The organism is Pseudomonadota bacterium (assembly GCA_036339585.1).
GTDB lineage: Bacteria > Pseudomonadota > Alphaproteobacteria > UBA8366 > UBA8366 > UBA8366.
The window spans coordinates 57672-115342 of the sequence record JAYZAS010000010.1 but is presented as its reverse complement, the minus strand read 5'-3'; the positions used below and the strand labels follow the sequence as shown (position 1 = coordinate 115342).

Here is a 57671-nt window from a genome sequence, read left to right as displayed (position 1 = left end):
GTGAGTTTGCCGAAAAGGGGATGTCAGAAATGTCTGATAAGTTTGTGGAGGGGGGTTCTGAGCTTTATCAGCCCAGCAAAAAAATATCATCTGAAAAAATAAACGTTGAAGCTGCAGAATGAGTACGTAAGTCCCAGAGAAAAGTCAGCAAACGGGCATATACTTTTTGCATTCGAACGATAGAATTTATTTGTTCAATAATTATTCGGGAGAGGTTATCCCTTAAATTGCATCAGCAATGGCTTTGCCCACTTCCTTAGTCTTTGCTTTACCGCCCATATCTGGAGTTTTAGGCGCCTTTGGGTCGGCTAATACGTTTTCGATAGCCTCTACGATTGCAGCGCTTGCTGTGTGCTGCCCCAAATGACCTAACATCATGGCCGCAGACCAAATTTGCCCGATTGGATTAGCAATGCCCTCTCCGGCGATGTCTGGTGCGGATCCATGCACGGGCTCAAACATTGAAGGATGTTCTCCTTCCGGGTTGATATTAGCGGACGGCGCTACTCCAATTGTCCCGGTCACACCAGGACCCAAGTCAGAAAGAATATCACCAAACAAGTTTGACCCTACCACCACGTCAAAGGTATGCGGGCGTCCAACAAAATGTGCGGTCAGGATATCAATATGATATTGATCGGTCTCAACCTCTCTATAATCTTTTGCATTTTCAGCAAATCGCTCATCCCAGTACGGCATTGTATACATAATACCATTAGATTTTGTTGCTGATGTGAGCTTTTTCCTTCTCTTTAACGCAAGCTCGAAAGCAAACCGTTGGATACGATCAACACCCTGACGTGTAAAAACCGTCTCTTGAACAACCGTCTCTCGATCCGTGCCCTCAAATATTCTTCCCCCCATTTCTGAATATTCGCCTTCAACGTTCTCTCGCACAACGTACATATCGATGTCACCAGGCTTGTAGCCTTTTACGGGAGCTTCTATCCCCGGCAGAAGCCGCACAGGACGCAGATTCACATACTGGTCAAAATGACGACGTATCGGAATTAGAAGACCCCAGAGCGACACGTGATCGGGCACGCCAGGATATCCCACAGCACCCAAAAAAATCGCGTCATGAAGCCGTAATTGATCTATCCCATCCTCCGGCATCATCCTTCCATCGTTTAAGTACGTTTGGCAACTCCATGGAAAATCACTGGTCTTAAAGCGGATATTAAACCTGCTAGCCACTTTATCCAAAACCCTGAGCCCCTCTGGCAAGACCTCTTTTCCAATACCATCTCCTGGAATATTCGCTATGCTGAAAGATATTGTTTCTTTGCGACCTGCCATTAAGTCCTCCCGTCACATTTTTCCACATAGCCTTGTCTCAGAGCTTTAGAGAGATTGCAAGTACGATTGCGCGAGTGTAAGTCATTAAGATGGAATTGATAAGACAAGTTAACAAGGCTAGTATTGCCTCTGGTGGCCAACTACTTGCTGAAGGTAATTTAGTGGCTTTCCCAACCGAGACTGTTTACGGACTCGGTGCGAACGCAAAAGACGGGCGCGCAGTGGCAAAGATATTTGCCGCAAAAAATAGGCCTATTTTCAATCCATTAATCATTCATTTAAGTGACCAATGCGAGGCTTATGAACACGCAGTTTTAAATAGCTCGGCTAAAGCTCTAGCTGATGCATTTTGGCCTGGTCCCCTAACGCTCGTGCTCCCGCGCCACCAAAGATGTGAAATTTCATCTCTAGCTAGCGCTGGGCTCGATACCGTAGCACTTCGGGTGCCTGCCAATGCAGCTGCGAGGCAGTTAATTACAGCTGCCCGTAAACCAATTGCAGCACCAAGCGCTAATCTTTCAGGTCGACTAAGCCCTACCCGTGCAGAACATGTTGCTAACCAGCTCAAGAGACAAGTGTCATTAATTCTTGATGGTGGTCCTTGCGACATCGGGTTGGAGTCTACAGTAGTCGATGTAAGCACAAACATTCCCGTGATATTACGCCCCGGGGGACTGACAAGCGAAGCAATCGCGCAAGTGATTGGCCGGAAATTGCTTCATAACACTGGGAGTAAAACCGAGATAAAGTCTCCGGGAATGCTTGTGAACCACTATGCTCCCTCCTTAGCCCTTCGAATAAATGCACAAAAGCCACGCCCAGGTGAAGTATTCCTCGGATTTGGCAAAGATGCAATCAATGCTGATTTGAACTTAAGCCCCACGGGCGATTTGTTGGAGGCAGCCGCAAATCTTTTCGCATACTTGCATCGGCTCGACTCAATGCCAGCAACAGGAATCGCCGTGATGCCTATACCAACAGAGACCATCGGTTGGGCGATCAATGATAGGCTCCGGCGTGCCGCTTGCCGATAGGCTCGTAGCGCGAACAAAATTACTATCAATCAATGAGCTAAGAGACCGAGCTTTTATCAGTATGTCGCAAGTTATACATTTATTAGCCGGGCGATATAGAATTCGAAAATTCAATAAAACAATAGCTTAGTTCGTATGCAGCTTTATTTCATAGATTCTACAACAGAAAAGTTACTGATTTTCACTATATGCTGGCTTGAGAAAGATTACCGGCAATCTATAATTTGTAGTGTTTCTCATAACCGACGATTATAAAGTTCTTAATCCCGAACTCTTCGAAATATGCATTTCAAATTAAAATTTTATTGGTGACTTAACTTCAAACTGATTACGTTACGTATATTACTTAAATACGAAGCTTGGGTACGCTAAGAAAGGCAAGATGAGAGCAATTATGTCTCCTGATGATTATACAAGTCTGCTGCCCATTGAAGCGTTTGAGCAACTAAAAAATGTTGTTGGACACAAGGGTTATATCACAGATGAAGCAGAGCTAGCCCCATACCTCTTGGACTGGCGTGGACAATTTCAGGGTACATCCCCTTTGGTGCTCCGACCCGATACCACCAAGCAAATAGCGGATATTGTCCGTATCTGCAATGACTATAAGATAAAGATTGTGCCTCAGGGTGGAAATACCGGGATGAACGGAGCCGCAACACCAGACGACAGCGGCAGTTCCATAGTCATAAGTACAACTCGCTTGAATAAAATTCGGCACCGGGACCCACTCAACTACACGATCGCCGTCGAAGCAGGATGTGTGCTTCAGAATATTCAAAAAGAAGCAGCTCAAATGGATCGTCTTTTTCCGTTGAGTTTAGGTGCAGAAGGGTCCTGCCAAATCGGTGGGAATCTCGCAACAAATGCCGGCGGAGTAAACGTTCTTCGTTATGGCAACATGCGTGATCTTGTTCTGGGGCTTGAGACAGTGTTGCCTAATGGTGAGATTTGGAGCGGTTTGAAAGGCTTGCGTAAAGATAATACGGGTTATGACCTCAAGCATCTTTTCATTGGTTCTGAGGGAACACTTGGCATAATCACCGCTGCTACCTTGAAACTTTTTCCTAAACCAAAATATTTTGAAACCTGTTTTACCGCTGTAGCAGGTTTAAAAGAAATCATTGAGCTTTTGGATCGTGCTCGCCATCGCAGCGGCGATGGAGTAAGCAGCTTTGAATTAATCACTCGCCCGCCTTTGGAGCTTGCCTTTCAGCATGGAAAAGGCTTATCAGACCCACTCGCTGAGCCTTCGGAACTTTACGCTTTGATCGAATTCTCTAGTAGTGCCGACGTAAATGAAGAAATTATGGAAGATTTTCTGGAATCGGCACTAACAGATGGTTTGGTATCCGATGCGGTTATCGCAAAATCTGAGGCACAGCGGCAAGCATTGTGGAGGCTCCGCGAATTTTTACCGGAGGCAGAAAAAATTGAAGGAGCTAGTGTGAAGCATGACATCTCTGTCCCCGTAAGTTCTATCCCCGAATTTGTCGAAACTGCAATTTTGGCGGTAAATCAGTATATGCCAAACATTCGTCCGATATACTTTGGGCATGTTGGGGACGGCAATTTACATTTTAACTTCGCAAAGCCAAAAGCAATGACGGATCAAGCTTTTTTCCGTCATAAAGAAAAAATCAATGGAATTGTTCTTGACATCGTCGCGTCTTTGGAGGGGTCCCTCAGCGCGGAGCACGGAATCGGACAGCTTAAACGTGACTCTTTCCTTCATTATACTCCATCAATCGATCTGCATTTGATGAAACAGTTGAAGAATACTTTGGATCCTAACAAGATCATGAATCCTGGCAAACTGCTCTAAAGGGAAATAGTCGTGATAGATTACGTGCCACCGATCCGTGACATGCAGTTCTGTCTGCATGAAATGGGGGTGGTGAGTCGTGTTCGAAAATTATCTGCCTTTAAAAACCTCAGCAATGATGTGATTGATGCGATTTTAGAAGGAGGTGGGACATTTGCCCGGGAGGTGTTGGCACCAATAAACCACACAGCTGACATAGAGGGTTCCTCGATCAATGGTGGGGTGGTAAGCACACCAGCTGGATTCGCCGTGGCCTACCGGAAATTTGTGGACGGAGGCTGGGCATCGCTGCCTTTTAATCCAGTCTATGGCGGACAGAACCTGCCGTGGATCCTCGCGGCGGCAACGCAGGAAATGTGGATTTCCGCTAATACGTCTTGGTCATTGTGCCAAATTCTCACCACCGGAGCAGTCGAACTTCTCAGTGAGCATGGGACTGATGAACAAAAATCACTCTACCTTGGTAAACTTATTTCGGGTTCATGGTCTGGCACTATGAATCTGACTGAACCACACGCCGGATCAGACCTGGGAAAATTAAGCTGCAAAGCAATACCAGCGGGTGATCATTATAATATTCAAGGACAAAAAATTTATATCACGTACGGCGACCACGACATGGCCGATAACATCATCCATTTCGTGCTTGCTCGCACGCCTAACGCAAAAAGCGGTCCAAAGGGTATCTCACTATTCATTGTTCCAAAAATTCTCGTAAATCCCAATGGCACACTTGGTGACCCTAATGATCTAAGATGCTTATCTCTTGAGAAAAAGCTAGGCATCAATGCAAGTCCCACCTGCGTAATGTCTTATGGAGATAACAATGGAGCCGTGGGCTACCTAGTTGGCAAGGAAGGGAGGGGCCTTAACGCAATGTTTACGATGATGAATAACGCTCGACTAAACATTGGGATCTCTGGCCTCGCAATTGCTGAACGCGCATACCAGCAAGCCCGCGACTACGCAAAGGAACGTCATCAATTTGGGCCAATCGTAAAACATCCAGATATCCGGCGCATGTTAATGACAATGAAGACCCAAATTGAAGCAATGCGTGCAGTGATTTATGATGCAGCACTTGCGCTTGATTATGCAAAAAAATCACCGGGAAAATCACAACAAGCTCGAATTGATCTACTGATCCCAATGGTCAAGGCATGGTGCACAGATCTTGGCGTTGAGATCACATCCCTTGCCCTTCAAATTCATGGAGGTGCGGGATTTATGGAGAATACAGGGGTAGCCCAGCATTTTCGGGATGCCCGCATAGCCCCGATCTACGAAGGTACCAACGGTATTCAGTCTATCGACCTGATAAGCCGTAAAGTATTACGTGACAAAGGCGCAGCAATGTTTGCATGGATTAATGATGCTCGTGAAACAATACAAAATAATCCAAAAAATGGCATCGGCCAAGCAGTACAGGCAGGGCTCGATGATCTAGAAGAGGTAACAGATTGGATGTTAGAAAATTCGGTAACATCCCCAAACCCGGCACTGGCTGGCGCTTGTGCTTATTTGAGAATTTTCGGCGTTGTCGCAGGAGCAGTTCAATTGAGTAATGCATCTAGTTTGGCAAACAAAACTAAGTATAAAACCAGTGCATTTCATAATGCAAAGGTAATAACTGCAAAATTTTATGCCTGTCACATACTGCCGCAGATCTCGGGACTTCGACAAACAATTGAGTATGGCCATGAGGAGGTTATGACGTTACCAGAAACTTCATTCTAGTCTCATAAGCGCCAGTGTTGCCCTACGAATGTCTATAGGCAACTCGTTAATTAGCTGTTTTACAGTTTTACCATTAGTGGGGTGTTTCAAACTTGGCGCGATATCTAAGAGCGGGCGAAGCACGAAATATCGCTCATGTATCCGAGGGTGAGGCACTGTCAATGTATCAGTCGAGATGCAGCGTCTACCGTAATAGAGTATATCTAGATCAATTAGCCGCGGGCCATTTCGAGGCCCGTCGACGCGGCCCAACGCAATTTCTAATTGTTTTAATTTTTTCAACATATCAAGCGGCTCTAATTCGGTGTACCCACACACAACCGCATTATAAAAATTTGCCTGATTAAGCAGGTATTGGGGCTCGGTCTCATAAACTTGTGACTTGTTGGTAATAACCATAAATTCTGAAAGCCGGCGGCTAGCATCATTCAAATTAGCCTTCCTATCTCCTACATTGCTGCCAACCCCAATATATAATTCCTCCATATCAAGCCATTCTCTCAGAAGAAATTACACCATCTTCTGAAGTCCGGGCAATTGAATCGCACATGTCTACGATACGTTTCATAACAGTAACATCGTGAACTCTGACTATATCCGCCCCGCGAAGAACGGCAGCAGCTATCGCGGCCGCTGTCCCCTCCTCACGACACTCAGCCTCAACCCCTAATACTTTGCTGATAAACGATTTGCGGCTTGGTCCAATCAAAATTGGATACCCAAGAGCCCGTATGCGGCCTAAGTGATTGATCAAAGATAAATTCTGAGATGGTGACTTGCCAAACCCAACGCCTGGATCCAAAATAATTTGATTAGCTGGGATACCACACGCTTCCGCCGTGCGTGCACTATGTGATAATTCTTTACACACTTCGTCCAGAAAATGTTCATAGCTACGTGGGGTATACTGAGCACCTCCCTCCTCAAGCTTTTCAACTCTAGATGCACAGCTTGCGTTGTGCATTAGGATCACAGGTGCCTTTGCATCGGCAGCGACCCCAGCAATATTTTTGTCATACTTCAAAGCCCAGATATCGTTTATAATGTTGGCTCCTGCAACTAATGCAGCAGCGGCGACCTCAGCTTTGCTCGTATCGACTGAGATCATACATTCAGGCAAAGCCGCGGAAACTGCCTCAATCACAGGCACTACACGATCAATCTCTTCCGAGACTCCTACCGGTGTTGCGCCAGGGCGGGTACTTTCACCCCCAACATCAATCACGTCGGCCCCACTATTAAAAAATGTGCATGCTTGGTCAAGCGCAACCGATATTGGGTCTATTTGACCCAGTACTCCATCACCCGAAAATGAATCTGGAGTTACGTTCAAGATGCCCATTACGTAACAACGGCTGCCCCATTTAAAATGATCATCAAGAAGCATTGGATTCCCCCACATTCATAATAAAACCACCTTAAAAGACCGAATAAAGCCCGACTCGATAATTTAGATTCTAATTATACGTCAACATGACCACATTGGAGCAGACATATTAGCGCGTGCAAAAAAATCTTTCGCATATTGTACAAGTAGTTAAGCTAGTTTGATCAAATCTCATACTTCTTCGCTTGTAATTTAGAATTCAGTATCTCTATAACCATCACTGCACTCTATGTCGCACTTAGCCAACATAGGTGCAGTTTAATGTGGGGTATCCGTTCTCTTGCACTCGCTAACTGTATTATCGTTTTGAAAAGTAGTGTATTCCTGCATGATCTTTATGAATTTGGAATTTTAGTATGAGAGCTTTCCGACCGAACATCATAATAATCTTAGGTTTAGTATTGTTCTTCGGTGTTCACAACTTGAGCCATGCCGGCACCGCGCAAGCTCACACCGCCATAAGTGACTCACAACGATTTATCCAATCACTAGCAACCAAAGCGTTAGCCACGCTTGGTGATAAAACCGGCACAATTGCAAGCCGCGAAAAAAAATTACGCGCCATTTTGCAAAAAGAATTCGCAATGAAAAGAATAGCTCGGTTTGTTATTGGCATTCATTGGCGACAAATGAATCGTTTGCAACGCCGTAAATATGAACATCTGTTTTCCGAATGGGTACTCAAAACGTATACAGCACGACTTGGTGGATATTCCGGGGAGACATTCCAGGTTACTCGAGCCTCAAATGCTGGCAAAGGCGATATCATAGTGCATTCCCGTATTCTCCAAACCAATGGGAGCCCATTAATTAAGTGTAGTTGGCGGGTAAGGAATTTTAAAGGTCAGCTAAAAATTATTGACGTATATGTCGAAGGAATAAGTATGGCAGTTACCCAACGTTCAGAGTTCGCTGCCATCATCAAAAAGAATGGTCTCAAGGGCTTGCTGACGAAACTAGAAAACCGCTTGCAATGATTAGGGTTCAACCCCGTTCTACAACACGACACGGTCCAAAAATTAATTCAATTTTGTAAATCGCAATTTAATGGGATTAGAGCGAGAGTTCTTTGCCGAATGGTAGAGAAATCGTAGGCGATTAACGGATTGGAGAGAAGAAGCTAACATCCTGTGTGACGGGAAGCAAAACCATTTTATTTCAACATTTGGTGCCAAATTTTTTTTTTTTGCTATATATTGTATTGCTCAAGTAAGGGTCACCATGTTGCAAAGCGCGTAAAAGGTACCCAGTACGCAGATTTTTGATCGTTGCTCGTCACGGGGAGGCTTCAAACACTTTGTTTATTAGTCATTTTTATTGGATCCAGGGCTTTCGCGACAAGGAGTGGCATAATCTTCATAGTTGCAATAATCGAAATGATGTACTTACGCATATTAACGTTTTAATCCGCAGTAATAACTACCAAGAGCTCCGCCTAAACAAAGCGAGCTTTCCCGCCGATGATGGTGAGACGATATACACTGAACTCGCAGTTGTTCGGAACGGAGAAATTTTGAGCTGCGCCAGCCAAGGAATCAGGTCTGGGTTGCACGAAAAAATAAAAGAAGGAGCGCCCGAGACGCAGGAACTTTCGTCAGATGCATTTATTGAATCGAACGGCTCTGAGCAACTCGCTACAAATGAGTTGTCTGACATTCAGTTAGACCTGAAGGCGCCCAAAACTCCCGACGAAAGCACAGTCCCCAAAACTGCTCACCCATTCGGGTCACCAAACACAGATGGTCCTTCGTTTCTGGCCCAATCTAAAGCAAAAGAATTTTCACAATCATCTGAGGAAGTGTCGTGCCAAAATAAAGAAAGCCGGGTTTTTTTTCAAAGACATTCGCAACACCCTAAGGATCAATTGATCGAACCAGAACAGAATTTATTCCGGAAATATTTTGCGATATTAGGATCATTAGTCATAGCTTTGGTAGTTGTGGTATACGGCGCATCTCTTTCGGGCCTCACCAAGGATAATCTCGAGGAAGTGTATGCATACATAAAAAGTACTTTTGTTGTTAAAAAGCAGGATCTATCAACCAATGTCTCTGACTTGAAACAAGATGACAATGGCGACTCAAAAAAACGTTCTCTACCTAATCGTGAAAAACCAGACTCAAACACGATCAGACTAACGTCATTTAAATCTAAAAGTGTAGAAACCAAAATACCACAGGACCTTGAAATCTTTGAACAGGAGTTATTTGATGCCATTGAAGCTAACAACCTCAAACGCATACAGCATCTATTACTCAATAGACCAGAACTCGTTCAGTTAGATACAGTAACCAGGTTCATAAGCGATAAATTCGCAACAGGGTACCGTTCAGCCGTTGATCATTCATTACTTTCAGGTAAGTATGGAATTGCGTTAGGATTGATGAATGCTGGAATGGTGCCAAGCACAAAGCTTTTTCATCAAGCTGTTAGTAATTATGAGCAACCAGATATGCGAATAATTGCGAATTTTCTCGTCAAGAATGGTAGTAAAATAAATACTTTTTACGATGGACTGACCGTACTTATGCGTGCAGCATTCATGGGCGACAGAAAATTGGTAACTTTAATGCTAACGCATGGGGCAAACCCTTCCGCCCAGACCAAAATGGGTATGACAGCGGCTGAATTCGCCGCAATGCACGGCGATAAACGGCTTCATGAACTTCTTGTATTCCGCGCAGAGGCACAAAAATATGACGAGATCATGCTGGGATTCTCTTGGTTTGATAATGTCGACTCGGTACGCCATAAGGCGAAAAAATGCCAAAAAGTTGACCTCCGGTATCTAATTTGCACCGTCAAGTCTAATGGATGGTTACGCGATATAGCAAATATAGAAGCACAATTTGATAGCCAAGCAAGGAATAGGCTAGTTGCAATAAAAATAAAAAGTAAGCCGTTAAGAGATGAGACCCCTAACGGGATAGAGGCAAGAAGACGTTTTGAACAGGTGCTGAAGTCTATAAAAGTGCGACTTCCGCGTGATCATATTGGTGTCGCAAGCCGGCAGGTTCCAAAGACCATGTCGTTTTGGAAGGCGCTCAACCCTAACGTGAATGCAGGACAATACATTGCCTATTGGTCCGACGATGATAAGCGTCGACCCGTATTTATATACCTGAAATTACAAGGTGATCGGGACAAGGAGGGACATTACAAAATTATTATTGGAAATCCTTTTCGAGTTAGCTAGCGAATTAGTTCTCAACAAGTTAGCGGCTGTCAGTCGGTTCAACCTCATTTAATGCAATCCATACGGTCCCTCGGTTACCGTTACGTGCCACATACTCAAATAAGCCCCAGTGTTGTTGCCATCGAATTCTCGTGAGGGATACATGCTCGGGCATTTCAAAAAAATCACTCCGTGGATTTGATCCCCAATATGCTCGCACGCGAGAATGTACCGTTTTCCAAACTCGAAGGGCCTTGGTCAACGAATCACTAGACGGGACCAAATGTGAGTGTTGCTTGAGGACTGCCGCCACGATTGGTTGCAGGCAGTACTAGTTCTTTGCGCTTTTTAAAGGCTTTTTCTGCAAGCTTTGGCTTTACCGAAGGAAGGGGCAGGTCAATGTTTCGAAGCTTAATCGCAACTTCCTCTTGATATTTATAAAACGCTCCTGTGGTGTGGTCTACGATACAAAAATCAAGGAGACAGCCTGCTAGGCCCCAGCTAGACGGCGAAGAAGCAAATTTAAATTTTTCGCGCACCATGCCCGGCGCATTGCAATCTGCAGTAAGTTCCGTAAAACTTTTCAAAACTCGTATCGACCCACCTCCGTTTTTGAGCGTACCTAGCGCTTTACCTTTTTGCTTGATCGTGCAAATGCCTGTCTTTGGGGAGATACTGAAATTAACAACTTGATCGGTTCCTTCGATAAGTGAGGCGCACGATGACATCAATCCCGCAAGTGCCAAAATTCCAATGGTTTGTAATCTCATTATCCTCAGCACTTTCAAAATGATCGCAAAATAATCATGCTATCGCATGCTCAATTAGATCTAAGAATGCAAACAAACCTTCTGGATTGTAATAGTTTATGTGAGGCATCATGCCCGTCACTTTCCCTGAGCACGGTCAGCATCTTCTGCAACGAATTTCCTCAAAAATTTCTTCCAAGTCACCGTCCTCTTGCGCAAAATCTAAAAGGCATCTGAGAGCTTTGGAAATATCAGGCAAATCGTATTCTTTAACCATTTTTTCCAGAAATTCTTTCATCTCTTCGGTAACTTCAAAATTCATATTTATTTTTTTTTCACTGGCCATGAGATTATATCCTTGTTGATACATTAAAACTTGATTGAGGATAAAAAGTTATTTCACACGATTTCATTTTCTGACCTGTCTAAACGTCTTTTTCATCCTAACTTCTGGTTTTACAGCGAAAGGTGCCATTACCATGGCTATTAAGCTGCATACACAAAATAACCTGAGCGCCGCATCATATCCACCAGTTAAGTCATATAACGACCCTGAAATAAGAGGACCGGAGGCCTGCGCCAGGGTCTGTAAAGGAACCGTAATGCCTCTAATGGATCCTATATGCTGACGCCCGAAGCTATCAGCCCAAGCAACCGGCAACAATGTCATAAGCCCACCAATGCCTGCACCAAAAACCATCGCTGAAATGTATGCTGTCAAATTATCGACAACGAGTATCATTAAAATAGTTCCTATCGCCATTAACGCTGCAGCAACAGACAAGCTCTTCCGGGCACCAAACTTTAGCTCAAGTTGGCCAAATACTAATCCGCCTATGGCACTCATAAATGAGAAGCTGCTCACAGCTGTTGCGGCTACCCCGAGCGATATTCCTCGTTCAATGAGATGGGGGGCTTGGTGCAAACTCACACCCGCTTGTACAGGGTATATAAAAACAGAAAAAATAACGAGAACCCAAAATGTTCGTGTCCTTGAAGCCTCGCGTCGCGTGAAGCTATGTTCCGTTCCTTCTAAAGACTTATCCAATGTATTTTGGTTTTTTTTGGAAGATTTACGACTGGAAAACGGCCGAAGGCCTACATCCTCAGGTCGATGAACCATCAAAAATATATTGGGCAAAATACCCACGAGCAGCACTACAGTAGCCACGGCGAGCCACCCGATCCGCCAATTCCACATTGCTATAACGGCAAAAGAAATAATTGGCAGTAAAGTAAGGCCTATACTGTGAGCGAGGGCCGCCAAGGACATGGCTCGTCCTCGTGACACGATGAACCAATTGGCTACAGCGCTCGTGACGGCAATCTCAAAAGGTCCGGAAAAAGACATACGCCCAAGACAGAATGCGACATAAAACCAGATTAATGAATTAGTCTGCGAGAGTGCTGCCGCGCTTACTCCAATTAATAAGGTGCCAATAGCAAGGACTTGTCCAGAACCCCTTCGATCTACAAACACCCCAACCTTTGGCGATATAAGAGCACCCAATAGCCCCCCTAAAGACACAGCACCGGAGAATGCCGTTCTGGACCAATCGAATTCTTCTGTCATAGGTACTGCGAAAATCGAGAGAGTGGCGACGGCTGCGCCCTGCCGAGAAAAGTTGGCACACATTGCACACCCAACAATTACCCAACCGTAAAAAAAGGGAATACGGCGAACTAGTATTTCAAGGCTGCGCATAAGAAACTTCCGAATAATCGGATAGCTTGCTTTTGATAAATAACCATCTCAAAATAAAAAATCGAAACTTATGGTTACATAAATAATCATTAATAATCTGTTATTTGACCCGAATTCCTTTTGACTTGGCCTAGGGAACACCGAGCTACAGCCTCCACATGCCTAGCTCATATTCCTGATCGTATATTCTTTTTTATAACATGCAGCATGTCTTGTTGATCTTTTGTGCTTTATGTTTACTCATTTAACCGTTAGGAAGCTACGGCAGAATAAGGATAGTCATTTTTTGAATACACACAAATTGTAAACCCCTATTGGTATTACTATTCAAAAGGACTCTTTTAAAACCTGAAAAATAAAATATCGCCTAGGATAACGCATCCATCCTAACCTACAGGCGACCTCATTTTTAAAAACATTCAATCGTAATAGTGTTAGGATATAGTACGATGCTTTGTCAGCTCACTGAACTTCAAGAACAACTACAGTATCTCCCTCAGCAACAGGATCTTCTTCCTGTACCTTAATTTCAGTGATCGTCCCATCCTCGGGACAGATTACTGGTATTTCCATCTTCATAGACTCAAGTATCATTAACGTGTCACCATCAACAACCTCATCGCCTACTTTGCATTCAATCTTCCAAACGGTACCTGTCACTTCAGATTCAATATTTTCCGTCGCCATATTCCTAAGTCTCCCTATTCTTAAATAACCTCATTTACGAGGCCAGTGTGAACATCGCCCGATTGGAATTCTTCAGATCGAAGTATTTTCACCAGTGCCGGGATATTACACTTTATGCCTTCAATTTGAAATCTTTCCAATGCGCATATTAGAATTTGCGTAACCTCCTCGCGATTATTTCCACGAGCTATAACCTTAGCAAGCAAAGGGTCATAATAAGGAGTTACGTCCATACCTTCAACAAAGCCGGTCTCCACACGCACACCGTCCTCCTTAGGCGGCCGATATTTTTCAAGATGTCCTGGAGATGGGAAAAATTTTTGAGGATCCTCAGCATACACCCTTGCTTGGATTGAATGTCCAGAAACCGAAATGTCTGGCGGAACTATATCCTCAACGGACTCACCTGCAGCGGAACGAATTTGCGCAGCAACGAGATCAATGCCAGTAATTTCTTCACTCACCCCGTGCTCCACTTGCAGCCTTGTATTCATCTCTAAAAAGCTGAAATTCTTGTCTTGGTCCATTAGCATTTCAACAGTGCCTATATTGTCATAAGGCAACGCTTTGAGAGTAGATACAATACTGCTAGCCCTGTCCAAGATAACGCCGCGCATTACACCGGGCGCTGGCGCCTCCTCTATGATTTTTTGGTGCCGGCGTTGTATGGAGCAATCTCTTTCAAAAATGTGGCGAACATTGCCATATGCATCACCAAGAACCTGAAATTCTACGTGCCTAGGTTTTTCAACAAGTTTCTCGATGTAAATATCACCATTGCCAAACCCACGTTCAGCCATTGATCGCGCACGGCTTGCAGCCTTCAGCATTTGAGACTCATCGTGCGCCGGCAACATGCCAATACCGCCGCCTCCCGCAGCCGGCTTGATTAATACCGGGTAACCTATTCGGTTTGCCTCATTAATCATTGCTACATCATCTGTTAATAATCCTGACCCGCTGCCTACTTGCATACCATGCTTGGCCATCAACTCCCGCGCTTTGGTCTTGTGCCCCATAGCCGTAATCCATCGTGACGAGGGGCCAATAAAGGTAGCACCTGCTTTTTCAACGCAATCACAAAAATCGGGGTTTTCAGCAAGAAAACCATACCCTGGGTGAACCCCATCGGCGCCGCTTCTGCAAATTACATCACCGATCGCTTTTTGGTTAAGATAACTTTCTTTTGGATGGGCTGGCCCAACTGCAAAAGCCTCGTCGGCTTCCACCACGTAGGGCGCTCTAGCGTCGGCTTCTGAATAGACGACCACCGATCCAACACCAAGTTTCTTGAGGGTGCGAAGTATGCGTGATGCAATGGCACCTCGATTCGCTATCAAGATTTTCTCAAACATGGCCACTTTTGAATTCCGCTCCATAGTAAAAACTGACATTTCTCAATACTCAGAGGTCAAGCATCTTTTTGGTATTCTCAACCACACCAAGTTATGTCTTGGGTTTTATGGCGTGCTGCGCCACATGGCAAGTGACTTAATTACAAACAATTGTATCAAACTCATGTTATTGCATAATTGGCAAGAAAGGCCCTAATTGTCTTAGATAGTTTGTGATTTGTATCGGTTGCCCAAACAATTAAGCCAGTGTTAGTTGTAATGCGAAGACTGAACTTAACACTGTCTCTCTGTTCAATCCCTTCTCATTTCTAGGTGGGTCGATATTCTTAGGGCGGAAAGTTATGAATTATAGGCAAATTGCAAAATACATCACCACTTAAGTAGAGTGGGCATCGTATCGGGCTAATAGGCCTGTTAAAGGCTAGCGATGAGAGAGGTCAGAGGCTATTATTTCGCATGATATTGCCTATCAATAGTGAGTTTCCTGTGAAAAAATCGGTTGCTGAAAAAAAGAGTCCTGAGGGGCATAAGCCAAGATTATTGATCTTCATTGTGGCGTACAATGCGGAGAAGACGATAGAAGACGTCCTTACACGTATTCCGGAAACGCTTGCTAACGAGTTTACAGTCGAAGTGCTTATCATCGATGATGCAAGCGATGATGGGACCTTCGAGCGCGGCAAAGAAATTCAGAAGAAGGGGGACTTTCCGTTCACACTCCACGTGCTTTTTAATCCGGTAAATCAAGGTTACGGAGGCAACCAGAAAATCGGTTATCACTTTGCCATCGAAAAGATGTTCGACTTTGTCGCACTTTTACATGGAGATGGTCAGTACGCACCTGAGTGTCTGCCAGATCTTGCTCGACCACTTAAAGAAGGTAAAGCCGATGCGGTTTTTGGAAGCCGAATGATGAAAAAAGGTGCTGCATTAAAAGGGGGCATGCCTAAATACAAATTCGTTGGGAATAAGATTCTCAGCTGGTTCGAAAATAAAATGCTTCGCACCCATTTCACTGAATTTCACTCAGGTTATCGACTTTACTCAGTCGCAGCATTGCAGAAAATTCCATTCGACTTGAACACAAAAGACTTTCACTTCGACAGTGAAATAATAGTTCAATTTGTAATCGCTCAACTTAGGATCAAAGAAATAGAAATTCCTACCTATTACGGTGACGAAATTTGCCACGTTAACGGACTGAAATATGCTTGGGATGTAACTATGACGGTTCTAAAAGCTAAAGCTCAACAGCTTAGCATTTTTTATGATCGACGATTTGACTGCAGTAGCAGCACGCCCGGCACTTCTCACTACCTACCAAAACTAGACTTTAGAAGTCCACATAGTATTGCTTTAGAAATAGTGGGAAGTAAAAAACGCGTGCTCGATCTCGGCTGTGCAGGGGGTTATATCGCGAATGCACTTACCAAATCAGGTAATGACGTTACAGGCATAGATGCCTTCACTCCGACTGAAGAGATTAAGTTTCAACAGTTCATCGAACACGATCTCAACCAAGACACACTGCCTGTAACTCTTGAGGGCTACGACTACGTGCTGATGTTAGACGTCATAGAACACCTGTTAGCGCCTGAAAATTTCGTCGATCAGTTGCGTGCTGCCTCAGAAATGGCGCCAGGCGTTCGAATATTAGTATCCAGTGGTAATGTGAGTTTTATAGTTGCGCGTGTAATGCACCTTTTTGGACAATTTAACTATGGCAAACGCGGGATCCTAGACATAACCCATACAAGACTTTTTACGTTTGCAACGTTAAAGCGTTTATTTGAGCAAGGGGGATTTGAATTGGTCAAATGCGAGGGCGTGCCGGCACCATTTCCAATGGTTTTAGGAGACACTGTTACCAGCAAAGCACTCTTTGCTTTTAATAAAGCATTGATAAAGGTTTGGCGCAATGCATTTTCATATCAAATGTTTTATGTATTTCGGCCAAGTACGTCATTACCTTTTTTACTCAAAGATGCGATAGTTCAATCAGCAAAGCGTTCAAATGAAAGTAACACGCGAAACAACAAAGAACGCTAATAATATTATTTTTTTCGTGTAAACTTACTGACGATACTGTCATTCAGAGGGGTATATCTTTTGAGAAAAGAATATGCCCTCACGAGCCAGCGGTCCAATGCGACCAACACATGCTTTGTGACAGATTCGTCGGGCTTTGCCTTATAGTAAGTCGGTTTTAACTTCAATGGCACACCGGCATCACTGAAATAATAGAGTGCTAACGATTTTCGTGAGGCATATTCTGGGCACTCCAAAGGAACAGGATGTCCATGAAAACTTTTTTCTGTTGTATGAAATATTACGCATCTATTAAACATTGGCTCAATGGATGCAGCCTGAAACTCCATGCCCTCACCCCACAATTCTAGATCACCATTCCACTCACGCTGCCAACCCTTGTTAAGGTAAAGAAGTAAATTGAGCTGTCTACGCCAATTAGGACGCTCTGTGTGAGATAAAAAGTCCGTATGGATATTAAGGAAGCCCCCGGCCTTTATCTCATGCAGGCCGCCTCCATCTAGGTCGGGATCGGGCATGAGACCCTCAATGCCTGAAAGTTCACTTAACCAACTAATAAATTCTTGAGATGACAATTCATCAATAACACTGCGCGTAATCTCACCCATTGCATCCATCCGAGTAAGGCCCGATTTACGCTCATTAAAATGAGTATATTGATTCCAAGAGCCACCGTCGCTTGGTGTCTGACCAAACTCCTTTAATAAAAGTTCCGCGCTCTTATTTTCCAAGAAATTGTCGATAACTATATATGGGAAAGGATCTGAATTCCGAAAAGTCACCATGTCAGAGGGTAACCGCGCTGCCAAGTTTTTATAATCAAGGACTGCCATTACACTTTATCCCTAAGCTTTTTACGCCGCCAGTCGCAAAATTTTGCCCAAACGAATTGAAAACCATACAAAGCAAACAACATCATAGCCGGTTCTGTTGGAATTCTATAACGAGAATTGCCATGAAATAGGTGTACTGCGACGAAATAACCGATGAATGCTAAAAGAGTGAACATTAAGGCATAATGGCCGCGGCGCCACATCGCACAGATCCCGACAAGGCCAATACATCGTGTAAGAAAGGCAAAAAAAAGCGCCAAGAAACTCAAACTTAGAGCAGCCATCGGCGCCTCACCAAAAAATGTAACTAGCATGGCTCTCACGTTTTGTTGAGATGTTTTAAACCAGACGCGATTTAACCGTGCGGTATCGATTCCCAGAATATTGTGGAAATTTCCGGCACCCCCTGAAAACATAAATTGAATGATAGATCGAGCTGTTACTTTTGCAATTATTTCGGCAGGATATGACAAAATAGCTTCATAACCATGTCTCTCTAAGACTGCGAATTTCTCCACACCACTCAACATGTCCCAGCCCTCACCTTGAGCGGCTATCACTTTTGCATGAAAAGACCCCGGGGCGGTAATGCGTTTTTCTGCCTCATGATAGCTAACCCCGTGCATATTTGCCTCTAGCATGACCACTTGGTCCCATAAAAAACGATATCTAATCTCGTGCTCTGATAGTGAATAACCATTGCCTGCAGCAGAAAGCTTCATAGCCCATGGTACCATTATCGCTATTGCTACCAAACTGGCCGTAATTCCTTGAATAAATAATCTCCAAAAAGAAGATTTAGCACCAGCTAATAAAGCGATTATTGGCAAAGAAATTGGGAGAGCGATGACAAGAAATTGTGATGTGGGTTTTACTAGGCATGCTAAAGCCAATGCAATCCCGATAATAACAGCATTCTGCCATCTAAAATCTTTACGGACAATTCGAAGTAACGACCAGAACCCGATCGTTATAAAAAAAAGGAAAAGTGTTTCACTTTGAATTAAATGGGCTGTGCCAAGAAGATTAGGATTTAAGATAACCAGCGCCAACCCAACATCCTCCCAGCCCGACAGCCAGTCACTGACAATGATCCTAAATAGAACCCCAACACCAAAAAGCAAAATTACCTGCAAACTAACAACGGCCCCTGGGGACTCTCCGAATAAAAATACAAGCACCGAGATCATTAATGGATAGAGCGGTGTGCGATACAGATTCGGTTCCGCGGGATTGTTAAGCTCAACAAAATCGCCATACTTCAGAAATGCTATTGCCGGATCCCAATAAGAATTTGCATCACCTCCTTGAGCTAAACTAGCGCCCGGCTCTGCGAAAACAGCAATTACTACATTACAAAGGAAATATGTGCCGGAAACAGCCCAAAATGGCCAAGGCAGTGAGCCGACGCAAACATTAAACTTTTGAAATACTGTGGCCAAACCCGCCATTCGTCACCTCACACCGAATTTTTTATCGAGAACATTGTCAAGTTCGTCACGCCAATCAGGCGTTTCAATAGAATAGCTGTCTTTGAGACGTTTTAATGACAGTCGACTATTAGCAGGTCTGGTTGCCAGTGTTGGATACTCGACGGACGATACCGGTCTCACCTCTTTAACTCGTAGCTGCGCCCCACGCAGCCGCGCTCCTGAAAATATAGCCTCTGAAAAGCCATGCCAACTTGTCTGGCCGGACGCAGTACAATGAACCAAGTTTGCCTTTTCAAAAATTTCTCTTATTCCAAATTCATGTATTTGTTTGATAATGCTGGCTGTTGATGAAGCGACTAACTCTGCAGATGTTGGGGCACCGATTTGATCTGAAACAACCGATAATTTTTCCTGCGCCGCCCCAAGCCTTAACATCGTTACAAAGAAATTGTTCCCCGAAGCGCTGTAGACCCAGCTCGTTCTCAAAATCAAGTGCGGAATGCCACTACTAGCGATCGCTCGATCACCAGCTAGCTTGCTCTCCCCATAGACATTCACGGGCCGTGGCTCAGCATCTTCAAAGTGAGGGCTCTTTCCGCTGCCGTCATAAACATAGTCGGTTGAAAAATGTATCATGGCAGCATTATTAGTCGCACACCAATTGGCCATGACCCCAGGCGCCAATGCATTCACGGCAAATGCATGCTCTCTATTTTTCTCTGCGCCGTCAACATCAGTGTACGCAGCTGTATTAACTATTAGATCTGGCTTAAATCTTGTTAAGGCAGCCCTCAGATTTGATGGCTTTTTAAGATCGAACTCTTCTCGGCTTACCAACTTGCACTCACATACATTCAGCAAAAGGTGGCCTAAATGGCTGCCTATTTGCCCGTGTCTACCAGTCAGCAAAACTCTCATGGCTTACTGTCGAACATTGGCAGCGTGGTCGCATCAGCCAAGGAACAAGCGTTTTTGTCCTTTTCAGACAAGACCGGCACTTCTACGGGCCACTTGATTCCAATCTCTGGGTCATTGTATCGGATGGTATGCTCAGTCGCAGGATTATAGGGGGCCGTACATTTGTAAAAAAATTCGGCTCGTTCACTTATCACACAAAAACCGTGTGCGAAACCCTCTGGAATCCATAGTTGCTCACGCGTCTCACCACTGAGCTCAATACCAACCCAACTACCAAACCTAGGACTTCCACGCCGCAAATCTACTGCAACGTCAAAAACTCGTCCAACTAGCACCGAGACTAATTTGCCTTGAGCCATTGGTGCCTGATAGTGAAGTCCGCGCAGCGTGCCTTTTGTTGATAGCGAAACATTATCTTGTGCGAAATCGCCGGGTATACCGTACCCAGCATATCGATCCTGGTTCCAACTCTCGTAGAAATATCCTCTATTATCATCAAATTTCTTGGGTTTTATCAGCAAAACCTCTGGCAGTGCTGTCTTGGAGACATCCATCCCCTAACCTCGCTGAATTAAGGATTTTAAATAGACACCATATGCACATTTAGAAAATGGTTGTGCTAACGCTAACAGCTCCTGGTCACTAATCCATTTATTCCGCCAAGCAATTTCCTCCAAACAAGAGATCTTTTGGTCTTGTCGGCGCTCGATAGCAGCGACGTAAGTTGACGCGTCAAGAAGCGAGTCATGTGTGCCGGTATCAAGCCATGCGAAGCCGCGCCCCAACAGTTCCACATTGAGGGCGTCTCGTGCCATATAATCATTTAACAAGTCTGTAATTTCAAGTTCACCTCTTGCAGAGGGGGTCAATGTCGATGCGATGTCAACTGCCTCATTATCACAGAAATATAGCCCTGTGACTGCCATATTGGATTTCGGCTGAGCAGGTTTTTCTTCAATTGAAATGGCGCGTCCAAATTCGTTCATCTCAACCACGCCGTAGCGTTTCGCATCCTTGACCGCATATGCAAATACTGTCGCACCCATCTCTTTAGCATTTACAGCCTGCAATCTAGCACTAAGGCCTTGTCCATAAAAGATGTTGTCACCAAGAACTAATGCAGCAGGGCTACCTGATAGGAAATTTTTAGCTATACAGAAAGATTGTGCGATACCATCGGGTGATCGTTGAGTCGCATACTGAAAACACATTCCAAGCGCCGTTCCGTCACCAAGTAATCTCTTAAAAATAGGCAAATCTTCGGGCGTCGAGATAATCAAAACATCTTTAATACGTGCCAACATCAGAACTGATAAAGGGTAATAGATCAGAGGCTTGTCATATACAGGCATCAGTTGCTTGCTGATTGCTAATGTTAATGGATACAGCCTAGTGCCTGCACCTCCGGCGAGTAAGATCCCTTTGCGAGCCATATTTTTCAATCCACCATAAATGACGTTATCTCAGCTGCCCTCTCATCAGGCAATTCTTCAGCTAGAAAATGTCCACATTCGAGCCCCCGTCCCTGCACGTCCACGGCCCACCCGCGCCATATTTCTAACGGGCTCTCATTTCTACCCGGCCTGCCTAGATTGCCCCATAGCACTGAAGTGGGGCACGAGATTTTATGTCCTGACTCCTTGTCAGTTTTATCATGTTCGAAATCTGCCCGGACATTATTACGATATTCATCACAAGTTGCACGAATAGTTTCAGGGTTTTTGAAATCAGCAATGCACTGTTCGTGTGCTTCCGGAGTGAAAGGATCTTCCTTGCCGGCCCATTTATTGCACAAAAACGTAAAATAAAACTCGGGGTTGGCACCAATTAGTTTCTCTGGAAAGCCTGGTTCCTGGCCCATAAAATACCAATGAAAACCACCGTATGCGCCTCTCGCATTCAAACGAATTAATTGTTCGTACGTGGGCACGATATCAAGCACAACAAGTTTTTTTAATCTATCGGGAAAATATAAAGCCAAACGATAGCCGCATCGCCCTCCTCTATCATGACCAATTACACTAAACTTGTTGTAGCCAAGTGTTTCCATGACTTTCACCATATCATTAGCCATTACGCGTTTTGAGAAATTTTCAAAGTTTTGCACTCGTGCTGGCTTATCTGAACGTCCATAACCTCGCATATCTGGGCAGATTAACGTAAAATAATTTGCTAGCTTTGGGGCAACCATATGCCACATGATATGGTTCTGAGGGTAACCATGTAGCAGCAATAGGGGGGGACCCTCTCCGCCGTTTCGGAGAAATATCTCTACTCCTGAAACGCTAGTATATTTTTCTTTAAAGTTTTTATACATTACGGTTTGATAGCGACAGACTGTCCCTTGACTTTATATGTTGAATAAGGTTTTCCGTGTCTTGGAGAATTCTAGCAAATTAGTAAAGATGTATGTCGTTTATAGGGGATAATTTATGACACTCGATACAGGAATATTTCAGCAACTCGAAGACACGATAGCACGGGTAGTACGCGAACGGTGGGTGCCAGCCGAAGACCAAGTCGAAGAGACAGGGGAAGTTCCTGAGAATATCATAGATGAGATGAAAGAACTTGGTTTGTTCGGGCTGACGGTGCCGGAGGAATATGGAGGGCTTGGCCTCAACACGGAAGAGGAGGCGCGATTGATGTTCGAGGTTGGTAAAGCTGCGCCTGCGTTTCGCTCGGTATTTGGAACGACGATAGGAATTGGAAGCCAAGGCCTGGTTATGGATGGCACGGAAGAGCAAAAACAAAAATATTTACCTCAATTGGCGGCAGGCGACATCATAGGGTCTTTCTGCCTTACCGAACCGAATGCTGGATCCGATGCAAAAGCGGTCCAAACCACGGCTATTCTTGATGGTAACGAGTATGTTCTGAATGGAACTAAACGTTATATTACCAATGCGCCGCGTGCTGGGTTATACACGGTATATGCTCGTACCAACCCGAGTGATAAAAATGCAAGTGGCGTCTCTGCAATCCTGGTGGAGGCTGGTACAGATGGGATGACTACGGGTAAAACAGACAAAAAAATGGGACAAAAAGGCACTTTAACCTCCGATGTGATTTTTGAGGATTGCCGTGTGCCAGCAACCCAATTACTTGGGCATGAGGAAGGCTTGGGTTTTAAGACTGCTATGAAGGTGTTAGACAGAGGGCGGTTGCATCTGGCTGCAGCCTGTGTCGGCATGGCAAGACGTCTTATCGATGACTCGCTAGCCTACGCTATGGAACGTAAGCAGTTTGGAAAACCGATTGCAAACTTTCAGCTCATACAGGCAATGTTGGCAGACAGCGAAACCGAACTTTATGCAGCACGGACTATGACTTTAGATGCTTGCAGACGCAGAGATGCAGGCGAAAATACCGCGCGTGTAGCCGCTTGTGCCAAGTATTATGCAACGGAAATGGTTGGCCGCGTCGCAGATCGTGCTGTGCAGATTCATGGGGGTGCCGGCTATATTGCAGAATATAAAGTCGAACGTTTTTATCGCGACGTCCGTTTATTTCGATTGTATGAGGGCACGTCGCAAATTCAACAGCTTATCATTGCTCGTGATATGATCAAGAATGCGCATTAGCACGACCACGCTAGCAACGACCCCAATAAGTCTCCGTTAGCACCAAAAACACAATCCAAGAGTGCTTTTGACACCTTCTGGCTTTGGATCATAAGGCATTTATCAGAGGAAGTACCTGAATATGAGTCGTCCCTTTAAAGGTATTAAGGTTATCGATATTACCCACGTACTTGCTGGGCCTTTCTCAACCAATCAACTTGCCCTACTTGGTGCCGATGTAATCAAAGTTGAAAATCCGGAAGACCCAGATCAAGCCCGCACCTCGGGTTCTGACCATTTATTAAATGAATGTAATATGGGCACAAGTTTTCTCACCACAGGATCGAACAAACGCTCTTTTACGGTCAATCTAAAAACAAAAAAAGGGCAAGAAATAATAAAAGCATTGGCAAAGGAAGCCGATGTACTCGTAGAAAATTACAGGTCCGGTGCGCTCAATGCTTTGGGGATTGGGTATGAGGACATTAAAAAGATTAATCCTACTATCATTTACTGCTCGTTGACGGCGTGGGGTCAAGAGGGACCACGCGGCCAACAAACCGGATACGATCAAGTTATTCAGGGTTATTCAGGAATGATGTCTATAACCGGTAATTCCGAAACAGGTCCGATGCGGTGCGGCCCTCAACTAATTGATTTTGCAACAGGGACTACTGCGGCCTTTGCAATAGCAAGTGCGCTGTTTCAACGTGAACGGACTGGAAATGGTCAATATATCGATGGCTGCCTAACAGATACAGCGTTCATTTTGATGGGAGCCCAGATCACTGGCGCTCTTAGAACCGGCAAAAAATTAGATTATCAAACACCCGACAGAGGGCAGGCTACCCATAGTGAATATATGGCAGAGGACAACATGCTACTTCTGGGAGCAAGTAATCACCGCCAACATACGCGATTTTGGGAGTTGGTTGGCCAGCCAGAGAGGGCTAACAAATCAGATTCTTACAGAAGACAGAATCGAACCCAAGAAGCTGAGGCACTCAGAAAATTGATTGCGACAAAAACAGCTCAGGAATGGGAAGACTTTCTTCAGGAAAATCATATTCCTGCTGCACGCCAACGTAGTGTCGAGGAGGCGATTTCCGACCCGCAAGTAAAGTATCGTAATATTTTTCACTGCTATAAGGACGGATCCCAGGAAGTTGATGGTGAGTATACTGTGCCCGTTGCCGCATTTAAATATGCTGAGGAGGGTCCTAGGGTAGATAGTCCACCGCCTACATTCGGTCAGCACAATACAGAAATACTCAAAGATTTGGGCTACACAAGCAATGAAATTGCGGAACTTAAGAAATCAAAGATCATAGGGTGAATGAACTAAGTTTTGGCTCAAACTCATAAACACCAAGCAGTTTATCTCCGTTGGTGTTGAGGCTGCATTTGCCATGCAATGCGACAAACACGCTTCAAAGCTCCAAAGGTATGCTAATGCATTGAAAAGATCTAATGTCGATATATCAAAATCATCTTCTTAAAACGTTACGTTACTGTAAGAAGCCTCGCAATGGTGCCCGCGTCTTTAACGTCTTCGATATTAAGAATTACATCGCGTAACTCAACAACTTGTTTCTGATCCAAACTCTTTGAGGCTAGCTTTTCAAATTTTTCTATGACGTCAGAATCAGATGCAAAGTGTTTTTCACTGCCGCGTGCTGCCTCAACCGATTCTTTCTCAACGGACCCATCATTGAAGTGGATCTCAACATTAACACTGTGTCTGTAAGACGGTCCCTTGGCGGTTATTTCAGGATCTTCAAACGTCTTAACTTTTTTTGCAAATTCCATTCTTGTTGGATCAGCAACAATCGCTTCACTAAACTGGTCAACAAAACAGTCACCCTCAATCAGCATCGTTGCTACGCAGAATGGCAGGTTTAGCTGTGCTGATGTTACTCCCTCCGGCTTATATTCCCAACCAACATGCTCGACGGTAACTTTGGAGCCGTGAATAATAATTTCCTTTACGTCATGGGGCTCAAAAGGACGCCGCTCCCGAATTATTTTCAATGCATCCATCGTGGTATGATTAGTGCCAACACAAGAATAAAATTTCAAGGCTATCCCCATCGTCTCCCAGACGTCGCCAAATCCATGATTTAACTGTTCTAAGTCAAAGCGATCCTGAGACCGCGAAAAAGTGGTGCAGAAGCCACCATACTCGCTCTCCAGCACATCAGTAATCCCGGTGAATCCCTGTTCTGCCAGAAGGGCTCCGTAAAGACCACTTTGAGAAGAACGACCTGCGTGCATTCGTTTTACCATGCCTCCGAATTGTGCGGCCATAAGACCGGCAGCCTGCGTCCCAGCAACACCAAGTGCATGTACTGTTTGATCCTCAGAGAGGCCTAGTCCAGATGATGCGCCAGCGGCAGCCGAGAATACACCCACAGTAGCTCCAGAGTGCCAACCTTGTGTGATATGCTCGTTACCCATGCAGACACCAACACGAGGACCAATTTCGTATCCAGCAACAGCAGAGGTTAGAAAGTCTTTTCCGCTTAATGCACCTTTCAGCTCAACCACAGAAACTAGTGCAGGCAGCGTAACCGCGCCCACATGCAAAATCCCCCGCCGATGTACATCATCGAGCTCAAACCCTTGGGTTAGGGTGCCATTGATCAAAGCAGCATGAGGCGCCGAAATACGTTGGTTGGTTCCCCACACACCACACTGTTCAGAGCTGTCAGAGCGCCCAAGTGTTTTCATTAATATCTGAGACCATTCCAAGTCTACAGCATAAAGAGCGCACCCCAAGGAATCCAGAATCAGTAATTTGATGCGATCGCGAACATTCTTCGGTATATCATCATATCGTAATCCAGAAACGAATTTCGCTATCCCACGCGTGTAAGGATTGTCCCGTACGATGTGCTGCGCCATTTTTCTCTCCCCTGTCTTAAAGATATAAAGTATCACCCACCACGTTTAAGAAATAGGTGCAGTGCAAAAATCAGACGTTTCTGTTCGCCCTCTTACAATGTGTTATCAAAATATTGATAAACTTGCCAAGTGGCTTAAAACCAGTTGGTATGGATTTTTTGACATCGCGAATAAGTTTAGATGAATTGCCGGCAAACTACGATGTGTTGATAAGGTTGGATATATTCGGCAAGTAATCATGTGTGATACCACCAATGCCGAAAATAAAAATAATTCCGCAATTTGGCAGGATATTCTATCGGTAAGCAAAGCTTTCCTCGTCAGAAAAGTATTTATTTCGTCCGAGGAAATTTTTTGGGAATGTGATCCAGTTGACAAAAAAACAAGCTGACTGCTGACAAAAAGAAAGTCAAATTATTGGGCAGGCATCCGGTAACATTCAGCATTGCCCCGATTTTATTTACTTATTTCAGTAGTTTACTGAGCATTGTGGTAAGTTTTTTTAACATCTCGTTGTTAAAACTGTTATAATCCAGACGTTTAAACATTGGCATATCTACCTTTCAAGCTACAGCGTCATACAGCTACATCTGGTTGCAGTTTTTTTTTATTTGAAAAGAGTGCGATTCAGGACTAGCGGCTTTTTAACAAAACCGCTATATCTCCCATCATAGTGTGCTGTTATAACTGTAACAGAACGCTTATTTGTTAAAATCCGTGTAGCGAGTGGCATCGCTTCCGGAAAATTTGTAACCTCATAAGGGAGGCCTTTTTATGATCAAGAAATTGTTCTCAGGCCGCGTGGCTTGCGCTTTTGCCATATCGGCATTTGCCATTTCGCTCGGCGTGACGACCGCAAACGAAGCCAAAGCGGTCGACTTCGCGGGAAAGCGCATCCGCGTAATTATACCCTTTAACGAGGGTGGTGGCACGGATAGTCTTGCCCGTTTCTTACAGCCATATTTGGAGCGGCATTTGCCAGGAAAACCCAAAATTCTGGTTGTCAACAAGCCGGGTGCAGGTGGCATAGTTGGAGGTAACTACTTCCAAGCTCGCGCTAAGAAAGACGGCACGTGGGTAATGGCTGTTTCTATTTCAACTGTTATGAACTATGTACTCAAAGATCCAAGGGTAAAGTTTGATATCATGAAATGGGATCCTATCGCCCTCTTGCCACGAAGTGCCATGATCTATAGCCGTCCAGAGCTTGGTCTCAAAGGGTTAAGCCCGAAAGCTCAGTTGGCAAAAATGGCATCTTTGCCTAAAGATGCACTTGTGATGGGCGGTAAAACACCAACCTCCACGGACATCAATTATCGTGCAGCCTTTTCGTTAATGGGCATTGAGCTAAAAAACGTTTGGGGCATGAAAGGTAATGGCCCGATGGCTCTGGCATTTGAACGTGGTGAATTTACGCTTATGTATGATAATTGTTTATCGTATCTAAACAATCGTAAATCTTTCCGCGATGAAGGATTATCGGTTGAATTGTTCACATTTGGCGCGCCAGACATTAACGGCAAATGGAAAGATAAGAACGGAAAATGGAATCGTGATGCAGTCTGGCCGAACGTACCCTCATATTTCGAGTATTATGAGGCAGCAACCGGCAAGAAGTTCACGGGTGCCGCGGCAGAAGCCACAATGAAGCTGACCAAGATTGGGGTTAATGTCAACAAAGCCTACTTGCTACAAGGCGGTACATCTGCTCCAGTATTGAAAGCGTGGCGTGGAGCTTTCAAAAAGGCAATGGCAGATCCTGACTTTATCAAAAGAAAAGATCGGATCATCGGACCCTATGCTGTTACAATTGGTGAAGCAGCGGGTGCCGTTATGAAGCAAAACTTCTCTCTGACGAATGGCGAGAAGGCATATTTCAGGAAATACCTAAAAACTCGGTATAATCTTGATCTAAAGATCTAAATTAACCAAAGTTAGTAGTGTTAGCGCCCGGATGTCATTCCGGGCGCTTTCTTTTTGAGGCACTATATCTTTTGTAGCTTTTTGAAGCTACGACTTACAATTCGTCCTTTCCATCATCACTTGTTAAATGCTGGGGCATTGAAAGCCTGCACAGTATCAATTACCCACAATAACACCCCTCAGTTCGTGTAATAGTCGAACATCATGTCATCTTATTTGAATTTGCCACTTTCCTGGTTTCAATAAGTGCGCTAAAAATAATGTATTAGGAACACTTAGTATCCATATTTACGATTTGCATAAAGGCTCCCTGAGCAAAAGGGTGGAGGGTTAGCAATGGATGACGTTTTCTTTCAGGCTCTGGTAAATCTTTTTGCGTTAGAGCACCTGTTTTTCTTGTTACTCGGAACTGCTTTAGGCCTTGTGGTGGGTGTGTTACCGGGCCTTGGAGGGGTAGCTGGTTTATCGCTACTACTTCCTTTTGTTTTTGATATGGATCAAGCTTCCGCGCTCGCTATGATGGTAGGTCTTCTGGCACCAACAACGACCTCTGATACATTCCCATCTGTCTTAATGGGAATTCCTGGTACATCCGGATCGCAAGCTACGGTTATGGATGGTTTCCCACTCTCAAAAAGGGGTGAAGGCGCCCGAGCATTAGGTGCAGCTTTCACTGCTTCATTATTTGGGGGACTTTTTGGAGCATGTGTCCTTACTGCCGCAATATTTGCAGCGCGTCCCATAATATTACTATTCGGATTAATTGAACAATTTATGCTTATTATGCTCGCACTCAGCATGATTGGTATGTTAACAGGGAATAATGCGTTAAAGGGTTTAGCCACATGTGTGGTGGGTCTCGTAATTGGCATGGTGGGCTATGAGCCACACGGAGCGTTTCGCCTAACATTTGATCTCATCTACTTAAGCGATGGGATCAAAATTGTTATCATCGGTCTAGGTATGTTCGCGATGCCAGAGATCATTGATCTCGTACGCCGCCATCAAACAATTTCCGAAGATGGAACGGTTCTCGGCCAGGGCTGGTTACGCGGTGTGAAAGACGCTTTTAAGAATTGGTTCATCGTCATTCGTTGCGCAACCATCGGTTGCATCGTTGGCGCGCTTCCGGGGCTGGGCGGTTCTGTAGTCGATTGGATTGCATACGGCCACGTAATCCAAACATCGAAAGACCGAGAAAAATTCGGGACCGGAGATATCCGCGGTGTGCTGGCTCCTGAGTCATCAAATAATGCCAAAGAGGGTGGAGCAATGATCCCCACGATATTATTTGGCATTCCAGGTTCAGGCAGCTATGCGATTATGTTGTCCGGCTTTATTCTTATCGGTATTGAACCGGGCACGGAAATGATCACGACCAAGCTCCATTTAACGTATACAATGATTTGGTCACTTGCTCTCGCGAACGTTTTCGGAGCAGGCTCTTGTATTCTCTTGGCTCCATATATCGCTCGTTTGACAACTATAAAATACGGATACTTAGCACCATTCATGCTAGTTCTGATCTTTTTTGCTGCATTCCAAGCAACGCGTATCTGGGCTGACCTAATCAGTCTTTTTATCTTTGGCACCCTTGGGGTCTTTATGAAGCGCTTTGGCTGGTCGCGACCTGCGTTGTTAATAGGCTTCTTTCTCTCCACAAGAATAGAAACCAGCCTCTATCAGTCGCTGCAAATCTATAATTCGTGGGAAAAAATTGAAGGGCGCTGGATGCTGTGGTTGCTAGTGGCTTTGACAATAGTTTCAATAATCGCGGCTCTTCGCTACAATCCTAACGCTGGCAAGGAGTACAGCGAGGATAGTGATCACACCACACGAAATAAGCGTCCGCAAATTATATTTACACTCATTATGTTGGGTATAGTAACTGCTGCAGCCGTTGATGGTTTCAAATACGAAACTATGGGCCGGATATTCCCATTTGCGGTTGGTGGGGTAGGCTTATTATTTATTCTTCCATTACTGTATCAACAATGCTTCTCAACAGTGCCACGGACAGCCTTATGCGATAGAGAAACTAATACTGAGACTGCGCACTCAGAATGGTATTATTTGTTATGGATAATCGGCATGCTTGTGTTTATGTCAATTGTCGGATACCCGCTTGGAGCAATGTTCTTTATATGGCATTTCGTCCATGTTAAGGTTGGAAAAGACCATGTTAGGAATGGTTTGTTAGGATTATCTGCTTTTGTATTCCTTGGCATACTCTCCGGCGCTCTTACATTAGAATATCCTCCAGGCCTTTTGCAGTGGGTTAGTGCAACATATTTTGGCTATGAGATGCCTTTCTGGATCGGAGGCCCGCAATAAAACCTAAATTGTTGAACTTGGCTGCTGGAGGCAGACCTTAATTGCCAGCAAACAATATCGGCCGATCCCAACCACCGCTTATTTAATGGTGATTGGGTCGCCGTGAACCGTGCGTTAAAATGCAAATTGTTGCAAAAAATAAACAAGGGCACTCGGGTTTGCCGGCCTCATGATCATGCCGCGCCGCTACTCCATCGAAAGCTGCTTATTTCTGACTTCTTGAAGCCATAATACAGATGTATGGCACTATTTACGATCTGTCTCCGAATTAAACTAGGAAATTCAAGCTACCATCAATGGTCGTAATTCCTGCACATTATCAATGACCTCAATTTCCCAAACCTTATCAATTAAGGACCGTGTGTTACTCTGCCCTAAAATTGGCGCCATTAGCTCAAATGCTTTGTCATCTACTTCCTGACGGGTCATTGGATTGTCTGGAGTGCCTCGAACTGCAACTTGTTTATGTGAGAGAACATCGCCATTGGTTAGGGTAACCTCTACGATAGCATTTCGTCGCTGTATGTCTTTTTCACCAATAAGCTCAATCTTCTTGCGGAATTCAATCACAGCTGGGTCTGTCATGCGTACCTCATCGTGAGCAGAAGCAAATGTTACTGTTCCATCCAAGATCATCAAAGCAACCATATGTTGAATGCAAATGTCGGCCATATGCCGATCATCAACCACCGGACTTTCCATATCCGAGAGGCGAAGCTTTATGTGTTTGATATTTTCTTTCGATAGATCATTATCTCTCTGCAATATCTCTATGCAGTCGAGAGGGGCTTGTATGGGAGATCCAACGGTCCACTTCTTTATATTCGTTTGTATAACTTCAAATCGTTCACCCAGCCCATCAACCATAGCTTCAGGCCTAGGCTCAGTTGAATAAGTAGAATAAAAATTACGTGGTCCAACAAACACATCGTCAACGCCAGTGAAACCGGACTGCACAAGTGTGGCTGCCGTAACACCATTTCGGCCAGCCATACCACCAAAGTCAAAGCCCTTTTCAACATGGTCTAAATCACGCTGCCAGCAGTTTATGCCGCTCACCTGTTGCGCCGTATACGATATGCCCCAGCGAACCTGATCTGCACTGAGCCCTGCCAACGCCATAGCTGAGGCAGCCGCACCAAAAGTAGGGGCAAAAGTATGTGTGCTATGTCCAGCATCATACATAGAGTGGACACCAATAGAAAAATTGGTTCTGGCACCTATGTCGTAACCAAGGACAACTGCGTTTAATAGCTCCTTACCAGACGTCCCCTCACGTTCCGCCATTGCAAGAGCTGCTGGCACTGCCCCGCATCCTATATGGCTCCGGGACTCCTTATGTGAATCATCGGTCTCATCGGCATGAGCCATCATAGCGTTGCCAAAAGCAGCATTGACTGCGGTTGTCACATAATCACTTCCTAACAACAAAGCCTCTTCGGTGCCACCTAGACTTCTCATGTACTTCATAATGACTTTGCCAGGCGCTAACCTCGAGCCAGATATTATAGAGGCTATAGTATCGATAAGATGATGCTTCCCGTGTTCAGCAGCATCCACAGGTAAGGTCATTTGACCTGCGTCTGCTATATAAGCAGCCAGTTTCTTCATTACCTCGCTTGTCTCTATCTTTTTTTCACTCATTTCTATCCCCGTTAGACATCATGCATTGCGCAAACCCTGGCACCACCATTAATGGACACACCTTATGCTCAACAAAAACCTATATCGCCATTAATTGAATAACCCGACGCAAGTCATCTATCGTCTCGATTTGTTGCAGATTAGCTAATACTTCTTTTGCACAAGTTTCGCCGAGAACTGGCACAGTAAGGCCTTCATATTTTGCAATCATTGCAGTATCTGATACGGGGTTACGCGCCGAACCCAATGGCTCATCTACTTGTTTCGAAAACTTACGCCCATCCGCAGTCCTAACCTCGACGCGCGTTGGCCGTTTTTGCGGATAAACCGCATCTAGCTCCTTATCAAGATAAGTATTCACTTTAGCGCAATCCTCTATGACAGAGATGTTTTTCCTCGCCTCCGGCGTGAAATGTCCGAGCTGTACGGAACGATAATGAAGAGCAGTTGCGGCCGTGAAGGGAATGGACATCTGTGCTGTAGTAAAGGTATCCCAACCAATATCACCATGCACAAGCCCTACCTCGTAAATACCAACATTAATACCATCGATATCCTTGGGGTTTAATTCTTCCTTAACAAGGATATCTATCAGCGCATCCAACATTGGATGCAAATGCCTACAACAGGCGTGCGGCTTAATATAGCAATCACCGATTACATAATCTGAATTAATCCGTCCACCCTGGCACATAATGTCAATGTTATCCCAATCTGGAGCGTCTCCATCCGTGCCAGCGAAAGTAGCAAAAAACCCATATTTATCTTCGAGAGCCGTCTCAAGCCCGGAAAACCCGTTCTCCGCCAAGTTTGACGCCATAATGCCATTGTGAGCGGCTAACCCTGGATGCATACGCTTTGCATCTCCGCCCGATCGATGTGTATTGATACCAGATGCCATTGATGCAGCTAGACCAAAAGCGTTGCGAATTATCGCAGCAGAATGCCCTTTTATTGCAGACACAGCAGCAGCAGCACCTAATACACCAGCGATTGGTGTGCCGTGAAATCCGCGTTGACGTTGACGTGGATGCATAGCTGCAGCAACACGTCCCATTACTTCATAACCAACAATCATTGCGCTTAAAAAACTTCGGCCACTGATATTATAATAATAGCCAGCGGCAAGGATGGCTGGAACGATAGCCACGCCTGGATGAGAGCCGGCTGGACGATATCCGTCATCGAGTTCGAGCCCATGCCCAGCAGTGCCCGCGAGGAATGCTGCCGTAAGCACATTATAGCGCCCACTTTGACCAGGCACCGGTACATCCCCATCGGGCGCTAAATCCGCCATCGTCTTTTCACTCGCAATGGTCACTTGTTGCACAGCGCCTGCAATGCAGGCGCCCAAGGTATCAAACAAATGAGTACGAGCCCTACCTAAAGTAAAATCATCTACGGACGCTAAATCAAAATTCACAATAAATTCTGCCAACGCTGCGGTTGCACCTCTTCCAACTGCATTAAAGGGTTCAGACAGTTTACTCATCTTGGTGTCCTTCCGTTTTAATAGGATACCTTCTGTATTACATTAATGGATGCGAAGCCCTCAACCATCACTACCGAGCGCATCTGTTTCGATAGTAAGTCTATGCATCAGCCTTTTTTGAGGCCAATAATCAGCTACAGCATAGTGTAATGTTGCTCGGTTGTCCCAAAAAGCAATTGAATTGGGACGCCACCGGAAACGACATTGAAATTCTGGCCTTTCATAGTGGCGATACAATTCAAGCAGTTTCGCATTTGACTCATCCACAGTTACCCCTTCTATGCACCGCGTGAAACTCTCTGAAACATAAAGGCTAGACAGATCTGTAACCGGATGCTTACGCACTATTGGATGAGTAATTGGCGGATGATCTTTAGCCATCGACTTCATCCGAACCGCATTCTCACCTTTCCAGCTGCGGGCCTTGGTTGCACTGCCATGTAACTTCATAAAGTCTTGCGTCGCGCTCTTTGGTGCCAGATAGCTCTTCATATCAGAGGAAAGAGCTTCGTACGCAGCGGTCATACTAACAAAGACAGTGTCTCCTCCGTATTCTGGGACCTCTTTGCAATGGAGCATTGATGCAAATTCCGGTTGCTTACGAAATATTCCGTCTGAGTGAAAATGGTTCACATTAGGTGGACGATCCTTATCATTTACTATCACCGCAACCTCAGGCGCTTCTTCAAGTAATTCAAAAGCCGCCCTACGCGCTTTTCTAAGCCTACCGAATTGACCAGCCCAGGTAGAGAATTCTGCAGGAGTTATATCCTGATTATGAAAGAACAATACCTGATGCCGCATCAAGGCAAGATGAATTTCCTCCAAGACATCGGGCAACGGTATTTGCGCTAAATTAACACGACTAACTTCGGCCCCAATGACAGGAGTAATGGGATCAACACCGATATGCTCATAAACCTCAGACTGTCTAAACATACTTATATCTTTATAGCTTGAAGGGGCATCTCGGCAACGCTTAGTAATTTTGTTCATCGTGGTCTACTTACATTATAATAACTAGCATTTTAATGATCAGCAGTAACACACCATTATTTTACTAATTCAGATTACTTTTAAGGCATTATATTTCCAAAACTGATATGTCAGAGGTGCAGGATGCTGCGTCTTTACCCCGGGGAACGTTACTAAACTGGCCCATAATATTTCTGAACCAACATATTTCATTGTATTGAAGAGCCTGAATTATTGCCGCAACTCAGGCGGTATCTAAACGTTTTGCGTTAAATTCTGACCTAAAATCATATCTGCTGCTTTTTCAGCTATCATAATAGTTGGCGCATTTGTGTTACCACTACAAAGGCGAGGCATTATAGAGGCATCCACCACTCGAATTCCCTGCAACCCGTAGATCTTCAGTTCTGGATCAACTACAGCCATAGGATCAATGCCCATTTTACACGTCCCAACCGGATGGTAGAGTGTCGCTCCAGTGTTACGAGCATAATCTAGTAACCCTTCGTCGTCCAAAATAGCTTCACCAGGTGAAAGCTCATGCGAAACAAAAGGCTTTAGCGTGTCGCTTTCCGCTATCGCGCGAGCAAATCGCATCCCCGATAAGAGGACCTGCTGATCGACGTCGGTAGAAAGAAAATTTGGCAAAATTACCGGTTTATCAGATATCCTAGGTGTAATGCTGTGAATCTCACCCCGACTTTCCGGCCTAAGCTGGCATGGGCCTATTGTAATACCGGGGAAAGAATCGAAGGTACGTTTATGCGTGTTGCGAAAGGTGGCGTGGGCGATATGAAATTGGATATCAGCGTCCAGTAATTCTGGTCGACTCTTTATAAAACCGCCAACAATTCCAGCAGATTGGGCTAATGCGCCCTGCCGTTTGAAGACGTATTTAATCACCTCGCCAACTAGTTTTGCTCCACGGCTAAGTTGGTTTATCGATATAGTGCCTGGGGTCATTCGCCAGGATAAGCGTGCGATATAGTGATCCTGTAGGTTTTCGCCCACCCCTGGCAAATCCTTTACTACCCCAATTCCTAATGACCTAAGTCGTTCTCCTTGACCGACACCTGATATCTCAAGTAGCTGGGGAGATTGAATTGCCCCCGCAGATATGATTACCTCTTTTCTTGCTGCCACAGTTTTGTCTTGGCCTTGGTTTCTGAAAGTTACACCCCAAGCACGGCCATCTTTGATTAAGATCTTCTTTGCTAACGCTCGAGTCCAGACCGTGAGGTTGGTTCGATTGCGAGCTGGGTCCAGGTAAGCATGCTTCGCACTAAACCGCCGACCGTTTTTTTGAGTAAGTTGATAATAAAAAAAACCTGCTTGACTGTCAGAATTATAGTCATGCTCTGGCACATAGCCCAAACTAATTCCAGCCTCGATAACTTTATCTAAAATATCATACCTATTTCTCGTTTCTGCAACATTTAGTGGACCACCCTCACCACGATAGCTATTTCCCCCACACTCCCAATTTTCTGATTTTTTAAAATAGGGCAACACATCCTTATAAGACCAGCCCGTACAACCCATTTGAGCCCAAACGTCATAATCGGTAGGCTGTCCCCGCACATAGAGCATGCCATTGATTGAGCTACTGCCACCTATCACTTTACCCCGTGGGATCGGTATCGGACGATTCCCGGTACCATCCTGTGGCTTGGTCTCAAACAACCAATTCACAGATGGATCGACCATAGTTTTGACGAAACCAGCAGGGATGTGTATCCAAGGATTACGGTCTTTTCCACCAGCCTCCAACAAACATACTGTGTACTTTCCATTTGCCGTCAGACGATTAGCCAATGTGCAGCCAGCGGAGCCACCCCCAACTATTACATAATCAAATTGCATCTTCGCCCTCTACCAAATTTATCCGTTATAAGCAATCCGTGAAAATTACAGTCAAATTGACAATCCCGGCATGATCATTTTGTATTACAAAGAGATTACCAAAAATTAATTGAGGTATTTTTCAAGTCCAAAACGATGAACTTTAGTTTCCAGAGCCTTTGTCAAACGTTAGGTATACATGAATTGCAAGATATCCTTGGGTTTACCTCTTGGATGGAACTTAGAGAGGGCATCGATTATAAATACTTGAATTATGGAGTGTGATAAAGAAGGAGGTGATCACATGCCTTATTATTTTCCTAATGAGATGGATATACACCACGGGCTAGCAAACCCGCATCAGAGCAGACGGCAAGTTGCAGGGGAGTTTCTGAAAGCTGGGGTTGTTACAAAACCAGAGGGTTCCGGTCCGCCTTTGCACTCGCATCCTAGTGAAGAACAATTCACCTACATATTGACGGGAGAGCTACAATATATCTGGAAAAAGAGGAACGCATTGTCAAAGCCGGCGATATGATCCACATTCCCCGTAACACGAAACATAGGAGTCGTGCTATTAACGGCGAAGCGACTTTCTTCACTGTAAAGAGCCCACCGGGCGATACCGGTCACCTAGATGAAGATTATAATAAAGCTTGCGACGCGGAGGAACGTGAGGCGATATTTCCCGGAACCAAGAAGTTATAATTCCCCACATACTATTTGAATTAACAATAGCTGAATATTGTTGGAACAATCACCTCTGTGGAACTGACTTTCCTTATTTCAAAATCTCTGGAAAAAAATTAGGTGAGTGTACGTTTTTACAATTCGCATTAAAGAGGTGTACACACGCTTAAACCTCTTTTGATAGCTATTTCACTCAACACGCAAATTCGGGTCGTATATCAAGTTATGCTACTTTTTTTGCTTAATCCATGTGTTCACACGGCTGCGTTTAGCCAACGGCATGGGTAAGATGATCAATGGGCACTCCCTATTTTGTGTGCTTTTTAAATCACCAGTTAAATGGTGCCCAGGGACAGAATTGAACTGCCGACACGCGGATTTTCAGTCCGCTGCTCTACCAACTGAGCTACCTGGGCAACAACCTCATTTAACCAAAAAAGAGCATCTGCGGATATCTAATTATTTATATAAAGTCTAGTTATATGCAATAATTATATGATTTTAAGAATTAATTGTATGGGGGTTTAATGAAAATTTTCTTTGCCTCTAAGAGCAAAACTTTCAGGAAAATCATCCAAGCTGGGCCTTTCTTCAGTTTCCACTCGATATTGGCCTCTAAACCATCTGTTTAGATCCAAATTTGAACAATTCTTCGAGCAAAATGGGCGGAATTCATGGGTTGCAATTTTCCCACACATTGGACACTTGGGTTTTCTTCCGAGCTTTGCCACTTCTATCACCTCTCAAAATAAATATTTGAAACCGATATTTTATTGTCGACACGTAACACCAAGTTTTGGCCCAAACGCCGCTCCGTCTCAGCCAATGCTCCGGAGAGCATTCCACGCAATTCAGAAATGATATCAGAATGGGCTGCCACTATAAGACGACCGGACCCTTGTAATGTCAACGCACGCCGCAATAAATCTGCAGCTTCACAAGTAGCCGTCAAACGTATGTCTGGTGCCTTCTTTGTCAAATATTCCTCGTTAAAGTTAGCTCCTATACGTTGACGGGTCATCTCGATTAAGCCGCCAGGCGTCATACCCAAGATATCCGTTACACGATCATCTCCTTTCATCGCACGCCGTAATATATCGACTAATTCTTTCCGGTGTTTCCGGTTAGACATACTTATGGGATCAATAATAATTAAGCCAGCCAGATTCCGTAAACAAATTTGATGAGCAATTTCAGACATGGCCGCAAGATTAATCCGCCTAATTGTATCAGACTTGCCACGCGCTCTCGCGCTATCAACATCAATAGCTATTAACGCCTCAGTTTCATCGATTGTAATACGCCCCCCTCCCTTAAGTGGCACTTCGCGGTCCAATGCAGCTAACCACTGTGACTCTGCATCTCCAACCTCAAAAATATTAGTCTGGTCCCTCAGAAAACTTATTCGGCCCTCAAGATCCGGCCAATATTCTGTTATTTTATTCAACTTGTAGAATAGATTACGATCACCGATCAAAACTTGCTTAATAACGTTAGTATCCCGTAATATTCGTTTGCTAATATCAGGTGCAGGCGTAAGCCTTGTGGGTGGTTTTGCCGAATCTGCCATGTCCTGTATTTCTTCCCATTTCCTAGCAAGGAATTGAAATTCGTCCCTAATTTCAATTGATGATGCGTCAGCACCAGGTCCTCGAATAGTGATACGCCCCTTTTCAAATAAGTCCTCTATGTCAGTCAGCTTTCTGTCTACTTCATATTTTTTTATTCCTCTCTCAATATGGATACCATCGCGTTGCGGCTGTAAGGAGATGTAACGTCCGCGCAATGTCGGTACTGTAGTAACAACTGCAGACTTGCCTCTATGCTCATCCCGAATGACTTGTACAATTAGGTCCTGCCCTTCCGTAAACCCCTTTGTCCGGGGCAAATACGCGGTTTTCCCCTTGCCAATATCTAGAAATCCACCACCGCTTACCTTATCCACAGTGCTGAGCCGACCAAGATAAATCCCGTCTATTTTACTTGGCCTGCAATATAATGACCTAAAAAACCGAAGGAGCTTTCCATTCACGTCTAAGAGTGCAACTCGCACTTCTGCTGGAGAGCCTTCAATTAAAATTTCAACGGGCGTATTCACCATAGATAACCGTTGCCGCGCAGTAATTGCGATACATTGTAGAGAGGCAAGCCAACAACATTACTATAAGACCCAGAAATATGTTTTACGAATGAAGCTGCGCGACCCTGAATCGCATAGCCTCCAGCTTTACCATCCCATTCGCTGCTGTTTAAATAAGAGTCAATTTCACTTTCCGTTAGTCTTTTGAATGAGACTGTAGTCTCGACTAAGCGCATCCTTCGTTCACCATTTGGTAATAGAAGGCAGATGCCGCCCAAAACTTTATGGCGGCGTCCCGAAAGAAGCGACAGACAATCACCAGCCGCATCCTTGGTTTCGGCCTTTGGGAGAATTCGGTTCCCACAGACCACCGCCGTATCTGCAGCTAGTAAATACTCACCAGATTTCTTCGCTACATCTGCTTTCGCAGATGCCATGCGCTTCACATATTCACGAGGTTTTTCGTTTTGAGTAACAGACTCATCGATGTCAGGATACACTATTGAATCAGGTGTAATACCTATTTGTGCTAATAAATGAAGCCTGCGTGGAGAACTCGAGGCTAAAATTAATTTAATTGTAGTAGTTTGTGTCATAAAAAATAGAGATAATTCTCGTTGCTATATTAGGCTCGTATGTGTAGGACGCAAATGAGAGTAAAGAGCCTCCGGGCTGTATCAGCATCCATATCAATTTTATCAGCGAGACGTTCAATTAATAAATCTGCCCCTTCGTCATGCAGACCTCTGCGCGCCATATCTATACTTTCGAGTTGCTGCACGGTCCGCTTTTGCAACGCATCGAAATAACTTTCACAAATTTTAAAATAATCCTTAACAACGCGGCGCAATGACATCAATGACACGAAAATTTGACGAAGAGGCTGATCATTCTCATCATTTATATCAATCACTAAACGATTTGTGTCCGACACGCTAAGACGTACCCTGTATGGACCTCGATCATCATCTTTGGGAGCGAAGTAATTACTAGCGAGCAAATCATATATTGCCACTTTCCTCTCGTGTTCTATCTCAGGCCTATATCGAATAAGCGAGACTTCATCGAGAGTTATGTCAGAGATACAGGATTTAGGCACGGGCCTTTCCCTCCGGACTCAATCTTAACGATACCGACCGCGCATGAGCATCTAGCCCCTCTGCATCTGCGAGAATACGTGCTGCAGGTCCAATTTCCTGGATACTATTTGAATCACACTTTACAAGAGTTGTGCGCTTCATAAAATCTATGGCTCCCAATCCAGATGAAAACCGAGCTGACCGTGCCGTAGGCAAAACGTGGTTGGGGCCGGCAACATAGTCTCCTATCGCTTCTGGAGTGTGTCTCCCAAGAAATATAGCACCCGCATTCCTTATTTTTTCAGCCAACATCTCAGGCTCTTTAACAGCAAGCTCGAGATGTTCAGGAGCAATACGATCAACTAGCTCAGGTACCTCGTCCCAAGTATTTGCAATAATAATGACACCATTTTCGTTCCAGCTTTTCCTAGCTATCTCTTTTCTATCTAGGAATGCCAATTGTTTGTCTATGGACTCCATCACGGCTTGGGCCGTATCACTACTATTGGTAATCAGCACAGATTGTGCGTTTTCATCATGCTCGGCCTGACTCAATAAATCCGCAGCAATCCAATCCGGATCATTATCAGAATCAGCCACAATCAAAATTTCCGACGGCCCCGCAATCATATCAATGCCAACCCTGCCAAATACCTGTCGCTTAGCAGAAGCAACGAAAGCATTTCCTGGTCCCGTTATCTTGTCGACAGGGTCAATTGTTTCTGTCCCAAAGGCCAGCGCACCAACGGCTTGAGCGCCACCGACGCGGTATATTTCGGATATGCCTGCAATATCTGCTGCAGCTAGTACAAGAGGATTAATTTCTCCATCTGGCGTTGGAACCACCATAGCTACTCTCTCGACACCAGCAACTGTTGCTGGAATACCATTCATTAAAACGGAACTTGGATAGGCAGCTGTGCCACCAGGAACATATAACCCAGCTGCAGTTATGGGCGTCCACCGCATACCCAGCTTTACTCCAACACCATCCTGGAATTGATACCCCTCAGGGATTTGCCTTAAGTGGAACTCGCGTATCCTTTCAGCGGCTAAAATCAAAGCTGATATTGCACTTTTGCTGCATTGATCCCTAGCATCACTGATTTCGGACTCTGTAAACCGCATTCCCGGCGCATTCAACTCTATACGGTCAAATTTCTTTGTATAGTGAAGCAACGCCGCATCACCTCTTTCATCTACATCGCAGAGGATTTCAGCAACCACGTTATCTACATCTTCCACTACATCTCGTTGCGAATTAATGAAATGAGAAAACTGGGAAGAAAAATCTATTTCGGTGGTGTCTAATGTAATCGGCATGGGCACACTATAGTGATGGTCGGTCAATACAAGCTATGAAATCACTTGAGACCCTAATGTTTCGAAAACCAATAATTGCAGACTGTTGGTGCTCATAAACAAAATTCAACAACAGCTTAACACGTTTGTATTGCATAGCAGCATAAATTGGCTAGAAGTCAATTGTTTTTCAGGAACCCAGCTGTTCCCGTATTTTTAAAGGAATTTCGCCAAGTGAATTTACTACGATTGCACCTGCGGCAGAGAGCATTTTGCGCTTGGCTGACACCGTATCTTCGACTTCATTTATCATCGCAGCAACATGGCCAAAACTTACACCTTTTGGGTAATTTTCCTGAAATTCGCCTGCTAACAGTGCAATCAGCGGTTTAGTGCAGGCCTTAGTTCTCAAATATGCGGCCACCTCATGCTCTGCTTTGGTGCCAGGCTCACCAAACATAACGATTGCGTCAGTATCAGGGTCTGCCACGAACCGCTGAATATAATCAACCATCGGGTTACCTGGTATCACATCACCACCCATAGAAATACAAGTCGATACCCCAAGCCCACCGCGCTTAACTGCCAATGAAAGCTCTGCTGACATACCTCCAGATCGTGAGACAACACCGATGCGGCCCGGCGCAAAAACCTCTGATGGATCATCGCCGCCAATCGCACCAAGTTTACTTTTGCCTGGGGAGATTATCCCATTAGTATTACAGCCGACAACCACTGCCCCATATTCGCGGGCAGCTGCTGCAATTACAGCTGTGTCATGACGCGGAACAAATTCCGCTAGTGCAACAATTAATTTCAGGCCGGCTTCCAGTGCTTCTATTACCGCCTCCTTTGTTGAAAGCGGTGGAGCGTACACGACGCTCGCATCCACTTGGTGTTGTTGGCAAGCCTCTTTTACACTCTCGTAGACTGGAAGGTTATGAACCTCCGCCCCGCCCTTACCTGGTGTTACTCCGCACACAATTTTAGTACCGTACCGCAAACAAAACTCGGCATCTCGTGTGCCCTGGGCACCAGTTAATCCCTGCGCTAATACTTTTGTATTTTCATCTATAAGGATACTCATTTGACATTCTCCATTGCGTTACGGATATCAACAGCTGCGCGCACTGCATCATCCAGTGATGCGTCGAACGGCAAATAAGTAAGACCAGGAAATTCATCAAGGATTTCCTTAGCTTCCTCTTCACCAGGACCAACAAGACGAACAATAATGGGAAATTCATTAGTGTTAATATTTCGTTCGCGAAGGATTTCAGCCAAAGGTTGGGCCTTCCGAGCACAATGGGTAAGTTGCTGATGGTTAAAACTAACTAGTAAGCACTTCACATTCGGATTATCAAAAATTGCACGGATTGTGACTTTGAATTTTTCTTCTATACCGGCCCCCGGATTGGTATCTGTGTGGTTGGCCGGTCTGCCGCCAAGGGCCAACATCATGTCATGCTGCAATAACCCCGCACCGCCGCCGCCGACAAGAAGCGCTATATCACCGTCAAGCTCAGTATAACGCACGGCACCACCCTTTATCTTTCTATTAGCCTCAGAAACACTGAGTTCCCGGGCATTAAACTTACGCCACGAGGCTATTAAACTGCCGTCAGCGATCTCTGCCCAATCTGGATGGCGAGGCAAGCCATTCTCATCAATTGCAAGCATTGCACCCACTATTGATACCGCCCCATCTGAGTCCAATACCAAAGGGTTAATTTCCATCATGACTGCATCTGCCTTCACAAAGGCATCATACAAAGAAGTTGTTACAGAGACTACTGCTGCTAATTCATCTCCAGTAACGCCTGCTTTCTGCCAAAGAAAATTTGCCTGTTTTTTGTTTACCCCTTGAATAGGATCAATATCACCTCGGATGACTGTTTCAGAGTCGCGTGCATGTGTCTCTTCGATATCGACCCCACCGCTTGAAGATATCAAGATTTGGCCCGGGAAACTGTCCAAACTAAAGCTTAGGTAGAATTCACGACAAATCTCGACTTTGCTCTCGACGTAAATTTTTTCAACAGCAAAACCATGCACCTCGGTACCCAAAAGACGCCCAGCCGCGGTATTAACTTCCTCGGATGTATCCGTTAATACAACTGCGCCGGCTTTACCGCGTCTTCCCGTTGGAATTAGTGCCTTCACTACCGCACCGCTACCCAATGTTTCCGCATATCGTGCTGCTTCACCTGAGTTATCGAATGCCAAGCCTTGTGGAACAGGCAAACCCAAATCAATTAAAAATGCTTTCGTAAGATCCTCTGTAAGCGTCAACACGCTTCGCCCCTCCTCAAACTTATTGCTTCTGATATAACTCACAGCTATTTACACACCACTCCTAATGGATATTGGAAATAATAACAAACGTAATGCCATTCAACAAAAGATCGGGAAAGAAAAAATGAGTTGGAAGTCAGAAGTTGATGAGTTGAATAAACGAGCTGATTTGGCAGAACAGCTTGGCGGCAAAAAGGGGCGAGATTATCAGCATTCAATAGGGAAGAATACGGCACGGGAACGTATCGACATGCTTCTTGATACAAATAGTTTCCGGGAAATGGGTAAAATTGCGGGCAAAGGTGAATATGACGAGAAAGGTGACTTTATTTCGTCAACACCATCCAACGCAATCATTGGCAAGGGTCGTATCAACCAAAAGAAAGTGGCTGTTTCAATTGACGATTTCACAATTCGAGGAGGCTCATCAGAAGCAACAATTGCTGAGAAATGGCTTTACATTGAACGATATGCCCTCGAAATGAAGATGCCTCTGCTGCGACTTGTGGATAGTGCCGGTGGCAGTGTTAAACTTCTTGAAAAGATGGGTTTCACAAAAATTCCAGGTTATCCCAGCTGGCCGCAATTTCAACTGATGGGAGAAGTGCCTGTTGTGGGTATCGCGCTAGGTGCCTGCGCAGGCCTTGGGGCTATCAAAGTTGGCTACGCTCACTTTTCAGTAATGGTTAAGGGTACCAGCCAGGTTTTTGCTGCGGGACCACCTGTAGTGAAAGCTGCAATGGCAGAGGACCTTGACAAAGAAGAACTTGGAGGTTGGCGAATACAAACACGTGACAATGGGGCCGTAGACAATGCCGCAAAAGATGAACAAGACGCCTTCGATCAAGCCCGACAATTTTTATCCTACATGCCACAGAACGTTCATCATTTGCCACCCCGTATAGAGACTTCGGACACCCCGGACCGACGTGAGGAAATGCTATTGGGGGTGATACCTCGGAACCGCCGCCGAAGTTATAAAGTGCGCCAAATCCTTGAGGCAGTGCTCGACAAAAACTCAATTTTTGAAATAGCGCCAAAGATCGGGCCTTCACTTGTGACTAGTCTCGCGAGGCTCAATGGGTACGTTGTTGGAGTTATGGCGAATGACCCCAATTATGCAGGAGGAGCAATGACACGTGCATCAGCGATGAAGACTGAAAAGTTTGTTGACCTGTGTGACAACTTCCATATCCCTATCGTCAATTTTGTCGACGTTCCTGGTGTGATGCCGGGCCTTGCTGCAGAGAAAACTGGCACTATAAGATCAGTCCTTAAATGTTTGGCCGCCATTGAGCAAAGCCAAACTCCATGGTGCTCAATCATCATGAAGCGGGCCTTTGGATTAGCAGGTGGCATGCACGGTCGGAAAAGAGGCATTAACCTTCGCTATGCTTGGCCATCAGGATACTGGGGCTCTATTCCTCTTGAGGGAGGTATTTGGGCGGCATACCGAAAAGACATTGAAGCCTCTGAGAACCCCGAGGCTCGACTAAATGAACTGGAACAATATTACTCTAAATTCACATCGCCATTTCGTACTGCGGAAAAATTTTCAATACCGGACATCATTGATCCGAGAGAAACTCGTCCCCTGCTCTGTGATTGGATCGAGGAAGCATATGAGGTAACAAAATCGCATCTTGGTCCGGTAGCAAAGACAATGCGTCCATAAGGATGGCCGTCGAGATCAATAAGCTTGGGAAAGTGATGTTAGCCGAGATCACCGGCGTCGATATCACTCGGCCTATTGACCCTGAGACATGGGATCATATTAATCACGCCTTCCTTGACCATAAGGTCCTCGTATTTAGAGACCAACCTCTGACGCCAAGCTTATTTGTACAGTTTGCTGCACAGTTTGGCGCCCTCCAACCTCATATCACTAAGAAGTATAGACACCCAGACTTTGAAGAACTGATAGTAATGACCAACCTCGATGAGAATGGTGAAATTGATTCGGCTAAAGAAGCACGGGGTAATGCATGGCATACTGATATGTGTTACTTCGAGTCTCCTGCTAAAGCAACACTCCTGCATACTCAACAAATTCCTGATGTTGGTGGCGATACAGAATTTGCTAATATGACACTCGCGTTTGCAAAAATGCCGAGTCACCTCAAGTCGCGGATAGAAGGGCAGTTGGCCACTTTTCGCTACGGTGGTATTACTGCAAGCGGCCAAGAAAGACTTTCAACGCGCAATAAAAATAGGCATCCCGTGCAACATCCTGCAATAAGGACCCATCCAGAGACCGGCAAAAAATCTGTGTTTATAAATCCTGCGCACACGGTCTCGATAATGGGTTTGGATCACGAAAAAGCGTGGGCTTTATTGAATGAAGTGTTTGCGTGGTGCGTTCAGTCTCAATTCCAAGAAACACACGAATGGCGTATGAATGATACTATTGTCTGGGATAACCGTTGCTGTTGGCATCGTGCAACAGGGGACAACCCTCTGCGACAGCCGCGAATTTTCCTGCGCACGACCGTAAGAGGCACCCCCACACATTGACAAAACCAATGGCATACTTACACGATAGTGCCACACAATATTGTTTATGCACTCCACGAAAAGCTTTACATCAAACCAACTAATTTATGTGTCTGTACGCTCACACGCCATTCTTTGTGTTCTTCGCAATATTTGGCTGCCCGAGATGTATTTATATCACGATTAGGTCCGTCTTTCGGTTGAAGTAGGAAATGTTCAAAAGCGAGGTGAATATAAATAGCCGGGTCGACTCCATGTTGTGGATACACAAGTTTCAACTCATTACCGCTTGTCTGAACCAATGCTGAATTAGCTTTCGGGCTGACACAGACCCAGTCTAAGCCTTCGGGGGCCGAAATTGTGCCGTTAGTTTCAATCCCTATCTGAAATTGTTCCTGTTTTAAAGCCTCGATTAAAGGTGTATCCAATTGCAATAAAGGTTCTCCGCCAGTGCATACCACATAGGGCACTCCTCCCTCTGATGAGCTTGCCCAAGTTTCCGCGATTGCTCGTGCCAGTTCTAGAGCATTATTAAACTTTCCACCACCCGGCCCATCTACTCCAACAAATTCTGTGTCACAAAATTGGCAAATAGCGGTAGGTCTCTCCCTTTCTCGCCCACTCCATAGGTTGCAGCCAGAAAAACGACAAAACACAGCTGGCCGGCCTGTTTGAATGCCTTCTCCTTGCAAGGTATAATAAAGTTCTTTCACACTATAAACCATCGTTCAAACCTTATTCTGGTAGCTATCTTGCCGCCAATTTCACTTCAGTCTTTAATGCCTTTACATGGGCCGCTACGCAACACATATCACCGGAGGGATAGAGGTGACATTAACTGAAAATCTTGTCGATATTCTAGTCTCAACAAAATATGAAGATATTCCTGATGATGTACAGGAGATAGCTCGCCAGGTATGCCTCGACGGGATTGGCGTCATGATAGCAGGCGCCGGTGAGCCGCTTGGGCTAGGGCGTATCGTGTTCGAATATACGAAAGAGTTAGGCGGTAGCCCCACCTCAAGCCTCATTTGCGGTAATTTTAAATCAAATGTGTTGAATGCAGCTTATGCGAATGGATGTCTTGCTCATGCGCTTGACTTCGACAACACTTGGTGGCCGCTAAATCATCCAACTTCACCAACTCTGCCGGCAATATTAGCAATCGCAGAGCGCGACAAATCTCCAGGAACAGAAATAATAAGAGCTATTACCCTGGCCTTCGAGGTACAAGGACGCATGCGGGTAGCATCTGCAGCCATTGATGCTGGAACAGGTTTTCATAAACCTGGTGTATCTGGCCTGATGGGTGCAGTTACGGCATCCGGAATATTGCTTCAGCTGGATAAACCAGAATTTTTGCGTGCAATAGGTATAGGGGGCTCGCGAGCTGGATCGATTTCAACCAATACGGGAACAATGACTAAATCCAGCCATTCGGGCCACGCAGCTAGAATGGGGGTGGAGTGTGCGACACTTGCGAGATTAGGATGGACTGCCAACCGGGATATGTTGGGAGCAGGCGGATTTTTTGAGCTTTTTTACGGAGCCAAAAACGTTGAGCTTGATCTCTTCCTAAAGGATTTTGCAAAACCCTTTAGAATGGAAAATCCCGGCGTAGGTTTCAAAAAACATCCCGCAAATTATTTCACGCATCGACCGATTGACGCGGCGATACAGCTGGCGACCAAACATGATCTAAATGCCGACGACATTCATAGCGTTATAGTCGATTTTCCGAATTTTCATTATGTTGACAGGCCAGAGCCAGAAAGTGGACTTGACGGTAAATTTTCGGTTCAATATACGACTGCTGTTGCACTGCTTGACCGAAAAGTCAAAGTGGCAACCTTTTCAGATAAAAGACGCTTTGCAGAAGACGTGAAAGCTTTGTTGCCAAAAGTCCATCTAAATATGCGCAGTGACATCCCTAGGAGCTTTCAAGATTGTTACGCCATCGTCCGAGTGAAAACCAAAACCGGCAAAGAACTTTTAGAGCGCTGCGATAAGCCCCGCGGCATGTGGGGTCATCCACTTACTCATGATGAACGTTTAGCAAAGTTTCGCGATTGTTGTGAATTTGCACTTCCAAATAGGCACATTGAAAGAGTAATTGAGCTCGTTGCGAAACTAGAAAGTCTAGGTAATATCACCGAACTAATGGATATAATACGAGTGGGAAAAGCGCATACACCGGAATGATAAAGTTAACCAAATAATTTGGCAAAGGGCCTAATTTTTCTCTCTAAAAATTCTTTTCCCCCCATCAATAATTGCAGTCATTGGGGGCGTATTAGCAACACCTGATTGGGCATATTGGTTCTTAATAACTTATTAAAATGAAAAAGGAATGGTAAATTTAAATGGACCAGGAAAAAGCAATGAGCTTACTGCGGCACTTTGGCAAAGCTTTTAATAAAGGCGATATCGAGGGTATTTTGGAATGTGTAACTGAGGATTTCCAATGGCGACTTGCAGAGGGTCCGGACGCACCTGATGGCAAGCTTGTCAGCGGGAAAGATGCGGTTCGCGCAGCTCTACAAGAACGTGATCTCGCGACCAAAGAAATAAAGTTTTCCGAAACATCCATCCATTTTTCCGAAGAAAAAGTGTTCGGCTGTTTCCGTGCCACTGGAGAACTTAATGATGGTACTGTAGTTGATCAAAGAGGCATAGATATTTACACATTCCGAGATGATAAAATTGCAGTGAAGGATAGTTACTGGAAACGCATCGACAAAAACCTTTAAATCGTTGTGATATCTACAACACAATGATCCTTATCAAGTGAAGTGTTATTTTACGGCATTTACAACTCAGCCTTTTAATTAGAATATCAAAACTTTTAATTTTGAACCTTTGATCGCATTCGGTAAGAGTTCAATTTTCGGAATGCCGAGGTTGAAATGTTGTTGGGTGGGGTTCGGAAAGGTCTTGGACAGCAACGTTGAGACGCTCAACCTCCAGACGGACCGCTCCTCCTCGAGAAAAATGGATTGCAACAAAGCCATCTGAATAATTTATAGATAATAATTCCAGAAATTGGTTTCTATCACGACGATCAATTTCTCTGGAAACTGCGCGCTTTACACAATCAAAACGGAGCCCGGACAAAACACGAAGCCCGCTCCCCTTATTATCATATTCCCAGCAATATCTGCTTGCAACTAAGACAAAGGATTTCTCATCCTTAAGAAATGCAATATCTCCGATCGGCACTATCGCGTCCTGCAATAGTGCCGAGATTAACGAAAGGTCTTCAAGCGAACATGCTCTCAATTTTATAGGCGAATATTCCGCCTCTTCAGTCATTGGCTAATCCTCAATGCGCTCTATCTGCGCACCACACGATGCTAATTTTCTTTCCAGACATTCATAACCACGATCGAGATGATAGACTCTACTCACTAGCGTCTCACCTTCAGCAGCAAGACCCGCTATTACTAAGCTAACGGAAGCGCGAAGATCAGTAGCCATCACAGGCGCTCCTTTAAGGGCCTTAACACCTCGAACCATTGCCGACCCTCCATGCAAATTTATGTTTGCACCCATACGCATCAGTTCAGGTACATGCATGAATCGATTTTCAAAGATTTGCTCCGTTATCATCGACGCTCCATCCGATAGACTCAGCAGAGCCATAAATTGGGCCTGAAGGTCTGTTGGAAAACCGGGAAAGGGCTCAGTCATAACGTCAACACCAACTAAACCACCGCCTTGACAAGCTATTCGTAGCCCTCCGTTCTTTCCGGGAATCTCTGTGATTACAGCCCCAGCCTCCGTTAGTTTATCAGTTACCGCAACAAGATGTTTCGGTTGAGCACCTTTCAGCAGTACGTCGCCGCCGGTAGCTGCAGCAGCCATTGCATATGTCCCGGTCTCAATTCTGTCTGGCATGACTGTGTGGCGCACACCTCCAAGTAATTTTCTGCCCTGAATTACCAGCGTATCACTCCCTATCCCCTCGATACTTGCGCCCATGGAAGTTAAACAATTCGCGAGATCAATTATTTCAGGTTCACGGGCAGCATTGATCAACCTCGTTTCTCCGTCAGCGAGGGTGGCTGCCATCATAATATTTTCGGTAGCTCCCACTGAAACGAAAGGAAACGTGATATCGGCGCCCTTCAATCCGCAGGGAGCTGAAGCCAAGACATAGCCCCCATCGAGAACTATATCTGCACCCAAAAGCTCTAGAGCCTTTAAATGCAAATCAATAGGCCTAGTACCAATCGCACAACCACCAGGCAATGACACTTTGGCTTTACCGAATCGGCTGAGAATAGGTCCGAGCACAAGCACGCTAGCCCTCATCTTCCTCACCAAATCATAAGGTGCTGTCGTGTTACTTATTTCGCACGCAGTAAAGGTAATTTCTGCCCTATCTAAATGTCTATCAACAAACACACCATGCTGTTCAAGCAAGTCAGCTAGCGTTCTTATATCCTCCAAATTCGGCACATTAGATAATGTTACCGGCTCCCCGGTGAGTAAACTTGCGGCCATTAAAGGCAGAGCAGCATTCTTGGCTCCACTAATTGGAATTATTCCCTCAATTCTGTGTCCGCCTTTGATTCTTACGCGATCCATAGCACTCTTCAATTTCACCGCTGGGAAAGTAGATACCATTCAGTCGAAGCTGAATTACTCAGTACCCATGTAGAACTAATTTTTTACAACCTAGGCAGAGTTACCCCTCGTTGCCCCATATATTTTCCCTTCCGGTCGGCATATGATATATCCGGCTCACCATCACCCTTGAGAAACAAAAATTGGCACGCTCCCTCTTCGGCATATATTTTCGCTGGCAATGGCGTGGTATTTGAAAATTCGAGTGTTACATGTCCTTCCCACTCAGGCTCCAACGGCGTAACATTCACAATTATTCCGCAACGAGCATACGTTGACTTACCAAGGCAAATAACCAAAACATTCCGAGGGATACGGAAATATTCCACCGTAGAGGCAAGAGCAAAAGAATTTGGTGGGATGATGCAGACATCTGTATCACGTTCGACAAAACTTTGGTCCGAAAATGCCTTCGGATCAACGATCGCATTATCCACGTTCGTAAAAATCTTAAATTCTCTGCTTACTCTCGCATCATATCCATATGATGAAACACCAAACGAAATGGTCCCATCACGGTTCTGTGCATCAATAAAAGGATCAATCATGCCATCTTTATGGGCTTTCTCGCGAATCCAACTATCTGGCATGATTGTCATGTTATCCCCACTTTTTTTGTTGTATTTGATGACTAAACGATGAAGGTCGGGTTCACAAGACGAGGCTCAGTTCTGAATTTTTGTCTTGGAAGAAAAACACCTATTTTTTTAATTCTTTTCTAGCCGCTGCCTTCTTTGTGCCTTTCTTTTCAATAAGTTCTCTCGCAACGCTTCACCCTGTCGCGCTTTTCGGCTAGATCGTTTTTCGCTCGCATTGAGATTTTTAGATGTTTCCGGTTTCGCGGTTTTTTTATTCATTTGCCAAGTGATTCGGTTTAACAGGTTCGTTCATAAATAAACCTACCGAACGAAAAAAACCAGTTACGATAATAATTCAACAGCTTGCCGGACAAAGTTCACTATGGCATATACCGGGCATTCAGCAGTTGTGCCGCCGTAGCTCAGGGGTAGAGCGCGCCCTTGGTAAGGGCGAGGCCAGTGGTTCAATTCCACTCGGCGGCACCAGCCTCCAAATTATGAAGAAGGAGGAATTAGTGATGAATGGTGATGTATTATGGGTGCAATATTATCCGTATCAAGAACGAAGGTGAATCGCGCCGGAAAACTTTTTCTCACTCCCCGTACGTTGTACAAAAAAGTATATGTCCCATAAGTAGACTTTGTATTCGCTGATATATCATCTACGCCGACTGATTCGTCATCAAGCTCCACAGCGACAGCATCCCGAGACAACAATCGCCTAAAATAAGCTTCAATCTGATTGTGCCCTTTGGCTGGTATAGATGAAAAAGTTGGCAGCAAAGTGGCTCTTCCGGAGTAAAGAGCAAGTATCTGGGTCACGGATTTTTTATTAACAACATCTACCCAATTGGCTGCAAATTTGGCTGCTTCCATCTTAGGATGCTCCCTGTTTGTATATTAATCGCGAGGAAATCACTACTCAAACATCCCCAATTTCGTCCACAAGGAAATGATTTAAATAACTATTCCGACGTCACACATTTATTTAGAAAGGTTATGTTCACGGTATTATAAACACGACCTAAGTTAAATGAATAATTCATTGTCTGATAAATACAAGATCCTACGGGAGACTTTTGGCTTCGACAAATTCAGGCCAGGGCAAGAGGAAGTGATTGATACGCTTTTGTCTGGTCACAATGCACTCGCTGTTATGCCAACGGGCTCTGGCAAAAGCTTTTGTTTTCAGGTTCCAGCATTGATAAGGCCCGGACTTACGGTAGTAATATCTCCGTTAGTTGCACTTATGCAAGATCAAGTAACCGCCTTGAAGCTTCTTGGCGTGGCTGCTGTCAGCATTAATTCTTCACAAAGCCGAGCAGAAAATGTTGCTGCATGGCGCCAAGTTGCGGCGGGGCAGATTAAGATAATCTATCTCGCACCGGAACGTGTAATGACGAACCGTATGCTCGATGCGCTCACCAAGCTTGAAGTTGGTTTAATTGCCATAGATGAGGCTCACTGCATATCGCAATGGGGGCCAAGCTTTAGACCAGAGTACGAGCTTTTAGGAACCCTTCGGGACCACTTCCCAAAAGCGCCCATAGCCGCTCTTACGGCGACGGCCGATCCCACAACGCAAACAGACATTTTAGATAAACTCTTTAATGGGAACGCTAGGACTATCGTTCTTGGTTTTGATCGACCGAATATAACAATCTCGGTCGAAATGAAGAATAACTGGAAATCCCAAATGGTAGCTTTTACGAAAATTAGAAAGGGGCAGAGTGGGATAATTTATTGTCTTTCACGAAAAAAAACGGAAGAGGCGGCGGCTCTTCTTTGTAAGGAAAGTATTCCAGCGCTACCCTATCATGCTGGTTTATCAGCAGAAATACGTGATCAACATCAGAATATATTCATGACAGAACCCGGAGTTGTTATTGTCGCGACCATCGCTTTCGGAATGGGCATTGATAAAGCCGATGTGCGGTATGTTTTCCATACCGACCTCCCCAGTACACTCGAGTCCTATTATCAGGAGATTGGCCGTGCCGGACGTGATAGAGAGCCCGCTGAGGCGCATATGCTTTATGGACTTCAAGATATACGAATGCGCCGTTTGTTCATAGACCAAGAGGATAGTAGTAATGATCGCAAGCGTCGCGAACATCAAAAACTCGATGCTCTGCTAGGGTTCTGCGAAGCGCCGGAATGTCGCAGAAAGACATTGCTCGGCTATTTCGGCGAGCAAAGCACTGCCTGCGGTAATTGCGACCTTTGCCTAAATCCAACTGCTCGGATTGATGGGACTGAAGACGCTAAGTTACTGATGAGAGTTATTCGCCAAACCGGAATGATCTATGGAGTTGCTCATTTGATAGATGTACTCCGAGGCACAAACACAGAAAAGATTCTGAAAGCCGGCCATCAGGACCTTGAAACCTTCTGCAGTGGCAAAAGCCACAAAGTACAGGAGTGGCGCTCCATAATTCGACAACTAGTGGCCGCAGGATTTCTCAATACAGATATCGAGAATTACGGAGGGCTTAAAATAACTCAAAAGGGCAGGGCACTAGAAACTGGCCTGGAGACTTTTCGATATCGATTAACCCCATTTAAGCCAGCAATAAAAAAACCTAATATGCTACCGTCGCCTGAAACAGACGCTACCTTAACACAACCACAAACAAGATTACTCGCTAACCTAAAACACCTGAGGCTTAAGCTTGCATGCCAACGTAGAGTTCCGGCCTACCTAATATTTACAGACCGAACCCTAACGCAAATGGCTAAAAAAATGCCACGCACCGAGTCAGAATTCGCGGAAGTGAATGGTGTTGGTAAAGCCAAATTAAAGCTTTTCGCTGATTTGTTTCTTAGGGTTATTAATTCCACTTCTGCAGGACCTAATAAGCAACACCAATGATCAATCTTAGCTTTTGTGAAGGGTAACTGGTCAATATTTGCCCCAAAAGATCAAGTTTACTGATGTTGAGGACATTTTTAGAACTTATTCAGCTGCTGCCACCTCGTCGATCGGCTCAAACCGTTGACGCTTCACAAAATCAAGATTTGAGCCCTCTATGCGTATCAACTTTGTCGGACCATCGCGACGGGGAGAATGAAGCTGCTTCTCATTGTAGAGATAAACGTCTCCACGCTTCATTCTATAGGTCTTGTTTAATTTTACCTTGCCAGGTCTTTCGCCAACCGGTGCAGTAATTAGATCCCACTCACTCATGTCAGTGATGCCATCTGCCTGGCCATAAATTGCCCATTGCGGCCCATGGTCATGCGGCGGGCTCTCCTTGGATCCAGTATGTACATGGGCAAAAATACAAAACCCTAAATCGGCATCCTCATATAGACATTTTCGAGGGTCAACATTATCAGGGCCAAAATGTGTAGAAATAAATTCGTCATCCATGAGAACATCACTTAGGAGTGCTCGCACTCTTTCACGTCCAGCTGGCCCCGGTTCATCTTTCAGCAATTGTTTGCAGGAGGCACTAAAGCTTTCTATGGTATGGCTCATTTTATAATTCTCCCTCTCAGTAAATTATTATAATACATTACCTCATTAGATCGATATACGAAATGATTCTGGACCCTGAACTACAGTCCAAAAATAAAACATTCCCGTCACAACTACCTTAAGCCCACTTCATAAGTTTAATAGAGTCTTTCTTCTTAACAGGTTCGAGATCTATCTTCAGCGATAACTTATAGCGGTATATTTTCTCAGAGCTTATGCTCCTAATGCTAGGCCGGGTCTCCTAGGATCAGCAGCACCCTCCATAACACCCGTTTTCAAATCTGCTCTGATCAGACACACTGCGCCAGCCCTCCACTCCCAATCTGGCCACATAACGACATCGTGCCCAAGTGCTGAAAGTTTTTTGCATGTTTTTTGATTGATCCGCCCTTCAACATTAATGCGACCGGCAAAATAATCATGCGGTTCAGACGACCTTGGAAAATTAGTTGATGCCACCCGTGGTGCTTCTACCGCCTCCAGCGGCCGCATTCCCCAAAGATGTTGATTAAGCAATACTTGAATCATAGCTTGTGGCTGCACATCGTTACCTGGGGATCCGAAGGGCATGATCCACTCGTTTTCCTTAATTGCAAGTGCTGGATTTGGGGTCAATCTTGGCCGCTTGCCAGCAGCCATACAGGCCGGGTTATTGGGATCGGTCCATGATTGGGAACCTCTATTCGACGGCACGAAACCAAGCCCTGGGATCATTGGAGATGAATGTTGGCCATCACTTGGTGTAGCCGAAAATGCATTACCGTATTTATCGATAACACAGGTATACGCTGTGTCTACAGCCATCTCTTTAAAGCCTAAAGTCTTTTTACCAACCTCCACATTCTTTCTAGGTGTGATCCCGAGCTGTTCTGCATCGCCCGGCGGTGGCATTTCTCCGAATGCTTTGCTAGGGTCGATCATATCCCTACGCAACGCCCCATAGTCATCGCTTAAAAGCTCACCCATCGGCACATCAACAAAACGGGGATCGCCCTGATAGAAATGTCGGTCAGCATAGGAGAGATTGAGTGCTTCCAGTATGGTGTGAAGGTACTCGGGCGAGTTATGCCCCATCGATTTGAGGTCAATACCTCTTAGAATATTTAATGTTTCAAGAATTATAGGCCCCTGACACCAGGGCCCACAACCAAATACCGTGTAATCCATAAATTTAATGGAATAAGGCTCTTCATGACCTGACCTATACTCAGCTAAATCTTCGCGCGTGATCCAGCCGCCGTTTGCACTATTGTAGGCAGCAATCTTCTTAGCTATGTCACCTTTATAAAACGCATCTCTAGCCGCCCTCAAACCCTCCTCACGTCCACCCTTTGCCGCCATTTCCTCATCGACCATATATTGCATTGTAGCCGCTAGGTCAGTCTGGAAAAAATTTTCTCCTGCTTTAGGCGGATTGCCGTTTGGCAAAAACACTTCTCTGTTAGCAGGCCATTTGAGAAGAGCCTCCTTATTAGCTGAAATCAACTCCGCGTTCAGTGTTGTTGCAGGATATCCATTAATTGCTAGCCGTCTCGCACCCTCAACAACTTCACCAAATGTCATAGTGCCGTAAAGTTCAAGCGCTGTTATCCATGCATCGGGTGCTGCTGGAATAACAGTACGTCTTATGCCTGGTGGCATCTTACCTTTATGTTCATTGATAAAATATTTAATGTTGGCGGCTTTAGGCCACCATCCAAGACCTGAGATCGTCATTACTTTTGCCGTTTCGGCCATGCGTATCATGATAGGTGCAACGCCACCAAAGTTGACCTGATCACAATTTGTAACCCCTAAGGCTATACCCGCTGCCACACCAGCATCGATTGCATTTCCGCCGGCTTCGAGAATATTCATCCCAACTAGCGCCGCATGATAATTCCCGGCTGCAACCATGTGACGGTTTGATAACGCGCGAGCACGATGTGGCGCAGGCATATCTAACCCTCTTTCACCGCGAGTTTGGAAATAAATTGAAGATCATCCAATGACTGTAATGCCCCGACCTTATCTACAATCTGACCCGCTTTGTCAGCACCAATAACCGGCAAAGCAAGACTAATGAACTTCTCAGTCAACCGCGCCCACTGCCTCGATTGATCGGTTTCTGGTTCGTAGACGGCTCCACTTTGGCGAACCACGCTACCATTCTTCTTCGTTAATATAATATCCGCAACTGCA

The 57671-nt window shown here is 45.0% G+C and carries 52 protein-coding genes and 2 tRNA genes (2 of these 54 cut by a window edge); 19 read left to right on the top strand and 35 right to left on the bottom strand.

Annotated features, from left to right (window positions below; genetic code table 11):
* Nucleotides 1-122, top strand: the final stretch of a protein-coding gene (thiC, locus tag VX941_08155; GenBank protein ID MEE2933380.1) for a phosphomethylpyrimidine synthase ThiC. The gene continues 1702 nt to the left of window position 1, outside the view; only the last 122 of its 1824 coding nucleotides appear in the window; its start codon lies off the left edge, out of view; it ends in the stop codon at nt 120-122.
* A gap of 100 nt (nt 123-222) precedes the next feature.
* Here thiC and VX941_08150 read toward each other — a convergent pair whose 3' ends face one another.
* Complete coding sequence (locus tag VX941_08150; GenBank protein MEE2933379.1) at nt 223-1299, bottom strand: tartrate dehydrogenase; 1077 nt, start codon at nt 1297-1299, stop codon at nt 223-225.
* Nucleotides 1300-1388: 89 nt separating this feature from the next.
* Here VX941_08150 and VX941_08145 point away from each other — a divergent pair, with 89 nt between their 5' ends.
* From VX941_08145 to VX941_08135, 3 genes are all read left to right on the top strand, one after another.
* Nucleotides 1389-2333: an L-threonylcarbamoyladenylate synthase gene (locus VX941_08145; GenBank protein MEE2933378.1), complete on the top strand. Its 945-nt coding sequence runs from the start codon at nt 1389-1391 to the stop codon at nt 2331-2333.
* Nucleotides 2334-2715: 382 nt separating this feature from the next.
* Nucleotides 2716-4158, top strand: a complete 1443-nt coding sequence (locus VX941_08140; GenBank protein ID MEE2933377.1) for an FAD-binding oxidoreductase — start codon at nt 2716-2718, stop codon at nt 4156-4158.
* A 12-nt stretch (nt 4159-4170) separates the two neighbouring features.
* A complete protein-coding gene (locus tag VX941_08135; protein MEE2933376.1) occupies nt 4171-5895 on the top strand; it encodes an acyl-CoA dehydrogenase in 1725 nt (574 codons plus the stop codon).
* Here VX941_08135 and folK read toward each other — a convergent pair.
* Together folK and folP are read right to left on the bottom strand one after the other, a co-directional pair.
* Complete coding sequence (gene folK, locus VX941_08130) at nt 5887-6381, bottom strand: 2-amino-4-hydroxy-6-hydroxymethyldihydropteridine diphosphokinase (GenBank protein ID MEE2933375.1); 495 nt, start codon at nt 6379-6381, stop codon at nt 5887-5889. The two genes, VX941_08135 and folK, sit on opposite strands and share 9 nt — an antisense overlap.
* A 1-nt stretch (nt 6382) precedes the next feature.
* Complete coding sequence (gene folP / locus VX941_08125; protein MEE2933374.1) at nt 6383-7282, bottom strand: dihydropteroate synthase; 900 nt, start codon at nt 7280-7282, stop codon at nt 6383-6385.
* A 356-nt stretch (nt 7283-7638) separates the two neighbouring features.
* On the opposite strand from folP, the gene VX941_08120 reads away from it, so the two are divergent.
* Both VX941_08120 and VX941_08115 read left to right on the top strand, forming a co-directional pair.
* The gene (locus VX941_08120; protein MEE2933373.1) at nt 7639-8259 is read left to right on the top strand and encodes an ABC transporter substrate-binding protein; all 621 of its coding nucleotides are present in this window, start codon (nt 7639-7641) and stop codon (nt 8257-8259) included.
* 320 nt (nt 8260-8579) lie between these two features.
* A complete protein-coding gene (locus VX941_08115; GenBank protein ID MEE2933372.1) occupies nt 8580-10478 on the top strand; it encodes an ankyrin repeat domain-containing protein in 1899 nt (632 codons plus the stop codon).
* Between the two features lie 248 nt (nt 10479-10726).
* On the opposite strand, the gene VX941_08110 is transcribed toward VX941_08115, so the two are convergent.
* From VX941_08110 to VX941_08090, 5 genes are all read right to left on the bottom strand, one after another.
* Nucleotides 10727-11227 (bottom strand): hypothetical protein, encoded by a 501-nt coding sequence (locus VX941_08110; protein ID MEE2933371.1) that lies wholly within the window; start codon nt 11225-11227, stop codon nt 10727-10729.
* A gap of 136 nt (nt 11228-11363) precedes the next feature.
* On the bottom strand, nt 11364-11552 hold the full coding sequence (locus VX941_08105) for a hypothetical protein (protein MEE2933370.1): 189 nt from the start codon (nt 11550-11552) through the stop codon (nt 11364-11366).
* 63 nt (nt 11553-11615) lie between these two features.
* Nucleotides 11616-12911 (bottom strand): MFS transporter, encoded by a 1296-nt coding sequence (locus tag VX941_08100; GenBank protein ID MEE2933369.1) that lies wholly within the window; start codon nt 12909-12911, stop codon nt 11616-11618.
* A gap of 462 nt (nt 12912-13373) precedes the next feature.
* Complete coding sequence (locus VX941_08095) at nt 13374-13598, bottom strand: biotin/lipoyl-binding carrier protein (protein ID MEE2933368.1); 225 nt, start codon at nt 13596-13598, stop codon at nt 13374-13376.
* 20 nt (nt 13599-13618) lie between these two features.
* Nucleotides 13619-14992: a biotin carboxylase N-terminal domain-containing protein gene (locus VX941_08090; protein ID MEE2933367.1), complete on the bottom strand. Its 1374-nt coding sequence runs from the start codon at nt 14990-14992 to the stop codon at nt 13619-13621.
* 417 nt (nt 14993-15409) lie between these two features.
* Between VX941_08090 and VX941_08085 the strand changes: the two genes are divergently transcribed.
* Nucleotides 15410-17002, top strand: a complete 1593-nt coding sequence (locus VX941_08085; GenBank protein MEE2933366.1) for a bifunctional glycosyltransferase/class I SAM-dependent methyltransferase — start codon at nt 15410-15412, stop codon at nt 17000-17002.
* 5 nt (nt 17003-17007) lie between these two features.
* Here the strand turns inward: VX941_08085 and VX941_08080 are convergent, their stop codons facing one another.
* From VX941_08080 to VX941_08055, 6 genes are read right to left on the bottom strand one after another with little or no spacing between them, the layout of a single operon-like run.
* Nucleotides 17008-17835 (bottom strand): 2OG-Fe(II) oxygenase, encoded by an 828-nt coding sequence (locus VX941_08080; protein ID MEE2933365.1) that lies wholly within the window; start codon nt 17833-17835, stop codon nt 17008-17010.
* Complete coding sequence (locus VX941_08075) at nt 17835-19286, bottom strand: hypothetical protein (GenBank protein ID MEE2933364.1); 1452 nt, start codon at nt 19284-19286, stop codon at nt 17835-17837. The genes VX941_08080 and VX941_08075 overlap by 1 nt, the downstream gene beginning before the upstream one ends.
* 3 nt (nt 19287-19289) lie before the next feature.
* Nucleotides 19290-20186, bottom strand: coding sequence for a dTDP-4-dehydrorhamnose reductase (rfbD, locus tag VX941_08070; protein MEE2933363.1), 897 nt, complete (start codon nt 20184-20186; stop codon nt 19290-19292).
* Nucleotides 20183-20740 carry a dTDP-4-dehydrorhamnose 3,5-epimerase gene (gene rfbC, locus VX941_08065; protein ID MEE2933362.1) on the bottom strand — a complete coding sequence of 186 codons (558 nt, stop codon included), beginning with the start codon at nt 20738-20740 and terminating at the stop codon, nt 20183-20185. Before rfbC ends, rfbD begins: the two co-directional genes overlap by 4 nt.
* Before the next feature lie 3 nt (nt 20741-20743).
* Nucleotides 20744-21619 carry a glucose-1-phosphate thymidylyltransferase RfbA gene (gene rfbA, locus VX941_08060; protein ID MEE2933361.1) on the bottom strand — a complete coding sequence of 292 codons (876 nt, stop codon included), beginning with the start codon at nt 21617-21619 and terminating at the stop codon, nt 20744-20746.
* Between the two features lie 5 nt (nt 21620-21624).
* On the bottom strand, nt 21625-22503 hold the full coding sequence (locus tag VX941_08055; protein ID MEE2933360.1) for an alpha/beta hydrolase: 879 nt from the start codon (nt 22501-22503) through the stop codon (nt 21625-21627).
* A gap of 115 nt (nt 22504-22618) precedes the next feature.
* On the opposite strand from VX941_08055, the gene VX941_08050 reads away from it, so the two are divergent.
* Nucleotides 22619-23770: an acyl-CoA dehydrogenase family protein gene (locus tag VX941_08050; GenBank protein ID MEE2933359.1), complete on the top strand. Its 1152-nt coding sequence runs from the start codon at nt 22619-22621 to the stop codon at nt 23768-23770.
* A 121-nt stretch (nt 23771-23891) separates the two neighbouring features.
* Nucleotides 23892-25085 carry a CaiB/BaiF CoA-transferase family protein gene (locus VX941_08045; GenBank protein MEE2933358.1) on the top strand — a complete coding sequence of 398 codons (1194 nt, stop codon included), beginning with the start codon at nt 23892-23894 and terminating at the stop codon, nt 25083-25085.
* A gap of 167 nt (nt 25086-25252) precedes the next feature.
* On the opposite strand, the gene VX941_08040 is transcribed toward VX941_08045, so the two are convergent.
* Nucleotides 25253-26653 carry an MmgE/PrpD family protein gene (locus tag VX941_08040; protein ID MEE2933357.1) on the bottom strand — a complete coding sequence of 467 codons (1401 nt, stop codon included), beginning with the start codon at nt 26651-26653 and terminating at the stop codon, nt 25253-25255.
* A 774-nt stretch (nt 26654-27427) separates the two neighbouring features.
* Here VX941_08040 and VX941_08035 point away from each other — a divergent pair.
* Together VX941_08035 and VX941_08030 are read left to right on the top strand one after the other, a co-directional pair.
* Nucleotides 27428-28576, top strand: coding sequence for a hypothetical protein (locus VX941_08035; protein ID MEE2933356.1), 1149 nt, complete (start codon nt 27428-27430; stop codon nt 28574-28576).
* 336 nt (nt 28577-28912) lie between these two features.
* Nucleotides 28913-30910, top strand: a complete 1998-nt coding sequence (locus tag VX941_08030; GenBank protein ID MEE2933355.1) for a tripartite tricarboxylate transporter permease — start codon at nt 28913-28915, stop codon at nt 30908-30910.
* Nucleotides 30911-31192: 282 nt separating this feature from the next.
* On the opposite strand, the gene VX941_08025 is transcribed toward VX941_08030, so the two are convergent.
* The 4 genes from VX941_08025 to VX941_08010 form a co-directional block, all read right to left on the bottom strand.
* Nucleotides 31193-32554 carry an MmgE/PrpD family protein gene (locus VX941_08025; protein ID MEE2933354.1) on the bottom strand — a complete coding sequence of 454 codons (1362 nt, stop codon included), beginning with the start codon at nt 32552-32554 and terminating at the stop codon, nt 31193-31195.
* A gap of 79 nt (nt 32555-32633) precedes the next feature.
* The gene (locus VX941_08020) at nt 32634-34046 is read right to left on the bottom strand and encodes an MmgE/PrpD family protein (protein ID MEE2933353.1); all 1413 of its coding nucleotides are present in this window, start codon (nt 34044-34046) and stop codon (nt 32634-32636) included.
* 60 nt (nt 34047-34106) lie between these two features.
* Nucleotides 34107-35042, bottom strand: coding sequence for a TauD/TfdA family dioxygenase (locus VX941_08015; GenBank protein ID MEE2933352.1), 936 nt, complete (start codon nt 35040-35042; stop codon nt 34107-34109).
* 234 nt (nt 35043-35276) lie between these two features.
* Nucleotides 35277-36884 (bottom strand): GMC family oxidoreductase N-terminal domain-containing protein, encoded by a 1608-nt coding sequence (locus VX941_08010; protein ID MEE2933351.1) that lies wholly within the window; start codon nt 36882-36884, stop codon nt 35277-35279.
* Between the two features lie 283 nt (nt 36885-37167).
* Here VX941_08010 and VX941_08005 point away from each other — a divergent pair, with 283 nt between their 5' ends.
* Nucleotides 37168-37401: a hypothetical protein gene (locus VX941_08005; GenBank protein ID MEE2933350.1), complete on the top strand. Its 234-nt coding sequence runs from the start codon at nt 37168-37170 to the stop codon at nt 37399-37401.
* Entirely contained in the window at nt 37398-37571 is a 174-nt protein-coding gene (locus VX941_08000) for a hypothetical protein (protein ID MEE2933349.1), read from the top strand. Before VX941_08005 ends, VX941_08000 begins: the two co-directional genes overlap by 4 nt.
* Before the next feature lie 322 nt (nt 37572-37893).
* Here VX941_08000 and VX941_07995 read toward each other — a convergent pair.
* From VX941_07995 to VX941_07960, 8 genes are all read right to left on the bottom strand, one after another.
* Nucleotides 37894-37969 (bottom strand) — tRNA-Phe (locus tag VX941_07995).
* Between the two features lie 108 nt (nt 37970-38077).
* A complete protein-coding gene (gene yacG / locus VX941_07990; protein ID MEE2933348.1) occupies nt 38078-38251 on the bottom strand; it encodes a DNA gyrase inhibitor YacG in 174 nt (57 codons plus the stop codon).
* Between the two features lie 38 nt (nt 38252-38289).
* The gene (locus VX941_07985) at nt 38290-39654 is read right to left on the bottom strand and encodes a ribonuclease E/G (GenBank protein ID MEE2933347.1); all 1365 of its coding nucleotides are present in this window, start codon (nt 39652-39654) and stop codon (nt 38290-38292) included.
* On the bottom strand, nt 39648-40229 hold the full coding sequence (locus VX941_07980) for a Maf family nucleotide pyrophosphatase (GenBank protein MEE2933346.1): 582 nt from the start codon (nt 40227-40229) through the stop codon (nt 39648-39650). The genes VX941_07985 and VX941_07980 overlap by 7 nt, the downstream gene beginning before the upstream one ends.
* A 29-nt stretch (nt 40230-40258) precedes the next feature.
* Nucleotides 40259-40717 (bottom strand): UPF0262 family protein, encoded by a 459-nt coding sequence (locus tag VX941_07975; protein ID MEE2933345.1) that lies wholly within the window; start codon nt 40715-40717, stop codon nt 40259-40261.
* Between the two features lie 7 nt (nt 40718-40724).
* Nucleotides 40725-42035 (bottom strand): histidinol dehydrogenase, encoded by a 1311-nt coding sequence (gene hisD / locus VX941_07970; protein MEE2933344.1) that lies wholly within the window; start codon nt 42033-42035, stop codon nt 40725-40727.
* A gap of 169 nt (nt 42036-42204) precedes the next feature.
* On the bottom strand, nt 42205-43101 hold the full coding sequence (locus tag VX941_07965; GenBank protein ID MEE2933343.1) for a CoA-binding protein: 897 nt from the start codon (nt 43099-43101) through the stop codon (nt 42205-42207).
* Nucleotides 43098-44309 (bottom strand): ATP-grasp domain-containing protein, encoded by a 1212-nt coding sequence (locus tag VX941_07960; protein MEE2933342.1) that lies wholly within the window; start codon nt 44307-44309, stop codon nt 43098-43100. The genes VX941_07965 and VX941_07960 overlap by 4 nt, the downstream gene beginning before the upstream one ends.
* A gap of 124 nt (nt 44310-44433) precedes the next feature.
* Between VX941_07960 and VX941_07955 the strand changes: the two genes are divergently transcribed.
* Both VX941_07955 and VX941_07950 read left to right on the top strand, forming a co-directional pair.
* Nucleotides 44434-45984 (top strand): carboxyl transferase domain-containing protein, encoded by a 1551-nt coding sequence (locus tag VX941_07955; protein MEE2933341.1) that lies wholly within the window; start codon nt 44434-44436, stop codon nt 45982-45984.
* A 2-nt stretch (nt 45985-45986) separates the two neighbouring features.
* Nucleotides 45987-46823: a TauD/TfdA family dioxygenase gene (locus tag VX941_07950; protein ID MEE2933340.1), complete on the top strand. Its 837-nt coding sequence runs from the start codon at nt 45987-45989 to the stop codon at nt 46821-46823.
* Nucleotides 46824-46888: 65 nt separating this feature from the next.
* On the opposite strand, the gene queE is transcribed toward VX941_07950, so the two are convergent.
* Complete coding sequence (gene queE / locus VX941_07945; protein ID MEE2933339.1) at nt 46889-47527, bottom strand: 7-carboxy-7-deazaguanine synthase; 639 nt, start codon at nt 47525-47527, stop codon at nt 46889-46891.
* Nucleotides 47528-47630: 103 nt separating this feature from the next.
* Between queE and VX941_07940 the strand changes: the two genes are divergently transcribed.
* The gene (locus tag VX941_07940) at nt 47631-49004 is read left to right on the top strand and encodes an MmgE/PrpD family protein (GenBank protein MEE2933338.1); all 1374 of its coding nucleotides are present in this window, start codon (nt 47631-47633) and stop codon (nt 49002-49004) included.
* A 161-nt stretch (nt 49005-49165) separates the two neighbouring features.
* Nucleotides 49166-49552, top strand: a complete 387-nt coding sequence (locus VX941_07935) for a nuclear transport factor 2 family protein (protein MEE2933337.1) — start codon at nt 49166-49168, stop codon at nt 49550-49552.
* A gap of 130 nt (nt 49553-49682) precedes the next feature.
* On the opposite strand, the gene VX941_07930 is transcribed toward VX941_07935, so the two are convergent.
* From VX941_07930 to dcd, 3 genes are all read right to left on the bottom strand, one after another.
* A complete protein-coding gene (locus VX941_07930) occupies nt 49683-50114 on the bottom strand; it encodes a DUF2948 family protein (protein ID MEE2933336.1) in 432 nt (143 codons plus the stop codon).
* Between the two features lie 3 nt (nt 50115-50117).
* Nucleotides 50118-51392 (bottom strand): UDP-N-acetylglucosamine 1-carboxyvinyltransferase, encoded by a 1275-nt coding sequence (gene murA, locus VX941_07925; protein MEE2933335.1) that lies wholly within the window; start codon nt 51390-51392, stop codon nt 50118-50120.
* Nucleotides 51393-51475: 83 nt separating this feature from the next.
* Nucleotides 51476-52030 carry a dCTP deaminase gene (dcd, locus tag VX941_07920; GenBank protein ID MEE2933334.1) on the bottom strand — a complete coding sequence of 185 codons (555 nt, stop codon included), beginning with the start codon at nt 52028-52030 and terminating at the stop codon, nt 51476-51478.
* A 390-nt stretch (nt 52031-52420) separates the two neighbouring features.
* Here dcd and VX941_07915 point away from each other — a divergent pair.
* Nucleotides 52421-52495: transfer RNA gene (locus VX941_07915), tRNA-Thr, on the top strand.
* Nucleotides 52496-52504: 9 nt separating this feature from the next.
* Here the strand turns inward: VX941_07915 and VX941_07910 are convergent.
* Entirely contained in the window at nt 52505-52885 is a 381-nt protein-coding gene (locus VX941_07910; protein ID MEE2933333.1) for a ketosteroid isomerase family protein, read from the bottom strand.
* A 169-nt stretch (nt 52886-53054) separates the two neighbouring features.
* On the opposite strand from VX941_07910, the gene recQ reads away from it, so the two are divergent.
* Nucleotides 53055-54881, top strand: coding sequence for a DNA helicase RecQ (recQ, locus tag VX941_07905; GenBank protein ID MEE2933332.1), 1827 nt, complete (start codon nt 53055-53057; stop codon nt 54879-54881).
* A gap of 84 nt (nt 54882-54965) precedes the next feature.
* Here recQ and VX941_07900 read toward each other — a convergent pair whose 3' ends face one another.
* The 3 genes from VX941_07900 to VX941_07890 all read right to left on the bottom strand — a co-directional run.
* Complete coding sequence (locus VX941_07900) at nt 54966-55490, bottom strand: hypothetical protein (GenBank protein MEE2933331.1); 525 nt, start codon at nt 55488-55490, stop codon at nt 54966-54968.
* 213 nt (nt 55491-55703) lie between these two features.
* Nucleotides 55704-57428 (bottom strand): gamma-glutamyltransferase family protein, encoded by a 1725-nt coding sequence (locus tag VX941_07895; protein ID MEE2933330.1) that lies wholly within the window; start codon nt 57426-57428, stop codon nt 55704-55706.
* A gap of 2 nt (nt 57429-57430) precedes the next feature.
* Nucleotides 57431-57671: the 3' portion of an MmgE/PrpD family protein gene (locus tag VX941_07890; protein ID MEE2933329.1), read on the bottom strand. It continues 1145 nt past the right edge of the window; the window shows 241 of its 1386 coding nt (coding positions 1146-1386); its start codon lies beyond the right edge, outside the window — the gene reads right to left on this strand; the stop codon is at nt 57431-57433.

Coding starts and splice junctions, on each gene's coding strand:
- VX941_08030 (MEE2933355.1), top strand. CDS start 28,913: ATGGATGACGTTTTCTTTCAGGCTCTGGTAAATCTTTTTGCGTTAGAG.
- VX941_08010 (MEE2933351.1), bottom strand. CDS start 36,884: ATGCAATTTGATTATGTAATAGTTGGGGGTGGCTCCGCTGGCTGCACA.
- VX941_07965 (MEE2933343.1), bottom strand. CDS start 43,101: ATGAGTATCCTTATAGATGAAAATACAAAAGTATTAGCGCAGGGATTA.
- rfbC (MEE2933362.1), bottom strand. CDS start 20,740: ATGGATGTCTCCAAGACAGCACTGCCAGAGGTTTTGCTGATAAAACCC.
- VX941_08015 (MEE2933352.1), bottom strand. CDS start 35,042: ATGAACAAAATTACTAAGCGTTGCCGAGATGCCCCTTCAAGCTATAAA.
- VX941_08005 (MEE2933350.1), top strand. CDS start 37,168: ATGCCTTATTATTTTCCTAATGAGATGGATATACACCACGGGCTAGCA.
- VX941_07980 (MEE2933346.1), bottom strand. CDS start 40,229: ATGACACAAACTACTACAATTAAATTAATTTTAGCCTCGAGTTCTCCA.
- VX941_08150 (MEE2933379.1), bottom strand. CDS start 1,299: ATGGCAGGTCGCAAAGAAACAATATCTTTCAGCATAGCGAATATTCCA.
- VX941_08085 (MEE2933366.1), top strand. CDS start 15,410: ATGATATTGCCTATCAATAGTGAGTTTCCTGTGAAAAAATCGGTTGCT.
- VX941_08095 (MEE2933368.1), bottom strand. CDS start 13,598: ATGGCGACGGAAAATATTGAATCTGAAGTGACAGGTACCGTTTGGAAG.
- VX941_07930 (MEE2933336.1), bottom strand. CDS start 50,114: ATGACTGAAGAGGCGGAATATTCGCCTATAAAATTGAGAGCATGTTCG.
- queE (MEE2933339.1), bottom strand. CDS start 47,527: ATGGTTTATAGTGTGAAAGAACTTTATTATACCTTGCAAGGAGAAGGC.
- dcd (MEE2933334.1), bottom strand. CDS start 52,030: ATGACAATCATGCCAGATAGTTGGATTCGCGAGAAAGCCCATAAAGAT.
- VX941_08055 (MEE2933360.1), bottom strand. CDS start 22,503: ATGTATAAAAACTTTAAAGAAAAATATACTAGCGTTTCAGGAGTAGAG.
- VX941_08020 (MEE2933353.1), bottom strand. CDS start 34,046: ATGAGTAAACTGTCTGAACCCTTTAATGCAGTTGGAAGAGGTGCAACC.
- VX941_08110 (MEE2933371.1), bottom strand. CDS start 11,227: ATGAGATTACAAACCATTGGAATTTTGGCACTTGCGGGATTGATGTCA.
- VX941_08100 (MEE2933369.1), bottom strand. CDS start 12,911: ATGCGCAGCCTTGAAATACTAGTTCGCCGTATTCCCTTTTTTTACGGT.
- VX941_07900 (MEE2933331.1), bottom strand. CDS start 55,490: ATGAGCCATACCATAGAAAGCTTTAGTGCCTCCTGCAAACAATTGCTG.
- VX941_07910 (MEE2933333.1), bottom strand. CDS start 52,885: ATGGAAGCAGCCAAATTTGCAGCCAATTGGGTAGATGTTGTTAATAAA.
- VX941_08000 (MEE2933349.1), top strand. CDS start 37,398: ATGATCCACATTCCCCGTAACACGAAACATAGGAGTCGTGCTATTAAC.
- VX941_07950 (MEE2933340.1), top strand. CDS start 45,987: ATGGCCGTCGAGATCAATAAGCTTGGGAAAGTGATGTTAGCCGAGATC.
- VX941_08080 (MEE2933365.1), bottom strand. CDS start 17,835: ATGGCAGTCCTTGATTATAAAAACTTGGCAGCGCGGTTACCCTCTGAC.
- VX941_07955 (MEE2933341.1), top strand. CDS start 44,434: ATGAGTTGGAAGTCAGAAGTTGATGAGTTGAATAAACGAGCTGATTTG.
- VX941_08035 (MEE2933356.1), top strand. CDS start 27,428: ATGATCAAGAAATTGTTCTCAGGCCGCGTGGCTTGCGCTTTTGCCATA.
- VX941_07895 (MEE2933330.1), bottom strand. CDS start 57,428: ATGCCTGCGCCACATCGTGCTCGCGCGTTATCAAACCGTCACATGGTT.
- VX941_08075 (MEE2933364.1), bottom strand. CDS start 19,286: ATGGCGGGTTTGGCCACAGTATTTCAAAAGTTTAATGTTTGCGTCGGC.
- rfbD (MEE2933363.1), bottom strand. CDS start 20,186: ATGAGAGTTTTGCTGACTGGTAGACACGGGCAAATAGGCAGCCATTTA.
- VX941_08025 (MEE2933354.1), bottom strand. CDS start 32,554: ATGAGTGAAAAAAAGATAGAGACAAGCGAGGTAATGAAGAAACTGGCT.
- folP (MEE2933374.1), bottom strand. CDS start 7,282: ATGCTTCTTGATGATCATTTTAAATGGGGCAGCCGTTGTTACGTAATG.
- rfbA (MEE2933361.1), bottom strand. CDS start 21,619: ATGGCTCGCAAAGGGATCTTACTCGCCGGAGGTGCAGGCACTAGGCTG.
- VX941_08045 (MEE2933358.1), top strand. CDS start 23,892: ATGAGTCGTCCCTTTAAAGGTATTAAGGTTATCGATATTACCCACGTA.
- VX941_08040 (MEE2933357.1), bottom strand. CDS start 26,653: ATGGCGCAGCACATCGTACGGGACAATCCTTACACGCGTGGGATAGCG.
- VX941_08145 (MEE2933378.1), top strand. CDS start 1,389: ATGGAATTGATAAGACAAGTTAACAAGGCTAGTATTGCCTCTGGTGGC.
- VX941_08105 (MEE2933370.1), bottom strand. CDS start 11,552: ATGGCCAGTGAAAAAAAAATAAATATGAATTTTGAAGTTACCGAAGAG.
- folK (MEE2933375.1), bottom strand. CDS start 6,381: ATGGAGGAATTATATATTGGGGTTGGCAGCAATGTAGGAGATAGGAAG.
- hisD (MEE2933344.1), bottom strand. CDS start 42,035: ATGCCGATTACATTAGACACCACCGAAATAGATTTTTCTTCCCAGTTT.
- VX941_07985 (MEE2933347.1), bottom strand. CDS start 39,654: ATGGTGAATACGCCCGTTGAAATTTTAATTGAAGGCTCTCCAGCAGAA.
- VX941_08050 (MEE2933359.1), top strand. CDS start 22,619: ATGACACTCGATACAGGAATATTTCAGCAACTCGAAGACACGATAGCA.
- VX941_08140 (MEE2933377.1), top strand. CDS start 2,716: ATGAGAGCAATTATGTCTCCTGATGATTATACAAGTCTGCTGCCCATT.
- VX941_08120 (MEE2933373.1), top strand. CDS start 7,639: ATGAGAGCTTTCCGACCGAACATCATAATAATCTTAGGTTTAGTATTG.
- yacG (MEE2933348.1), bottom strand. CDS start 38,251: ATGTGTGGGAAAATTGCAACCCATGAATTCCGCCCATTTTGCTCGAAG.
- murA (MEE2933335.1), bottom strand. CDS start 51,392: ATGGATCGCGTAAGAATCAAAGGCGGACACAGAATTGAGGGAATAATT.
- VX941_08090 (MEE2933367.1), bottom strand. CDS start 14,992: ATGTCAGTTTTTACTATGGAGCGGAATTCAAAAGTGGCCATGTTTGAG.
- VX941_07935 (MEE2933337.1), top strand. CDS start 49,166: ATGGACCAGGAAAAAGCAATGAGCTTACTGCGGCACTTTGGCAAAGCT.